General features: G+C 39.4%; 46 protein-coding genes and 1 pseudogene (2 of these 47 running past the window's edge). 34 read left to right on the plus strand and 13 right to left on the minus strand.

The window, feature by feature from the left end:
* A protein-coding gene (locus tag Q1B07_RS06990) for an N-acetyltransferase (protein ID WP_299091305.1) crosses the window boundary here: on the minus strand, positions 1–267 show its 5' portion. It extends 237 nt beyond the left edge of the window; only the first 267 of its 504 coding nucleotides appear in the window; its start codon is at positions 265–267; the stop codon falls past the left edge of the window.
* A 476-nt stretch (positions 268–743) separates the two neighbouring features.
* Here Q1B07_RS06990 and Q1B07_RS06995 point away from each other — a divergent pair, with 476 nt between their 5' ends.
* The 15 genes and pseudogenes from Q1B07_RS06995 to Q1B07_RS07065 form a co-directional block, all read left to right on the plus strand.
* Positions 744–1,037, plus strand: a complete 294-nt coding sequence (locus tag Q1B07_RS06995; RefSeq protein WP_299091303.1) for a WXG100 family type VII secretion target — start codon at positions 744–746, stop codon at positions 1,035–1,037.
* 65 nt (positions 1,038–1,102) lie between these two features.
* Positions 1,103–1,342, plus strand: a complete 240-nt coding sequence (locus Q1B07_RS07000; RefSeq protein ID WP_299091301.1) for an EsaB/YukD family protein — start codon at positions 1,103–1,105, stop codon at positions 1,340–1,342.
* 14 nt (positions 1,343–1,356) lie between these two features.
* On the plus strand, positions 1,357–2,685 hold the full coding sequence (gene essB, locus Q1B07_RS07005) for a type VII secretion protein EssB (protein ID WP_299091299.1): 1,329 nt from the start codon (positions 1,357–1,359) through the stop codon (positions 2,683–2,685).
* Positions 2,686–2,761: 76 nt separating this feature from the next.
* On the plus strand, positions 2,762–7,237 hold the full coding sequence (essC, locus tag Q1B07_RS07010; protein WP_299091297.1) for a type VII secretion protein EssC: 4,476 nt from the start codon (positions 2,762–2,764) through the stop codon (positions 7,235–7,237).
* Positions 7,234–10,290 (plus strand): type VII secretion protein EsaA, encoded by a 3,057-nt coding sequence (esaA, locus tag Q1B07_RS07015; protein ID WP_299091294.1) that lies wholly within the window; start codon positions 7,234–7,236, stop codon positions 10,288–10,290. The genes essC and esaA overlap by 4 nt, the downstream gene beginning before the upstream one ends.
* Positions 10,280–10,798, plus strand: a complete 519-nt coding sequence (essA, locus tag Q1B07_RS07020) for a type VII secretion protein EssA (protein WP_299091292.1) — start codon at positions 10,280–10,282, stop codon at positions 10,796–10,798. Before esaA ends, essA begins: the two co-directional genes overlap by 11 nt.
* Positions 10,799–10,800: 2 nt before the next feature.
* Positions 10,801–11,232 carry a DUF5082 family protein gene (locus Q1B07_RS07025; RefSeq protein ID WP_299832318.1) on the plus strand — a complete coding sequence of 144 codons (432 nt, stop codon included), beginning with the start codon at positions 10,801–10,803 and terminating at the stop codon, positions 11,230–11,232.
* A complete protein-coding gene (locus tag Q1B07_RS07030) occupies positions 11,232–11,498 on the plus strand; it encodes a YwqI/YxiC family protein (protein ID WP_299091288.1) in 267 nt (88 codons plus the stop codon). Before Q1B07_RS07025 ends, Q1B07_RS07030 begins: the two co-directional genes overlap by 1 nt.
* Positions 11,499–11,634: 136 nt before the next feature.
* The gene (locus tag Q1B07_RS07035; RefSeq protein WP_299091286.1) at positions 11,635–13,926 is read left to right on the plus strand and encodes a T7SS effector LXG polymorphic toxin; all 2,292 of its coding nucleotides are present in this window, start codon (positions 11,635–11,637) and stop codon (positions 13,924–13,926) included.
* Between the two features lie 10 nt (positions 13,927–13,936).
* Positions 13,937–14,332, plus strand: coding sequence for a hypothetical protein (locus Q1B07_RS07040; protein ID WP_299832322.1), 396 nt, complete (start codon positions 13,937–13,939; stop codon positions 14,330–14,332).
* A gap of 230 nt (positions 14,333–14,562) precedes the next feature.
* The gene (locus Q1B07_RS07045) at positions 14,563–14,766 is read left to right on the plus strand and encodes a hypothetical protein (protein WP_299091282.1); all 204 of its coding nucleotides are present in this window, start codon (positions 14,563–14,565) and stop codon (positions 14,764–14,766) included.
* A 12-nt stretch (positions 14,767–14,778) separates the two neighbouring features.
* The gene (locus tag Q1B07_RS07050) at positions 14,779–15,249 is read left to right on the plus strand and encodes a hypothetical protein (RefSeq protein ID WP_299091279.1); all 471 of its coding nucleotides are present in this window, start codon (positions 14,779–14,781) and stop codon (positions 15,247–15,249) included.
* A gap of 332 nt (positions 15,250–15,581) precedes the next feature.
* Positions 15,582–15,869 carry a hypothetical protein gene (locus tag Q1B07_RS07055; RefSeq protein WP_299091277.1) on the plus strand — a complete coding sequence of 96 codons (288 nt, stop codon included), beginning with the start codon at positions 15,582–15,584 and terminating at the stop codon, positions 15,867–15,869.
* A 42-nt stretch (positions 15,870–15,911) separates the two neighbouring features.
* Positions 15,912–16,373, plus strand: a complete 462-nt coding sequence (locus Q1B07_RS07060; protein WP_299091275.1) for a hypothetical protein — start codon at positions 15,912–15,914, stop codon at positions 16,371–16,373.
* A 53-nt stretch (positions 16,374–16,426) separates the two neighbouring features.
* Positions 16,427–16,717: pseudogene (locus Q1B07_RS07065) on the plus strand (tRNA-dihydrouridine synthase); the annotation flags it as partial.
* Positions 16,718–16,875: 158 nt separating this feature from the next.
* On the opposite strand, the gene pepT reads toward Q1B07_RS07065, so the two are convergent.
* From pepT to treP, 4 genes are all read right to left on the minus strand, one after another.
* Complete coding sequence (pepT, locus tag Q1B07_RS07070; protein ID WP_299091273.1) at positions 16,876–18,114, minus strand: peptidase T; 1,239 nt, start codon at positions 18,112–18,114, stop codon at positions 16,876–16,878.
* 161 nt (positions 18,115–18,275) lie between these two features.
* Complete coding sequence (gene treR / locus Q1B07_RS07075) at positions 18,276–18,992, minus strand: trehalose operon repressor (protein ID WP_299091270.1); 717 nt, start codon at positions 18,990–18,992, stop codon at positions 18,276–18,278.
* A 59-nt stretch (positions 18,993–19,051) separates the two neighbouring features.
* Positions 19,052–20,740, minus strand: coding sequence for an alpha,alpha-phosphotrehalase (gene treC, locus Q1B07_RS07080; RefSeq protein ID WP_299091267.1), 1,689 nt, complete (start codon positions 20,738–20,740; stop codon positions 19,052–19,054).
* Between the two features lie 147 nt (positions 20,741–20,887).
* Positions 20,888–22,294, minus strand: coding sequence for a PTS system trehalose-specific EIIBC component (gene treP, locus Q1B07_RS07085; protein WP_299091265.1), 1,407 nt, complete (start codon positions 22,292–22,294; stop codon positions 20,888–20,890).
* 326 nt (positions 22,295–22,620) lie between these two features.
* Here treP and Q1B07_RS07090 point away from each other — a divergent pair, with 326 nt between their 5' ends.
* A complete protein-coding gene (locus Q1B07_RS07090; RefSeq protein WP_299091263.1) occupies positions 22,621–23,757 on the plus strand; it encodes an SEC-C metal-binding domain-containing protein in 1,137 nt (378 codons plus the stop codon).
* A gap of 285 nt (positions 23,758–24,042) precedes the next feature.
* On the opposite strand, the gene ade is transcribed toward Q1B07_RS07090, so the two are convergent.
* Together ade and Q1B07_RS07100 are read right to left on the minus strand one after the other, a co-directional pair.
* The gene (gene ade, locus Q1B07_RS07095; RefSeq protein WP_299091260.1) at positions 24,043–25,767 is read right to left on the minus strand and encodes an adenine deaminase; all 1,725 of its coding nucleotides are present in this window, start codon (positions 25,765–25,767) and stop codon (positions 24,043–24,045) included.
* A gap of 151 nt (positions 25,768–25,918) precedes the next feature.
* Positions 25,919–26,854, minus strand: coding sequence for a DMT family transporter (locus tag Q1B07_RS07100; RefSeq protein ID WP_299091258.1), 936 nt, complete (start codon positions 26,852–26,854; stop codon positions 25,919–25,921).
* A gap of 214 nt (positions 26,855–27,068) precedes the next feature.
* Between Q1B07_RS07100 and Q1B07_RS07105 the strand changes: the two genes are divergently transcribed.
* The 4 genes from Q1B07_RS07105 (at position 27,069) to Q1B07_RS07120 (ending at position 30,244) form a co-directional block, all read left to right on the plus strand.
* Positions 27,069–27,824: a threonine/serine exporter family protein gene (locus Q1B07_RS07105; protein WP_299091256.1), complete on the plus strand. Its 756-nt coding sequence runs from the start codon at positions 27,069–27,071 to the stop codon at positions 27,822–27,824.
* Between the two features lie 42 nt (positions 27,825–27,866).
* Complete coding sequence (locus Q1B07_RS07110) at positions 27,867–28,322, plus strand: threonine/serine exporter family protein (protein ID WP_299091254.1); 456 nt, start codon at positions 27,867–27,869, stop codon at positions 28,320–28,322.
* 49 nt (positions 28,323–28,371) lie between these two features.
* A complete protein-coding gene (gene purU / locus Q1B07_RS07115) occupies positions 28,372–29,271 on the plus strand; it encodes a formyltetrahydrofolate deformylase (RefSeq protein ID WP_299091253.1) in 900 nt (299 codons plus the stop codon).
* Between the two features lie 160 nt (positions 29,272–29,431).
* Entirely contained in the window at positions 29,432–30,244 is an 813-nt protein-coding gene (locus tag Q1B07_RS07120) for a uroporphyrinogen-III synthase (RefSeq protein WP_299091251.1), read from the plus strand.
* A gap of 33 nt (positions 30,245–30,277) precedes the next feature.
* On the opposite strand, the gene Q1B07_RS07125 is transcribed toward Q1B07_RS07120, so the two are convergent.
* The 3 genes from Q1B07_RS07125 to Q1B07_RS07135 form a co-directional block, all read right to left on the minus strand.
* The gene (locus Q1B07_RS07125; RefSeq protein WP_299091249.1) at positions 30,278–31,477 is read right to left on the minus strand and encodes an MFS transporter; all 1,200 of its coding nucleotides are present in this window, start codon (positions 31,475–31,477) and stop codon (positions 30,278–30,280) included.
* Positions 31,478–31,483: 6 nt separating this feature from the next.
* Positions 31,484–31,861, minus strand: a complete 378-nt coding sequence (locus tag Q1B07_RS07130; RefSeq protein WP_299091316.1) for a MarR family transcriptional regulator — start codon at positions 31,859–31,861, stop codon at positions 31,484–31,486.
* Between the two features lie 309 nt (positions 31,862–32,170).
* A complete protein-coding gene (locus Q1B07_RS07135; protein ID WP_299091246.1) occupies positions 32,171–33,376 on the minus strand; it encodes a nitrate/nitrite transporter in 1,206 nt (401 codons plus the stop codon).
* 279 nt (positions 33,377–33,655) lie between these two features.
* Here Q1B07_RS07135 and nirB (Q1B07_RS07140) point away from each other — a divergent pair, with 279 nt between their 5' ends.
* The 5 genes from nirB (Q1B07_RS07140) (at position 33,656) to cobA (ending at position 42,953) form a co-directional block, all read left to right on the plus strand.
* Positions 33,656–36,007, plus strand: a complete 2,352-nt coding sequence (gene nirB / locus Q1B07_RS07140) for a nitrite reductase large subunit NirB (RefSeq protein WP_299091244.1) — start codon at positions 33,656–33,658, stop codon at positions 36,005–36,007.
* A 39-nt stretch (positions 36,008–36,046) separates the two neighbouring features.
* Positions 36,047–38,179 carry a molybdopterin oxidoreductase family protein gene (locus Q1B07_RS07145; RefSeq protein WP_299091243.1) on the plus strand — a complete coding sequence of 711 codons (2,133 nt, stop codon included), beginning with the start codon at positions 36,047–36,049 and terminating at the stop codon, positions 38,177–38,179.
* Between the two features lie 184 nt (positions 38,180–38,363).
* Positions 38,364–40,775, plus strand: a complete 2,412-nt coding sequence (nirB, locus tag Q1B07_RS07150) for a nitrite reductase large subunit NirB (protein WP_299091242.1) — start codon at positions 38,364–38,366, stop codon at positions 40,773–40,775.
* A gap of 87 nt (positions 40,776–40,862) precedes the next feature.
* Positions 40,863–41,186 carry a nitrite reductase small subunit NirD gene (gene nirD, locus Q1B07_RS07155; protein ID WP_299091240.1) on the plus strand — a complete coding sequence of 108 codons (324 nt, stop codon included), beginning with the start codon at positions 40,863–40,865 and terminating at the stop codon, positions 41,184–41,186.
* Between the two features lie 288 nt (positions 41,187–41,474).
* A complete protein-coding gene (gene cobA / locus Q1B07_RS07160; protein WP_299091238.1) occupies positions 41,475–42,953 on the plus strand; it encodes a uroporphyrinogen-III C-methyltransferase in 1,479 nt (492 codons plus the stop codon).
* Between the two features lie 453 nt (positions 42,954–43,406).
* Here the strand turns inward: cobA and Q1B07_RS07165 are convergent, their stop codons facing one another.
* Positions 43,407–44,948 (minus strand): FAD-dependent oxidoreductase, encoded by a 1,542-nt coding sequence (locus Q1B07_RS07165; RefSeq protein WP_299091236.1) that lies wholly within the window; start codon positions 44,946–44,948, stop codon positions 43,407–43,409.
* A gap of 231 nt (positions 44,949–45,179) precedes the next feature.
* Between Q1B07_RS07165 and Q1B07_RS07170 the strand changes: the two genes are divergently transcribed.
* The 6 genes from Q1B07_RS07170 (at position 45,180) to Q1B07_RS07195 (ending at position 49,863) form a co-directional block, all read left to right on the plus strand.
* On the plus strand, positions 45,180–45,530 hold the full coding sequence (locus Q1B07_RS07170; RefSeq protein ID WP_299091234.1) for a flagellar basal body rod protein: 351 nt from the start codon (positions 45,180–45,182) through the stop codon (positions 45,528–45,530).
* Positions 45,531–45,612: 82 nt separating this feature from the next.
* Positions 45,613–46,263 carry a PspA/IM30 family protein gene (locus Q1B07_RS07175; protein ID WP_299091231.1) on the plus strand — a complete coding sequence of 217 codons (651 nt, stop codon included), beginning with the start codon at positions 45,613–45,615 and terminating at the stop codon, positions 46,261–46,263.
* Positions 46,264–46,589: 326 nt separating this feature from the next.
* Positions 46,590–47,330, plus strand: a complete 741-nt coding sequence (liaF, locus tag Q1B07_RS07180) for a cell wall-active antibiotics response protein LiaF (RefSeq protein ID WP_299091229.1) — start codon at positions 46,590–46,592, stop codon at positions 47,328–47,330.
* Positions 47,327–48,373 (plus strand): sensor histidine kinase, encoded by a 1,047-nt coding sequence (locus tag Q1B07_RS07185; RefSeq protein ID WP_299091227.1) that lies wholly within the window; start codon positions 47,327–47,329, stop codon positions 48,371–48,373. The genes liaF and Q1B07_RS07185 overlap by 4 nt, the downstream gene beginning before the upstream one ends.
* Positions 48,366–48,998, plus strand: coding sequence for a response regulator transcription factor (locus Q1B07_RS07190; protein ID WP_299091224.1), 633 nt, complete (start codon positions 48,366–48,368; stop codon positions 48,996–48,998). The genes Q1B07_RS07185 and Q1B07_RS07190 overlap by 8 nt, the downstream gene beginning before the upstream one ends.
* Positions 48,999–49,026: 28 nt before the next feature.
* Positions 49,027–49,863, plus strand: coding sequence for an STAS domain-containing protein (locus Q1B07_RS07195; RefSeq protein WP_299091222.1), 837 nt, complete (start codon positions 49,027–49,029; stop codon positions 49,861–49,863).
* 72 nt (positions 49,864–49,935) lie between these two features.
* Here Q1B07_RS07195 and Q1B07_RS07200 read toward each other — a convergent pair whose 3' ends face one another.
* Entirely contained in the window at positions 49,936–51,486 is a 1,551-nt protein-coding gene (locus Q1B07_RS07200) for an ABC-F family ATP-binding cassette domain-containing protein (RefSeq protein WP_299091219.1), read from the minus strand.
* A gap of 481 nt (positions 51,487–51,967) precedes the next feature.
* Here Q1B07_RS07200 and Q1B07_RS07205 point away from each other — a divergent pair, with 481 nt between their 5' ends.
* Positions 51,968–53,146 carry a nucleoside transporter C-terminal domain-containing protein gene (locus tag Q1B07_RS07205; protein ID WP_299091217.1) on the plus strand — a complete coding sequence of 393 codons (1,179 nt, stop codon included), beginning with the start codon at positions 51,968–51,970 and terminating at the stop codon, positions 53,144–53,146.
* A gap of 293 nt (positions 53,147–53,439) precedes the next feature.
* The gene (locus tag Q1B07_RS07210) at positions 53,440–55,617 is read left to right on the plus strand and encodes a DNA topoisomerase III (RefSeq protein ID WP_299091215.1); all 2,178 of its coding nucleotides are present in this window, start codon (positions 53,440–53,442) and stop codon (positions 55,615–55,617) included.
* A gap of 364 nt (positions 55,618–55,981) precedes the next feature.
* Here Q1B07_RS07210 and Q1B07_RS07215 read toward each other — a convergent pair whose 3' ends face one another.
* Positions 55,982–56,254, minus strand: a complete 273-nt coding sequence (locus Q1B07_RS07215) for a spore morphogenesis/germination protein YwcE (RefSeq protein ID WP_299091213.1) — start codon at positions 56,252–56,254, stop codon at positions 55,982–55,984.
* Between the two features lie 274 nt (positions 56,255–56,528).
* Here Q1B07_RS07215 and Q1B07_RS07220 point away from each other — a divergent pair, with 274 nt between their 5' ends.
* Positions 56,529–57,671: the 5' portion of an MFS transporter gene (locus tag Q1B07_RS07220; RefSeq protein ID WP_299091212.1), read on the plus strand. 63 nt of this gene lie beyond the right edge of the window; the window shows 1,143 of its 1,206 coding nt (coding positions 1–1,143); it begins with the start codon at positions 56,529–56,531; its stop codon lies beyond the right edge, outside the window.

Raw genomic sequence — 57,671 nt, forward strand, 5'->3', positions numbered from 1 at the left:
AAAAACATAAAGAGATGCAATTGATCCAGTCTTAACAGTATTTAATGGATTAAAGTCAGGACCTATTAGGATCCAGCCTAAAAGCATTTTATCTTTAAGTGCAACAAGGTAATAAGAGCCGTTATTTAAAAGTGGAATAAAGGCGTGAAAGCCATTTTCGCTGTTTTGCACAAAGCCCATTGAACTTTCATTCATCACATTTACTGTTAATTTTAATAGTTCGTTTGACTCCATCACGGTTGCCTTTCTAATGATCGATCTAGACAATTTCATCACCTTTTCGAAGGATTTTAGCATTATAAACATATTGTATGGAGCAATTAGGTAAAACGTGTAAGGTGCTATTTATCGGCATTAACATGAACGGGTCTGTATAGCAAATGGAGATATTAGGTTTATATACCCACTTTTTTAAAACTCCTTCTGATTTTTAGGGTTCAAACGACTCATGAATATTTCTTGATATTTATGCAATTTTTCCTGTGGACAAATCTATTAGATAGGGAAAAAGTTCCCTTTTTCGTGACAATTTTTGTTTTATTCTATATTTATTTGGGTAAATATGTTATTGGTATAATATAGGAAAAAGTGAATGTTTTGAATTAATTTCCAATTATTATGTAGAGGAGATTTTCATTTGGTCACTCGCTATTAAGATCGTTTAATAGAGAGAAAACATGTAAAGGGTACTCACAATTAATATAGATGAATACCAAATAACAAAATGATAGGGAGAGAATGAAATGTCTGGAATTATTCGCGTTACCCCAGCAGAGCTAGTTAGTATGTCCAACCGCTATTCAAGTGAAAGCAGCCAAGTAGGAGAGCAAATTTCTCGTCTTGATACAATGATTAGAGAACTAGAAGGCATGTGGGAAGGTGAATCAAGCAGAGCATTCAGCGAGCAATATCAATCATTAAGACCTTCTTTTATTCAAATGCAGCAATTGCTTGATGATATTTCTACTCAATTGAACAGCACTGCTAAAGCACTTGAAGATGCTGATCAACAAATCGCAAGCCAAATCAGAGGATAATCAGTTAAGAGATAAGGGAGCGCTCTTTTACATAGATGGCGCTCCTTCCTTATGAGGTGAATGAGGTGTACATAGAAGTTACAGTTGATTTAAAAAACTACCAAAAGGATAGCTTTGATTTGCGATTATCAAACTATCATACTGTCAAAAAAATGGTCGATATCGTATGGCAGGCAAAGAAAGTAAACGAGCAGCCGAAAGAAGGTTCTTGGATACGAATCATTAATAAGCATAAAATCGTTCAAGGAAATGAACGGTTAATAGATGTTGGCATTACAACTGGAGATCGAATTGAAATACTATGAAGGAGTTAGTGGGAATGTCATCACAAAACGATCGCTCATACTTAGAAGAAAAATTAGAAGCTAGTATAAAAATTGATAAGCAAACCATCGCGTTTTCCTTTCAAATTGAAAGAATTAAATTGGATAATCCTGCAGAAATTTCCTTTTTAAAAGAGATCAACCAGAAGATTAAAAAGGAAATTAACATGATGTATGATGAATTATCCATTCTTCATACAATCCCTAACACATTCACCCTTCTTCCTCGTATGGAGCAAGCAGAGGAAAGAGATCGCCTGATGATTTCATATAAAATTGTTCAACAGGTTGAGCTCCATTCCTTAACAAGAATTCATCTTATTGTATGCCCTGAGAATATTGTCCTTGACCAAGGGCTTAATCCATACTTTCTTCATTTTGGGGTAAAAGAAAGTCTTCCACCATATGAAAAAAATTCTGAAAATCTATTTAAAGAGGTAAAAGCAACGGTTGCGGCAATTGCTGATAAACAATATTCCTTTCAACAATACGTAAACCACTATGAAACACTTAAGCTTTCTAATTTTATAAAACGCGTATTTGCAGCACAAAGCTTTGCTGAATTATTGGGAATCATTGAAGAGCGGATTCAGCAGCTAAATGAAGAGAAGTCTCTTTTAATGACAGTGAATAAAAAAACATGGAAACTAAATCGCTATGTTCTTTACGGTGTCACCATATGCTTAATCCCGGCACTGATTTATTCCTTTTATTCATTATTTTTCCTCCAGCCAAAGCAAGAAAGCTTTATTTATGCACAGGAGAAATTCTTAAATAATGAATTTAGTGAAGTTGTAACAGCTCTTCAACCATATGAGATTGATGAAATGCCTAAAGTCACACAATATGAATTATCTTTATCCTATATTATCAACGAATCACTAGCAGAAAATCAAAAAGAGGTTATACGAAATACTGTGTCGTTACAGTCTGATCCGCTCTATTTTGAATATTGGATCCATATCGGACGTGGTAATGCCGAGGAAGCAGTTGATATTGCACGGTTTTTTGAAGACCGGGATTTGATATTGTACGGGCTTGTAAAATATAAAGAACAAGTGAAAGCAGATGATGAGTTAAATACGGATGAAAGACAGCAGCTATTAGCTGAAATTGACGGGGAAATAGAAGAGTATGAAGCAGAAAAAGAAGAGGAAGGACTAACTAGCACAGAGGAAGAGACAACTTCTGAGCAGGTTCAAGAAAAGCCGCAGGAGCAAACGGAGAAAGCAAGTGCGCCAGCTAATACTGATGCTCAAAAGGCTGCGACTCAAGCTAAGCAAACAACGACGACAAATGAACAGGGAGCAAAATCTCCACAATAAAGTGAGCTTTTATGTGCCTTTAATAGAAGCTGACGTAAGGCTAATTTTAATTTGAAAGAGTGCAGGTGGTGATACTATGCCAATTTTATGGGTTTTCCATCGAGATTCTTACCAATACATGACATTGAAAACAAATCCAAAGCAGGAGGTGACCATTGGAGGTGATTGGCAGCATACCATCACTATTCAACAGGCACCTTCCACGCAAAAACCACTAAAAGTGAAATATAGCAATGACTCCTATTGGCTTTACCAAGCGGAGGATCATGCTGAACAGCTTTTATGGAATAAACAATACAAGTGCAGTTGTGGCAAAGAGCCGGTCACGTTGATGGTCACTGAAGCTTTTTTGCCAGCAAAAACGTATTATATTGGAAATAAAAGTGAGGTCGCTTTTTCAATAACAAAGGAAAACGCAGCTTTTCAAAAGGCTTCTGAAGCATCATGGAAGCAAGACTCTTTTATGCTGTACAAGGAAGAGGATCGCTGGGAAATCGCTGCTGATGAATCGGAAACAATTTATCGAAATGGCCGGAGAATGGAGCAAGCAACACAATTAGAAATTGGCGACCAACTGTTTTGGCCAACCATGGTCATTACATTGATAGAAGAGGATCTCATTCAGATTGAAAGCCTGATAGAATACAAGACAGACCTTTTGGAAACGATGAAGCCTCAGTCAGAAATGCAAAAGAAATACCCTGTGTATCGTCGAACGCCAAGAATGGTCTATGACCTGCCTGAAGAGAAGGTGCAATTCTCCTTTCCGTCTCAGGATTCAGAAGGCTCTAACCGCAGCCTATGGCTGATCATTATGCCGCCGCTTATTATGTTGATTGTCATGGGGCTTGTAGCCATTCTTGTGCCAAGAGGGATATTTATTATCGTCTCATTAGTGATGTTTATGACAACATTGGTCACCTCTACGGTCCAATACTTTAAGGATCGCGGGCAGCAAAAGAAATCAAAAGAACGGCGCAAACGTATTTATACGCAATATTTAGATGCGAAAAGACAGGAGCTGCAGACGCTTGCCGATAAACAACGTGAGGTTTTGACCTTCCACTATCCATCCTTTGAGAGAATGAAGTATTTAACAGCTGAGCTATCTGACCGACTTTGGGAAAGAACCCTTGAAAGTCCGGATTTCCTCCAATTTCGGCTTGGACTTGGAACGGTTCGGGCAAGCTATACGATTTCTTCCTCCTCTTCCGATATGTCAAATAGGGAAATGGATGAGCTGCTTGAAGAATCCCAAAAGCTTGAAAGGGCCTATAAGTATTTGAAAAACCTCCCGATAACAGCCAATCTTTCAGAAGGTGCTATTGGGCTTATTGGAAAAGACGCTGTGTTGAAAAATGAATTACACCAACTAATTGGTCAGCTTGCGTTTTTTCATAGCTACCATGATTTGCGGTTTGTGTTTATCTTTGATGAGCATGAGTACAAGGGTTGGGAATGGATGAAGTGGCTTCCGCATTTTCAATTGCCTAATTCCTTTGCAAAAGGGTTCATCTACAATGAAAAAACAAGGGACCAATTGCTTTACTCCCTTTATGAAATGATCAGGGAACGTGATCAGGAGGAAGACAAAGAAAAACTGCGTTTTACACCGCATTATGTTTTTGTCATCACAAACCAACATTTGATCTCAGACCATGTCATTTTGGAATATTTAGAGGGTGACCATAAACATCTTGGCATCTCAGTTATTTTTGCTGCAGAAGCGAAGGAAAGTTTATCAGATAATATTCATACCCTTGTCCGCTATATCAATGACGGTCAAGGTGATATTTTAATACAGCAGAAAAAGGCGGTTCAAATCCCGTTTCAGCTTGATTTACATAGCAGGGACACGAATGAGAATTACGCCCGCATGCTCAGGACCCTTGATCATCAAATTGGGATGACAAATTCGATTCCTGAAGCTGTATCATTTCTTGAAATGATGAATGTAAAGAGTGTAGATGAGCTTTCAATTAAGCAGAACTGGCTGACAAGAGAGTCAGCAAAATCATTGGCAGTGCCAATTGGGTTAAAAGGAAAGGAAGAAACCGTTGAACTGAATTTGCATGAAAAGGCCCATGGTCCACATGGCTTATTGGCAGGAACGACAGGGTCAGGGAAAAGTGAATTTTTACAAACTTATATTCTGTCCCTTGCTGTTCATTTTCACCCTCATGAGGTTGCGTTTTTATTAATTGATTATAAGGGTGGAGGCATGGCACAGCCCTTTAAAAACATGCCCCATTTATTAGGGACGATCACCAATATCGAAGGAAGCAAAAATTTCAGCCTGCGCGCATTAGCTTCGATTAAAAGTGAGTTGAAACGGCGCCAGCGCTTGTTTGACCAATATAGCGTTACACATATTAATGACTATACGAAGCTATTTAAGCAAGGAAAAGCAGAGGACCCTCTGCCGCATTTGTTCCTTATTTCTGACGAGTTTGCGGAGCTTAAGACCGAAGAACCTGATTTTATTCGCGAGTTAGTTAGTGCGGCCCGTATCGGTCGAAGCCTTGGGGTACACCTCATTCTTGCAACGCAAAAGCCTGGAGGCGTCATTGATAACCAAATTTGGAGCAATGCCCGTTTCCGTGTCGCATTGAAGGTGCAAAACACAGAGGACAGCCGGGAAATCTTAAAAAATGGTGATGCTGCCTCGATCACGGTCACTGGGCGAGGGTATTTACAGGTTGGAAACAACGAGGTCTATGAGCTGTTCCAATCCGCATGGAGCGGTGCCCCATATCATGAAGAAGATAACTATGACATGGAGGACGAAGTAGCGATTGTAACAGACTTAGGGTTAATTCCTTTATCAGAAGTGTCTGCATTAGATCAAAAGCAGAAGGATCATGAAAGTGAAATTGACGTGATTGTTGATAAAATTGAACAGCTTCAGCGTGATCTGGAGATTGAGAAGCTTTCAAGCCCATGGCTGCCGCCGCTTCCAGGACGTCTATATCGCGGTGGAATGGATCTTGTTCAAAGAGATCAATCAAGCATTGTCTTTGCAATGATTGATGAACCAGAACAGCAAAGTCAATCACCATATTCATATGAGGTGATCGAGGATGGAAATATTGGAATCTTTGGTTCCTCCGGCTATGGAAAAACACAAACCATCCTTACTCTTTTGTTAGGAATGGCAAAGCAATTTTCTCCAGAGGATGTTCACTATTATTTAATGGACTTTGGAAATGGCGGATTGCTGCCGCTTAAGCAGCTTCCACATACCGCTGATTATTTCTTGCTTGATCAAGAGCGGAAAATTGAAAAATTTATGGGGATTTTACGTGATGAAGTAGCAAGAAGGAAGCAGCTTTTCCAAAAGCAAGAGGTAAGCTCAATTAAGATGTACAATGCATTAAGTGAAGAGCCGCTGCCGTTTTTGTTTGTTGTCATAGATAATTTTGACCTTGTTAAAGAGGAGATGCTTGACCTTGAGCAGCAGTTGAACCAGTTTGCCCGCGATGGTCAGTCTCTAGGAATTTACATGATCTTAACGGCTACGCGAATCAATTCGGTTCGCCAATCGTTAATGAACAATTTAAAAACAAAGATTGTACACTATTTAATGGATTCTTCAGAGGCTTATACGATACTCGGAAGACTGCCGTTTGCACCTGAGGCTATGCCGGGAAGGGCGATTATCAAAAAGGATGCCGCCCACTTTGCCCAAGTTTACCTGCCAACAGAAGGAAAAGATGACTTTGAGCAAATGACTAGCCTGAAAGAAGAAGTACAGAATTTGAAGGAAATATATGCAACGGCGAAAAAGCCGGCTCCGGTTCCAATGCTGCCTACAGAGCTTACGCTTAGCAATTTTGCCGGTTATATTGAGAAGCGGATTGGTATGCTGCCGATTGGGCTTGATGAAGAACATGTCACACCAGTTTATATAAACTTCTTAAAGACAAAGCATTGTATGGTGCTTGGACAAGCTCAAAAAGGTAAAACAAACTCGCTTAAGGTGCTGATTCAAACAGCGCTTGAACAGGATATCGAGCATATCGCGATTTTTGATTCGATTGATCGAGGATTATCATCATTTATCGGAGAAGAGAATTTGGTCTACCTTGAAGGAAAGGATCATGTCATTTCCTGGTTGGATCAATTGGAAACACTCTTTATTCAACGGGAGGAAGCCTATCATCAGCACATCCAGAGAGGCGAACAATTGCCGCAATTTTCTCCGGTTCTGTTCATCGTTGATGGCTATTCCCGCTTCCTGCAAAGCTTAGATAATCTGACCCAAGATCGAATCGTCCGCTACATGAAAAGCTATAGCCATCTTGGATTTAATATGGTCGTATCCGGCAGCAATAATGAATTAACAAAGGGCTATGACCCATTAACAACTGAAATTAAGCAAATCAGACAAGCGGTTATTTTAATGAAAAAATCTGAACAAACCTTATTTACTCTTACCTATGATCGTAAGGAAGCAGAGATCCAGCCGGGCTTTGGTTATTATGTAGAAAATGGAAAAGAGCAAAAAATTCAGATCCCGCTTGCAAATGTTGAAAGGAAGGTACGAATATGACAGAAAAAGCAAGCATATTTAAGCTTATCCTCGTCATTATTATGATTGTCATTACACCCCTTCTTTTCTTCCGATCAATCGGAGACAGCCCGTTGCAAGTCGTGAAACCAGAAAATGCAACAAAATCCATTGCCATTATCAATGAGGATATTGGAACACAGGAAGGCGATGAGGAGATTCAATTTGGCCAGGATGTTGCGGCAATCCTGGCTGAAAACTCTTCCTATGAATGGACGGTTGTCGGCAGAAGTGCAGGGGAAAATGGCCTGAGCAATTTAAAATACGACGCCATTGTTTATTTACCATCAGACTTTTCGCAAAACATCATGACGTATGATGAGGAAAATCCAGTAAAAACGAATCTCCAATATAAAGTGCAGAGCCAATTGAATGCAGTGAATAAAGAAAAAGTATTAGTTGAGCTCGAAAAAGCGACAAAACGAATCAACCGAAAGATTTCATCCCTATATTGGAATTATGTATCAGCCGATATGGAGCATATTCGCCAGGAATTTGATGAAATTCTTGAAAAGGAAGTTGCCTTTCAAGAAACAATGACAGCTTTTTATAAGCCAAGCTCAAAAAATTTAGCGGGACAAATTGATGATCAAAAAGCCATGCTCACAAGCCTGCAAGAGTCGATTGAGCAGATTGGCGAAAGAGCTCCGGATCAAAAGGCAACGATGGAAGCCTATGCGCAAGACTTAACAACCTTTGTTGAGTATGTGAAGCAATATAAGGAATACCAAGAAAAGCAACAAACCCTTTTAGCTGAGATACAGGCACAGTCCATCGAGACGGTGAATCAGGCAACTGAAAATCAAAAGCCAATGTTTGTGAAATCACAAAGCCTTTTTGATGAAGAGGGCGAGAAGTTTTTAGAGAGCATGTCTCAGTTGGACCAGCGAATGGCCAGCAATCAACAGGTATTTAATCAATTAGAGGACCAAAGGTACAGCCAGGTAGCAAGACAAGTAAATGAATTCTACTCCCTGCAAAAAAAGATTCTTGAGTTTTATCAGCAGTTAAAGGATACAAACCTGCTAAATGATGTAGAAGGTCAGCTTGCTGTCTATAGTGACAAGCTTAGTGTAGGCGAGGAACCGGAAGAGCCTGCTGAAGATGGCGAGGAAAAGCCTGGTAAACCAGATGATCAGGTTATTGTTTCAAATACCGAGGAAAAAAAGGAAGAAACCAATAATAATGGTGTGGAAACTTCAAACGAGGGCAACCAAGGAGAAGATAATGGAAACCCCAATAATCCTGAAGATCCGAAAGAACCATTTGTAGACTTAACATCTGAAAGAGAAGAGCTTAAAAAGATCTCAACTGAAATGAATAGAATAAAAGATTCACTAAATGTTGAGGAACTGCCGCCCGAGGCAGTCGTTAAGGCAGTAGAAGATATAACTAGTCTTGATCATCGTGTTCTTGAAGTTGAAAAGGCATTGGGAGAAAAACAACCAGGAAAAAACCCATTAGAAGATGATGTCAAGCAATTACAGAAGGATATTGATAATTTAATTAAAGCAAAATCAGATCTTGAAACAGAGCTAAACAAAAAAATAGACGAAATTACTAAACTAGAAGAAGAGAAAGCACAATTAGAAACGGCTATTAATCAATTAGAAGAAACGAATAAAAAACTTGATACCGAACTAAGCTTATACAAAGACTATGAAGCAAACATCAAAGATGAGATCGAGAAAATGGAACAATCAATCCTTGCTTCTGAAGCACTTTCTGCAACAAGAAAAGACGTTTTAACAGGCATCTTTACCAAGGAAATAAAAAGCAAGGATCTTCTCGATATGATGTATTACTTTTCTTACTTAGGCCGCTATCAGGAAACATTGGACAGCGTGCTGGCTGAAAACACGGCAATGAACGCTGTTCTTGGGAATGAAGAGTTTAAGGAAGAAGCAAATAAAATTGTCGAAATTACAAGTGAAGAGGAATCGGGCTGGAAACAATTGGGTAAAGATATGCCAACGACCCAGGATGCACTAAACACCATGGAAGATAGCTTTACTGTATTTATGGCAAATTACCGAAAAACCGTTGATGAGCAGCAAGCGAAACTGCTTGAAAGCTTGAACGGCATTCTGCAGGAAGCAACAATGGTACTTGATCAAATTCAACAGCCTCAGCAGATGCTTACAGTTGTAGAGCCGACAGCACCTATTGAAGGTCAGGAAATGGTTTCAGGTACAGAAAAAATTAGCGAGCAATTGGCTTCCATTCATACATGGATGGATTCTATTAGTGAAAGTCAAAGCAGTATCATAGAATATACGGGTGAGCTTCAAGTTAGAGTAAATGATGTTCAGGTTGATGCAGATAAACTAAACAACAAATGGGCATCAAATGTTGCTTCAACAGAGCTGATTCGTGATGATGTATTTAGTGTTCTAGGTAATACATTTGTTGATGGTCAACAAAATGGATATGTCTATGATTTCTTAACAAATCCATTAAAGGTGAGCGGCGATATTCTTGAGGAAACCGAAAGTGAGACGGTGAAAAATATACCGCCAGTGGTAGTGTTATTTATCGTGCTTATATCAAGCCTGCTGATCGGTTATACAAGTTATTATTTCCAACAGCCGCCGTTATGGGTTCAAGCCATTCTATTTGTCCTATTAAACCTTATTGTCGGCTTTGTCATTAGTCTGTTTGGACTGGATATTTATCCATTACGAGAAGAAAGTGCGGTTGAATGGACCGTCTATACGATCCTGCTTCTAGCAGCTGGTTCAGCCTTAGTACGAGTTGCATTTTCTGCCCATCATTTAATTGGGCTGTTTGTAACGGTAGGATTGGTGATTTTTTATGTTACACCTTTACTTGCCTTAACAACACCAAACTTTAGTTTTACTGACCCGATGTCAAATGTGTATATGTCGATTCAATATGGTACAGAGTCATTATTCACACAAGCAGTAGTGGTTCTAAGCTTGATTTTAGCAGTGCTCATTGGACTCCAGTACTTCATTGGTAAATCAAGATTAAATATTGATAAGAAGAAGGGATCGGAGACCCATGCAGCATAAGCAAGGTTTGCTCGTTTCATTGCTTTTGCTAATCATAACTGGTTACCACCTTTTAGCTGCAAATCCTGTCCATGCGGATTCGACGAAAATTGATGAGCTTGTTCCAAATGATTATCAAGAAAATCAATTTAAAAAAAATAATGAATTGCTTCATGATGAATCATTAACGAATCAACGCTCAAATATACCTGAAGAGGTAAAGGATCTAACCTTTGAACGGGAAAAACAGTCTCAGGATGACATCATGAAATCAACCTTGTTTTTAAGTGAGACAAGTGACAACAATACGATCAAAGCGAAAGCACTTGAAATGCAGTTGTTTACAAATGTAGAAGATAAAGCTTTGAATCTGGCGGAAGAGGATGAACCATCTTCTTCCTACTTATCCTTAACGATTTTCATTTGGGCATTAGTTGGTGTTTGTAGTTTGTTGTTAATTGTTGTCTTGTTTGTATGGGGGAGCTCCCAGAACAAAACAAAAAAATCCTCAAAATTAATAGAGGGGTGAAGATGATGAGTTTATCAGACATGTTGTATTCGATTCAAAGGAGCATTTCATCACAGTCGAATGATCTTGAAGAAAAAATTCAAAGATTGACCCAAGCCAAAAATGATATTAACCGGGAGCAAGATTTATTGCTCCAAGAAATAAAAAAGATAAAACAGCCTGATTTAGGAAAAGAATGGACAGGAGTAAGAGCTGACAATTTTGACCGTGAGCGTGAGGATGCCTATACGATCATGCAGAGAATTGGACAGATTGATTATTCAAGCTATCAACGATTAATAGAAAGCAAGATCAATAGTTTAGAAATAGAACAAAGTGTTTTAAATGTCACAAAAGCTCTTGCCTATGAGGCAGGCCAGCTCATTGACAAAGGCGAAGACGCTGTTGATGAGCTGGCAAGCAGAATTAGCGATCTGAAAAGGCGGTTATTATAATGGTGACGATTAAACTTAATTACGAAGCAGTTATGAAGGAGTTAGATGAGGTCAAGTCAGCGTTAGCCAATGTAAAGATTGCACCGCCAGAAGCCGGCAGCCTCGGGCAAAACCAGCTGGATTTTACCACCTATTGGCTTGAACGAGAGGCAAGAATTCATCAGCTCATCAATGAGTATGTTGAGGTTGTTGAGAAAAATGTTGAAGATACAAAGGCAAATGTCCGCTCGTTAAAAGAGCAGGATGAAGCGATAACTAGACAGTAGGGCTGTTATTGCCATTTACGCTACTACCAAAACTATACCTAATATGAGGCTGTCTCAAATTAAGGGTCAGACCCTTTGGAGGCAGCCCTTTTTTCAAATAGCGTAAAAGAAGCTAAACTAAAGGAAAGGGCAGACGGTGACCGTGAAAGTATATGAAGCGAAATCATTAGTAGATTCAATGGAAGCAAGGGCCAAAAGCTATACAGACTTACGGGAAAAGCTAGAGGAAGTTAAAAACCAATTCAATGACATCGTCAACCTGAACGATCAACTGCAAGGAAAGGGAGCTGATGCGATTAAAGGCTTCTACCAGGCTCAAATCGATGTAGTCGATGCCTGGCTTCGCCTGATTGATCGGAACATCGCCTTTTTCAACGGCATCGCAGGCACAACAGAGGATGCGGAGCTGTCAGGTGATACGATTGTCCATGTCCCGTTTTTAGAGTATGAACTGACCCATCATGCAAGAACACATAAAGAAATGGTCTCAAGCCAACAGGATGAGCTGAAAAGGATTTTCAACCGAATCGATGACCTCATTTCTCTCGATGTTTTTTCAAAAGAGCGATTTGAAGACCATATGGAGAAAGCGGAAAAAGACCGAAAAGACACCGTTGATGCAGTTGAAAAGCTGGACAGTGACTTGAAATCAGAATACATCCTATCGGAGGGTGATGAACAGTATGTAGTAGCACTCTTCGGACAGCTTATGGAAGCATCCCGCCAAGGCAGCACCATCCAACCGATCCATTTCAACGCAGAAGCCTACAAAGCAAGTGAAGTCTACCAGCTTAAAGAACAAGCTGAAAAACAAACAAGTGAATACCTCTCTTTTAAAGAAGAACAGGAAAAATGGCGAGAAGAGCTTAAACGCCAGGAGGAGCTCGAAAACCGTCCATGGTACGAAAAAACATGGGATGGAATCAAAACCTTCACAGGCGAAATCACAGGCTACTACGATTACATACGAGCTTCAGAAGGGGTTGACCCCGTCACCGGCGAAAAACTAACAGTAGGCCAACGCGTCGCAGCGGGCGCCATGGCAGCCGCCGGCTTCATCCCAATCGTCGGCTGGGCAGGACGCATCGCCAAAGGCGGAACAGCCATCTACCGAACAGCCAAAGGCATGCACGCCGCAGACCAGGCACTTGACATATATAGAACCGCCAACACCTTCTCCACCCTTGAAAAAGCGGAAATGGGCATCTATGGTCTTGTATCTGCCAATGGGTTCAGTGAGTACCTCACAGGTAAAGATATGTTTGGAAATGAGCTAACCGAAGAGCAAAAGCAGAATAGCCTTTACCAGGCGTTGGGAATTCTTGCTATTGGCGGAATGGCTTATGCACCTCAGCTTATCAGAAACGGAAAAGCGATTCGCGAACAGACAGTCAATAAGGCACATGAGCTAGCGCTGAAAACGAAAGCAGGGGCTAGTAGTTTCATAGATGATGTTAAAAATGGGGCAAAAGCTGCTTTTAATCCGAATGTTCATTATCGTTTTGCCAGTGATGTTTCGGATGTGCCGGTGAATGCGATGGATAGTCCCGTGGTTAAGAAGGAAATGGATGGGGGAATGTTGAATTCTACGGTGAGTAGTGTTGGTAAGGGTGCGGATGATGCTAATAAGAGTTCTAGTGAGGTTGGAAAACTAAGTAGTTTTGCGGATTCTATGAGCCCAGAAGATGGCAAACGATATACTCAGTTTTGGGATAAAGTAGAAGTAGGAATGAATAGAGAGGCTCGAGTTGCGGCTAGTCAAATGAACTCTTCTAGTTTTATAAACAGTATCCTTCCTAAGAAGTTAAAAGAGCATAATTTAAGTTACGATGAATTTACAAATTTACGATTAAAACCAGATTACAAGCTAACTGCAAGTGAACGATCAATTATGCAAGATATTCGAGACTCTGTCCCACGCCCGGATAAAAATACATCATTAATAAAGAACTTTCATGAAAAAGATATTCAAAAATACTTAGATGGGGATTATACCTCAGTTAAAGGTTTTGTTGCAAAAGCAGAAGATAGTTCGCATATACATGAATATTCTCATGTTAGAGAGTCTATGAGATTAGATTATTCTTATTACGATGATTATAATGACAGGGTAGTTACCCCTTATCCTGAAGATGGAAATAGTTATGGTTATATTGAATTTAAAGCAAAAGACCCAGAAATGCTGTCTTCAGAACATTTAGAGATCCCCTATGGCCATAATATGGAAAAAGCATACAGTGGATGGGAATATAATGAGTGGCCATGGACTGGAAATGGGTTTACTGCATCCAGAAATGGTGAAGTTATACCTGAATGGACATTAAAGAATTTTATTGATTTAAGAGAAGGTGCAAAATTACACAGAGTAGTTGACGGGAAAGATGAGGTCATAGCTATTTTTAACGGTAAGGTTTTTATTGAAAATTAAAGAGGTGAACATGATGTTAAGATCGGGTATATATGCAACATATAGGGGAACGGAGTATGAATTAACTGTCGACATGGACAATAATGTGAAAATTATGACTGATGACAAAGGAAAAATTGATTCAACATTTGAAGATACTTATAATAGTGGGTTATACACTAAGAAAGTGAAACCAAATGAATTAGAGGATTGTGTACGCATAGTTCCATATGGAATCATACAAGGTGAGAAAGTTCAAATTTTAAAGGAAAAGGAAAATCAGTACCAAGTTGCAACAGGTTCTTTACTTGTCGGAAGTTATCTAAATCTGCCTAGAGTGGATCGTGATACATGGGTTGGATGGGTATCTAAAAATAAAATTAAGCTAATTGAAGAGAAAACACCGGTTAATCCAGAAAACTTATAATGGGAAGGAACAATTTGTTTTTAAGGAAAATGTTTGTTTAGATGATATTGAGGCTTTAGTAGAAATTAAAAAGCCTATTTTAAAATTCCATGATTTAACTTTAGAAAGAAGATTAATTCCAAAGGAAAAACTTCGAGAGTACTTGAATCAAATTGATTAGTCATTTGATTTTTTTGAATTAGTTTTAAGTCTAGTACATTAATAAATATTGCTTATGTGTGGACCTAGCTTTGCTACGGTCTATTTTTTATAAGAAGCTAGATGAAAGGCGAGGATTAACAGGTAGTAAAGAGATCGTTTTACCCGAATATTATCAAGAAGCAAGAAAGTTTGTTGAGGGCGACATGATGTATATTAGAAATAGTAAAACAGGAGAACCTGTATTTAAATTTATTTTCGATGGTGATACAAAATCGGGGGTTCAATTTAATTAAGGTGGTGTTAATGTGGGGAAATATGCCAAATATAATAATAAAAATTATCCAGTTAATTTTCGTAATGGTAAGTATAGATTAAAGAGCAAAGAACATGAAAACGGATTTCAAGAATTAGTGGATCTTGGTGGAAATATTCATCATGATATTTTTATTAAAGAAGTAACCTTAGATGAGCTAGAATTGTTATTTGAGTTGAAACATAAGGTAATTTATAAAGGGAAAGAATATGAACCATTTTCGATAGGAGAATTAGTAATCCATGATGGGAGAATCTCATTGTTTAGTAGTGATTACGAAGATTATGAAAAGAATGGATTTGAAAAACAAGAACAGTTTGTTTTTAAGAAAGAAGTTAGTATAGATGAGATTGAAGCATTAGTAGAAATTATGGAGCCAATATTGGATTTCAACGAATTACCTGTAGAAAGAAAAGTAATACCAAGTAATCAAGTTAAAGAGTATCTAAATAATTTGAATTAATTACTAACCAATATTAGGGAAAAATATATGACCTAGCCACTATGGATAGGTCTTTTTTGGTATTTATTTAGATTGTGAAATAAGAAAACTAACCAAAGGCGGAACAGCCATCTACCGAACAGCCAAAGGCATGCACGCCGCAGACCAGGCACTTGACATATATAGAACCGCCAACACCTTTTCCACCCTTGAAAAAGCGGAAATGGGCATCTATGGCCTTGTATCAGCCAACGGGTTCAGTGAGTACCTCACAGGTAAAGATATGTTTGGAAACGAGCTAACCGAAGAGCAAAAACAGAATAGCCTCTACCAGGCGTTAGGAATTCTGGCTATTGGCGGAATGGCCTTATGCTCCACAGCTTGTCCGGAATGGAAGAGTGATAGGAGAACAGACAGTTAATAGGGCACATGAGCTAGCGTTAAAAACGAAAGCTGAGGCTTATAGTTTCATTGATGATGTTAAAAATGGGGCAAAAGCGCATTTAATTCAACTGTTAGGGACGAGTGATTCTAAGATTGCTAAACAATTAGGTTTTGATAGAACGGACAAATATTTTTATGAAAAATGGGTTAATACAAGTGAATTAGAATTATTTGAAGAAAAAAGTATAACTATGTAATTGGTTAAAAAAAGGTTATATTGAAAAGGAAAGGGGAATAAAATGACTATCCAAATTGAATACGCTGAAACGATCATTGTAGGTGTACTTTATAACAATAATTGGTATTGGTATGTTACAGATAAAGAAATTTGGTTTCTAGACTTAAAAAAGCTTGAAAAGGCATTTATCGATGCTGGATATGAGATAAACATTAAAGGTGATTATTCCGATCGCTTCAATATTCCAATCGTTAATACACAAACAGCAGAAGAGTTTATTAATCACTTAGAGGAATATAAAGTAACAACAAATCAACTGAGAAAAATGATGTTAGAAGAGCTTAGTGTGGATGAATTAGATAAGTATCATCCAGCATTATTTGTTAACTTTGATACAGAAACTCTTATATCTAATTTCCCTGAACCCGCCTCGTTTGAGGCTTATGTTCCTGAAAATTGGACGGGTTTATATAGGGACTTTATAGAGGATGTACCAATGAATGAAAGGTATTGGGTGAAGTAAAAAGATTTCAAGGTAAAAAGAGGGTATTATGGATATTAAACAGGAATTAATAAACAGTAGAGGAAGCCGTACAGGCTGAAAAAATAGGATTTGATTGTATTTCGACAACATTACATGGCTATACAGAAGAAACTTCAGGGCAAAAACTATATGATAACGATTTTGAATTTTTAAAAATGATTCTAAATCATGTACACCTTCCTGTAATCGCAGAAGGGAATGTCATGACTCCTGAAATGTATAAAAGATGCATGGAGCTAGGAGCATATGCAAGTGTGGTTGGGGGAGCAATCACGCGTCCAAAGGAGATTACGCAGCGCTTTGTCAGCGAAATCCAAGCATAACATTCTATGAAAATATGAAAGCCATTCAAATTTAGAGCCGCTGCAATGATAGCGGCTCTTTTGCGCCTTTATTTCTAATTAGACTTATATCGATCTGCTAAAATTTACAATTGCAACGGCGGATGTCTTTATGAAAAAGGGTAAATTTTAAAAGATAGTTACCTTCCTGCTCTTTCCTCAAACAGTTTAATAATTTCGATTATTGTATTGGTTGCCTTGATCATATTTTCAACTGAGATAAATTCAAATTTCCCATGGAAGTTTTCTCCGCCAGTAAAAATATTTGGAGTCGGCAATCCCATATAGGACAGTTGCGATCCGTCTGTTCCGCCGCGTATCGGCTCGACAATCGGCTCAATCCCTAGGTTCTCCATCGCTTGGTGGGCAATGTCGACAATATATTTCACAGGCTCTATCTTATCACGCATGTTGTAGTATTGATCATTTAACTCCAGAATGATGGTATCTGGACCATACACGCTTTTGAATTCATCAACAAGATCAACGACCGTCTTTTTTCTCGCTTCGAATTTCTGTTTATCATGATCGCGGATGATATAGTGAAGCTTTGTTTCCTCTACATCGCCTGTGAACGAAAGTAAATGGTAGAAGCCTTCATAACCCTCCGTAAATTCAGGTGCTTCCATTGCAGGCAGCTTGCTGTTAAATGCCATCGCAATTTTAGCCGAGTTAATCATTTTTCCTTTAGCGGTGCCAGGGTGGACATTGTTTCCTTTAAACGTAATTTTGGCAGCGGCAGCGTTAAAGCTTTCATATTGAAGCTCGCCAAGCGGGCCGCCATCAACTGTATAAGCAAAATCTGCGTTAAATGACGTAACATCAAATTTATGCGGTCCTCTGCCAATTTCCTCATCTGGTGTAAAGGCTACCCTAATTTTTCCGTGTTTGATTTCCGGATGCTTAATTAAATAAGCCATCGCTGTTATGATTTCCGCAATTCCGGCTTTATTATCTGCTCCTAAAAGCGTTGTGCCATCGGTTGTGATCAATGTATGTCCTTTATAATTAGCAAGATTCGGATAATGTGTCGGGGAAAGGACAATATGTAAGGATTGATTTAGGGTGATGTCATTACCATCATAGTTTTCGACAAGCAGTGGCTTCACATTGGCACCTGTAAAATCGGTTGCTGTGTCGACATGAGCTAAAAATCCAATTGTTGGGACTTGTTTTTCTGTGTTGGACGGAAGGGTTGCCATCACGTATCCGTTTTCATCAAGGGTCACATCTTCCATGCCAATTTCCTTTAATTCGTTTACAAGCATATTGGCAAGTGTTAGCTGACCAGGGGTAGATGGACAGGAATCATTGTTTTCATTTGATTGTGTATCTACTTTTACATAGCTTGTAAAGCGTTCAATGATCTCGTTTTTCATAGAAACTCCCTTTCTTATCGTAGGATAGTTTTATCATACCATGATGGATTCAAAAACTCATAAGAAAAGCGCAAGGCATCTGGAGCTAGCCGCTAAAACGAGTGCTTCATAAAACAAAAAACCATTGGGGCAAAAGCCCAATGGCATAGTTTGATCGCAAGCTAAACCCCGCGCCGTGCAAAATCAACAAACCGAAATTTATCAAGGCGGTGGCGGGATTCGGTATATTGGAACAGGCTTGCATTATCTAAATAGACGTAGTTTTTCACGACAACTATGTGGGAAAAACCCTCCAAGTCGAGATACCCTCGATCCTCCTCGGTGCAATCCTCGACAACAATTTCCTTTTTGGCAAAGCTGATGTTAAGCTGTAGTTCTTTTTCCAGGTACTCATAAATGGAGCCCTCACAAATCTGCTTTGATAAGGTTGGAACAAATTTTTTTAAGAAAAAGTCCTTGTCCAAAATAATGTTTTCACCACCGATTGCTCTTGAACGAATGACCTTCCAAATTTCGTCCTTGCTTGACGCATTTAATTGCTGCTTGATAAATGGGTCAGGCTTGATCAGGCCAAAATCATGAACCGTTGTGATCGGCTCAGCTGTGAAGTTTTTTGAAATTTCCTTAAAGCTGACTAATCCTGAAATCGGAAAGCTCATTTTTTGGACATCAATGACGATCGAGCCTTTGCCCTTGATTTTTTGAATAAAGCCATTTTGCGATAAGAGGTTTAACGCTTTACGGATCGTTTCTCTGCTCGTATTATAGGATTCGGCTAACTCATTTTCAGATGGAAGAGCTTCACCGGCTTTGATTTCTCCGGTTTTTATTTTATCAGTCCATTCTTTGTAAATGGCATGATATTTATTTTTTCTCATGTCATATCACCATTCTTATCTTACCATGAACAAGCGTGACCATGCATACAGACTAAAGTTTAGCCTTTTCTTAAATAATAAACAACCGATTCATATGGACGAAGCTCCATGTTCTCAAAGGAATCAACTGAATCCGGGTAGTTTGAAATAAGCTGTTTTCTTGAATAGCCGTCTACCTGTACATGTTCAGGTAATTCAAAGGTTGTCTTAGCTTCATAAAAATTATTGACTACTAATAGCTTTTCGTTTTCAGTTTTACGAACATAGGCAAATAGCTGCGGATCATCCTGTAAAAGCAGCTCGTAATCACCGTCTGTAATAATGTCATATTCTTTTCGCAAAGATATAAGCTTTTTGTAATGATAAAAGATCGAATTTGGATCATTTAAAGCATTTTCTGCATTTATGTCTTTATAATTTTCGGCTACATCAATCCATGGAGTGCCAGTTGTAAATCCGGCTTGCTCGGTATTGTCCCATTGAACAGGGGTACGTGAATTGTCACGTGATTTCCTTTGTAATATTTCGAGGATTTCCTTTTCAGGCATTCCTTTTTCTTTTAAAATCGAATACATATTTAAAGACTCAACATCACGATATTGGTCGATGGAAGTGAATTTTGGGTCTGTCATGCCAAATTCTTCGCCCTGATATATATATGGTGTTCCTTGCATCATATGAATCGTTGTCGCAAGCATTTTTGCTGATTCACGGTGGTACTCGCTATCATTTCCATAACGGGAAACAATCCTTGGCTGATCATGGTTGCACCAAAACAGGGCATTCCAGCCGCCGCCTTCATTCATCCCTGTTTGCCAAGTGGATAAAATTCTTTTCAGTGCTTGGAAATCCATTTCTCCAATTGCCCATTTTTCGCCATTTGGATAGTCAACCTTTAAATGATGAAAGTTAAACGTCATGCTTAATTCTTTACGCTCAGGATTCGAATACTTAATGCAATGATCAATGGTTGTTGACGACATTTCACCAACGGTCATGCTATCATGCTTTGAAAACACTTCTTTGTTCATTTCGTGAATAAATTCATGAACACGCGGACCATCTGTATAGAACTTTCGGCCGTCACCCGGTGGGGTAGAACCGTCATCATCAGGGAAGTCCTGGTCTTTGGAAATTAAGTTGATCACATCAAGGCGGAAACCATCTACCCCTTTTTTGAACCAAAAATCCATCATCTTGTAGACCTCGTCTCGAAGGGATTCATTTTCCCAGTTTAGATCAGCTTGTGTGACATCAAAGAGATGAAGATAGTATTGGCCGGTTTTTTCGTCAAATTCCCATGCAGGACCTCCGAACTTAGAAGCCCAGTTTGTCGGCTCAGAGCCATCTTCTTTTGGATCCTTCCAAATGTAAAAATCCCTGTATGGATTATCCTTTGAGGAAGCGGCCTGCTTAAACCACTCATGCTCTGTTGAAGTATGATTGACAACTATATCCATAATGATTTTAATCCCGCGTTGATGGGCTTCCTCTACTAAACGATCGAAATCCTCCATCGTTCCGTACTCTTCATGAATATTGTAATAATCACTAATATCATACCCATTGTCACGCTGCGGCGATTTGTAAATGGGGGTAAGCCAAACAACGTCGACACCCAAATTTTTTAAATAATCCAGCTTTTCTATAATGCCAGGCAAGTCCCCAACACCATTGCCCTGTGTATCGTTAAAGCTTTTCGGATAAATTTGATATACAACTGCCTTTTTCCACCAAGGTTGTTCCATGTTTTTCCACCACCAAATGTAATTTAAGATCTTAAAGTTTTGATATTCATTCGTAAAAAGCAAGATACGATACCATGATGAACAAGCTTTTGGCTTTTATGTTCCATGGTATCGTTCAAAATGTTTTTAAGGTTTCAAGTATAACTTTCAGCTTGTTTTTTCTTTACGCATTTTTCCAAACACAAGTGTTAAGACAAATGGTACAACTAATACGATCGCCATTCCAATAAAGAATGAACCCCAGTTTTCAGGGAAGATGGATAAAAATCCAGGCAGACCGCCAACGCCAATTGATGGGGCTTTAACACTTTGCAAGGAAATGAATGCACCTGCAATTGCAGATCCGATAATTGCTGAGATAAAGGCAAAACGGAATCGTAAGTTTACCCCGAACATAGCAGGTTCTGTAATACCAAGGTAAGCAGAAACCGCAGATGTTAAAGAGAGACTCTTAAGCTTTTCATCTTTTAGAACAAGCATCATCGCTAATGCAGCAGTACCTTGCGCAATATTAGATAATGCAACCATCGGCCATAAGAAGGTGCCGCCAGTGCTGCCGATTAATTGGAAGTCTACGGCTAAGAATGTATGGTGCATTCCCGTAATAACAAGTGGCGCATAAAGACCGCCGTAAATTAATCCTCCAAGAATTGGAGCTACCTCAAAAATTCCGACAACGATATCTGTGATGACATTACCGATAGCAAATGTAATAGGGCCAATCGCGATAAAAGAAATGAGTCCTGTTAACAATAAAGCAATTGGTGCCACAAGCAGAAGCTGGAATGCATCGGGAATACGTTTTCTTAAGAAAATTTCAAGCTTTGCTAACACATAGGAAGCAAGTAAAACAGGTAATACCTGACCTTGGTAGCCAACCTTCTGTACTTCCAAGCCAAATAGGTTCCATACTGGAATTTCTTCAGCAGAACCATAACCCCAAGCATTTAAAAGATCAGGGTGAACAAGCATTAAACCAAGAACAATCCCTAATAATGGACTGCCGCCGAATCGATTGACAGCTGACCAGCCGATTAAGCCTGGCAGAAATACAAATGCAGTATTTGCAATTAAGTTAATGATGCTGGCCACATCAGCCCACTGGGGATATACCTCGATAAGTGCCTTTTCAAAGAAAATTCCCGGTCCAGTTAAGATGTTGTTAATCCCCATTAATAAACCGGCCGTTACGATGGCTGGCAGGATTGGAATGAAGATGTCAGCCAATGTTTTAATAGCACGTTGCAAAGGATTTAAATGTTGTTCAGAAGCTTTTTTTACATCGTCTTTTGATGCTTCCCCAACTCCTGTTTGCTGGACGAGCTCTTTGTACACTTTATCAACTGTCCCTTGGCCAATGACAACCTGGAATTGGCCGTTTGTCGAAAATGATCCTTTTACAAGATCAATAGATTCAAGTGCATCTTTATCGACCTTTCCTTCATCTACTAAGGCAAAACGTAAGCGTGTAACACAATGTGTTGCAGCTGATATATTCTCTTTACCACCTATTGCGTCAACAATTTGACTAACTTGTTTTTGATCGACACTCATGGTTTTCCCTCCCGGTTTATCATTTTCGTAATCTATAACGTTACATATTTGAACAAGCTCTAGAAGCGTTTTCATAAACTAGTCAGCTTGTCGAAATATGTATATACAAGTCATACCACTATCTTAAACATGTATATACATGTTGTCAATAAAAATAAATGCGTTTTCAGAAAAAGATGTTAGTAAATGATTTCCACCTTTTTTAAAAGATCAAACTAGTTCAAAAAATTCTTTTTAAATAGTAGTGCATCATTGTGCCAAAAAGATACACATGGTAAAACATAAGTAGAACTTTATGACAGAATCTTTAGAAAGAGATGATCAAAATGAATTTTAAAGAAAGAATTGAGCCCTTTTTGAGAACGGAAGATGTTCTGCTTCAAGATTTTGTTGGATATGCTTTGCATGATTACCCGAATGTGGATAGAAGCTGGACTGAGGAGCTTATAAACAAGGCTGTGAAAAACAGAGGGGCAGCAGCTTTATTGTCGATCGACCCAGAGCATGAAGAAATCGTTGGCTCCTTAGTTGAGGGTGTCAAAAATATCCCCTATGACAAAGTAGGCGGGTATTATACTATGATTAGTGATTTATCCCCTGAGATTGCTTTGAAATATCGTCAGGACCTCGCACCATATCTCTCGAAGGATATGTGGGTTCTATATGAATTACTAGTTCATGGCACGAAGGAAGAGGTTTTTGAAGAATACGAAATCATTTTAGACAAGCTCGAAGCTGAAAAATATATCCACTCGGGTTTTTATAAAATGGCTAAGAAAATCGCTTATACTCTTGTGAAAAAGCAATGGGTTACAGATGCCCTGCTAGAAAAAGATTTGCAGGATAATTTAAAAGAAGAATGGTTTAATTATCGTGGGATCCTCACCGTTTATATGATTGGTCTTTTAAAGAAGGATAAGTATATTCAGGATTTAGCTCCATTGCTTGTCCGAGATGAAGATATTCTCTTGGAGGAGGTGTCTGCAGCGTTAATCGCCTTTCAAACGGATGAGGTTGTAGAAGCAGTGGCTCCTTATCTTTTAAAACCAGAATCGTCGATTTTTGCAGCGTCGATAGTTGAGAATATTAAGTCTGATTATGCAGTTGAGGTGCTGAAAGATGCTTATCATCAGGTCGAGGATGAGGATAGTCAAGTCATGATCGTTGAGGCGCTTGCCCACCAATTAAGTCCAGCTGCTGAACCGGAAATCAATGAGTTTGTAAGCAAAAGACCCTTCTCCTATTTAATTGATGTCGATCTAATGGCATATGGCTATTATAAAATAAGGGGGATCGATCATCCGCTTCTAGGTGAGTGGGAAATGAAAGTGAAAAATAGCGAAAATGAAAGATTATTAAGACAAAAAGAACTAGAAAGCATGTCAAAAAACGTGAAAAAGGTTGGAAGAAACGACCCTTGTCCATGTGGAAGTGGGAAAAAATATAAAAAATGCTGCTTGTAGAGAGTAAGGCTGCTTCAGGAGAGAAAAACCGGGTAAGAGTGGGGAAAATCCTATAGAAAGCTTCACTAAAGGACAAAATTGAAAAAGAGAAACAGGCTAAAGCCCCATAGAAAGCTTCAAAAGGACAAAAATGGAAAGAGAAACAGGAAAAAGTCCACATACAGCATAGGAAGAACAAATCTTAATAAGCAATTTTGGAATTTAAAAAACTTGCAAATGAGCAGATCACCTTTTATTTTTATCAAGAGAACCCCTTACCATTATAGGCAGGGGGCTTATTCTTATTTAATCGATAATATTGATATGCTTAAATTCCTTCACCTGAAATAGTCCGAGATCAGTAAGCTTTAGCTCTGGAATAACAGGTAAAGCTAAGAAGGATAAAGTTAAAAACGGATTGAAATCCCCAGTAAAGCCAATTTCTGTTAAAGCATGATCTATCTGCTTTAATCCTTCATTCACATGGTCAAACTGATTGGCTGTCATTAATCCGGCAATTTCTAATGGTAAAGAAGCTAACACTTCTCCATCTTTGATAACAACCATTCCTCCACCCATCGTAGTCATCATGTTCACAGCTTTGATTAAGTCTTGGTCATTTGTCCCAACCGCAACGACATTGTGTGAATCATGGGCAATCGTTGTGGCAACCGCTCCTGAAGAAAGTCCGAAGCCTTTTACAATTCCAAGCCCGATATTTCCGGTGTTACGATGCCTTTCAAAAACAGCTAGTTTTAGCTGATCCTTTTCAATTGAGGGCTGAAAGACTCCAGTCCTTTCTTCGATTTTCTCAACAATATGCCGCGTGACAATTTTGTTTGGAATTATCTCGATGATGTTTGCTACAGCATGGTTTGGGCATTTTATTTGAATGTCTTCAAGGGTAAACTCTTTTAAATGGACCGTGTTTGTTAATGGATCAGGAACAAGCAGACTTGTGGATGTATTCAGGCAATTACCTTTTTCGGCAATGAGTTCCCCCTTGATGAATACCTGATCGATGTCAACTGTTTCTAACTCATTTAATAGGACAAAATCCGCATCATATCCTGGTGCGATCGCTCCTTTAGTCAACAGGCCAAAGCATTCAGCAGCATTGATTGTTGCCATTTGATAAGCTAGCATCGGATCAAGTCCATTAGCAATGGAGAGTGCCACACTGTAATCAATGCTTCCTTCAGCGATTAGATCGTCCAAATGCTTATCATCTGTGACAAATAGACAGCGGCGGGCATTTCTTTCGGTCACGACAGGAAGCAGGGATACTAAATCCTTGGCAGCAGATCCTTCTCTTAGCATGACATACATTCCCCGTTTTAAGCGATCATATGCCTCTTCAGGGGTTATGCACTCATGATCGGTTTTAATTCCCGCTGCTAAATAGACATTCAGAGGGTCACCTGAAATACCCGCTGCATGGCCATCCATTTTTTTCTTTAATTGATTGGCATTTGTGAGCTTCTCCATCATGGCTGGGTCCTGATGAAAGACTGACGGGAAGTCCATCACTTCGCCTAACCCAATCACGTTTTCATTCTCATAAAAAGGCCGTAAATCTTCTGCAGACAATCTTGCCCCTGCGTTTTCAAAAGGTGTCGCTGGAACACATGATGGCAGCATGAAATAGATGTTTAATGGTACATTCTTAGCCGTGTCAATCATAAACTGGATCCCTTTAGAGCCGCTAACATTTGCAATTTCATGAGGGTCAGCAATAACAGTAGTGACACCATGCGGCACAACAAGCTGTGAAAATTGCGCTGGTGTCACCATGGCTGATTCGATATGAACATGCCCGTCAATGAAGCCTGGAGAGATAAACTTTCCTTTAGCATCAATTGTTTTTACTCCTTCATAGTCGCCAATTCCAACAATGACTCCGTCGGTAATGGCAATCGTTTCTTCTATTATGTCTCCGTTAAATACGTCAATGATTCGCCCGTTTTTTATCACGAGATCGGCCTTCATTTTTTTGGCGGCAGCTACTAGTCTTCTGCTATATGAATCCATAAAGGGAAACTCCTTTCGATTGAAAAAACCGCATGAAAAAAGTGTTTACATCCTTCTTTCTGCGGCTTCTTTGTCTATGCTTTAATGAATCTTACAACAATAACGGACTAATAATCAAATTTGTTGGTATAAAAAGTAACATGGCTTTCGATTATTTTGAAATAACCATTCCCCTTTTGGTTTTCTGATGCCGCAGGAGCTCGTCGAATCCCCCGGCACCAAGGACAACGCCAAAGATAATAAAAATAAACCCGATTACCTGAGTGAACGTGATCACTTCATTTAAAAACAGGGCAGCCCCAACCAATGCGAAGAATGGATTTAAATTAATAAAAATCGCCGACTCGGCCGCACCAACTTTCCCAATTGCATAATTATAGGTCATATGTCCAACAGACGTAGCTAAAATGGCTGAAGCAAAAAAGATGACCCAGATTGAAAGCGAACCTCCAGCCATGCTTTTCAATCCATTCGGTTCAACAACTAAACTAATCATGAATAAGAAAACAGAGCCAATGACAAGCATATATCCTGTCATCAGGCGCGGGTCTAGAGTCGAGGAAACCTTTTTAATGATGATAAAGCTGATACATTGCAAAAAGATCGATAAAAATACTTGAACATCTCCTAGAGTAATAGCTTGGAAGCCATCCCCGCCTTTAAAAACTATAAAGGAAATCCCGATAAAGCCAAACATAATGCCAATGAAGCGAAGTAATGTCACTTTATTATTAAGAAAAAAGATTGCTAGAATTGTAGTTAAAATCGGCCCCATCCCTAAAATAAGCCCGCCATTAGAGGCTGAGGTTCCTTTAAGCCCAACCGATAAGAAATAATGGTGGCCAACAACATTAAATAATGAACAAATCAGGATCCAAAGGAATTCTTTTTTAGAGGGTTTTCTAAGCAGTCTCAAGCCGAATAAAATAATGAATACGCCAATACCTGCAGTGAAGATTCGCAGAGCCGTCATTGTGACAGGCATGAAGTTTGCCACAAGCAGTTTGGTTGCAATGACATTAAATCCCCAAGTAATCATGACGAAAAATAACGAAATGTATATTTGATATTTGCTTTTGTTGCTCAAGGTTTTTTCCTTCTTCCTTTTTTACCATTTTCGTAATTGTAATATGCTTCATCCATGATATAGCAAAACAACTTCATCTGTCTAATAATGAAATTTAAATTTTTTGTTGGGCGTTTTCATAATTTAATAGTACATTCCTATATAAAGTATTATTTGCTTTCATGTTGCTTCTTCATTAAACTCTAGATAGAATCTGATATGGAGTGATGGCAAGTTGGATCACAAACAAACGCAAAGCTATGAGGTTATTGAGGTATGTTTACTCGCAGGGAAGATTATGCTTCGCAGCGGTGCTGAGACGTACCGCGTAGAGGATACAATGATGCGAATCGCTGCAGCATATGGAATCATGCACTCCCATAGCTATGTAACTCCTACGGGAATTATTTTTTCGATTGATAGTCACCATCCTACACAGTTAGTGAGAATTGTTGATCGTTCAACAGATCTTCAAAAGGTTGCAAAGGTAAACAGCGTGTCAAGGATGATCAGCAGCGGAGACCTTACGATAAAAGAGGCATATGAGCATCTAAAGATCATTGAACAGGATGCCCATGCCTATCCGATATGGGTGCAAATCGCTGCAGCTTCAATTGCTAGCGGGTGTTTTTTGATCATGTTTCAAGGCGGTTGGACAGATTTTCTCCCTGCTTTATTTACAGGAGGTATTGGCTATTCCTGCCTGATCTATATTCATCGGTTAATTGAAATTAAGTTTTTTGCAGAATTTTTAGCTGCTTTTATTATTGGATTGTTATCAGTTATATTTGTTACGCTAAATCTTGGAACCGAGCTTGATAAAATCATTATTGCTTCTGTTATGCCGCTGGTACCTGGCTTATTAATTACAAACGCTGTAAGGGATTTAATGGCAGGTCATTTAGTTTCCGGCATTTCAAAGGGAGCAGAGGCGTTTCTGACGGCATTTGCGATTGGAGCAGGTGTTGCTGTTGTTTTTTCCTTTTATTAACCAAGTCAATCGGACAAGCTAGGATGGATAGGCTTTTTTTAAATGGGGGGATATAGATTGATCGAACAATTCATTACGAGTTTTATTGCTTCCTCTGCATTTGGGATTATTTTTAATGCGCCTGCGAAATCATTATTTAAATGCGGCTTCATTGGCATGGTTGGATGGATGATTTATTTTGGTCTTTATGAATCCACAAATGATAGTGTATTTTCATCGATTATTGCATCCTTTTTTATCGCAATCATTAGTCAATTTTTTGCTAAAGCTTATAAAACACCAGTCATTATTTATAATGTATCAGGTATTATTCCGTTAGTACCTGGAGGGCTGGCCTATGATGCGATGAGACAGGTCGTGGAAAATAATTATAATGAGGCGATTCCTCTTGCTGCCAAGGCCTTTATGATTTCCGGTGCAATTGCTATTGGATTGGTTCTATCAGAAGTGATTAACCAAATTATTCGAAAGGTGAATCTTCGAAAGACTACATTTTAAACATATGCTATTGTATAATGTTTTCATTACTTATAGAGAGGTTTTAACAATGAATGCAACTATTAAACATCAACTTGAACTTTTTCAAGAACGAAATAAAAATCGCGGCCGTCTTTTAGTGAGCTGTCCGGATCAACCTGGTATTGTCTCTGCGATTTCAAAATTTTTGTTTTCACATAATGCAAATATTATCGAGTCTAGCCAGTATTCGACAAACCCTGAGGGTGGGACATTTTTCATTCGCATCGAATTTGAATGCCCTGGTTTAAAAGACAAAGCAAAAGAAATGGAGCGGCAATTCACTCAAATCGCTGATGAATTTTCGATGGATTGGAACTTCACACATGTGTACAATGTGAAAAAAACAGCGATCTTTGTTTCTAAAGAACTGCACTGCTTACTTGAGCTTTTATGGGAATGGCAAAGCGGTGATTTAATGACAGATATCGCTCTCGTCATCAGCAACCATGAAGAAGCGAGAGATGTAGTTGAAGGTCTCAATATTCCCTTCTATTATATTCCGGCAAATAAGGAGATTCGAAAACAGGTTGAAGAAAAACAGCTGCAGCTGCTTAAAGAGTATGATATTGATTTAATTATCCTAGCACGCTACATGCAAATCTTAACACCAACATTTGTTGCGGCAAATCCAAATAAAATTATCAATATCCATCATTCCTTTTTACCTGCATTTATCGGAGCAAGACCATATGAACGAGCATATGGCCGCGGTGTTAAACTAATTGGTGCAACCTCACACTATGTTACAAACGATCTTGACGAAGGCCCGATTATTGAACAGGATATTAGCCGTGTTGATCACCGCGATGATGTCGATAACCTGAAAAAAATTGGCCGTTCAATTGAACGAAGCGTCTTGGCCAGAGCTGTAAAATGGCATTTGGAAGATCGAATTATTGTTCATCAAAATAAAACAATTGTCTTTTAAGGTGAATCCCTTTCCTGAGGGTTTCTAAAACTGTTATACATGTTAAACGAACCGTTTGGTGCTGATAACATTAAGTGGTACATGTTATAGAAAGCACCTTCAGGGGATTAGTCTATATGGGGAACAATGGCAGATTTATCACATATTGGGAGGGATTGTCGTGAAGAGATTACAGGGAAAAACGATTGCACTTGCTGGACAAAGAAAGTCAGAGGAATTAAGTAAGCTTGTTGAGAATTTAGGCGGAGTTGCTTTAGTGCGTCCGGCACAGGGGACCGTTTTTTTGGATGATTCAAATGTAGAAAAAGAGATTCAAGCATTAGTAGATGGCAATTTTGATTGGCTTATTTTCACGACAGGCATAGGAACAGACAAGCTTTACCAGACCGCGATTAACATGGGCTTAGAAGATGCATTTATTGCAGCCTTAAAGAGTGCAAAGGTGGCGGCAAGAGGCTATAAAACAGTCAATGTGTTAAAAAAGCTTGGGATACAGCCTGTTGTAAGGGATGATGATGGCAGTACAGCCGGGTTAGTGAGAGAGCTAAATGCCCATCGTTTAACTGGCTGCCGCGTTGCCCTTCAGCTTCATGGCGATCCTGCTCCTGTTCTAATTGACTGGCTAGAGAAACAAGGTGCTGATTATCGCGAAATTTTGCCTTATAAGCATATTCCGCCGAAACAAGAGGTAATGGAGCAGCTTGTCGGGGAAATTTTAAATGGTGAGGTCGATGCCGTCAATTTTACAAGTACGCCGCAAGCCCGCTTTTTAATGGCTTACGCGAAAGAAAAAGGGTTAGAAGAAAAACTGCTAACGGCTTTTTCAACAAATGTTGTCGCTGTAGCAGTTGGCAAAGTAACGGCCCAAGCATTACGCGAAGTTGGGATTACAAGAATTGTTGTCCCAGAAGAAGAACGGATGGGCAGTGCAATAATTGCGCTTGTTCACTACTATCAAAAGCAAGAGGACTGACTCAAAAAGATGAGGCAGTCCTCTTTTTACAGTTTATCCATTTGATTGCTTCAGTTGTAAAGCAGGCGCTTCTTTTTTTCGATGTAACACCAATTTATAAACGGCTATAACGACAAGCATAAAGATCGCGGTATAAAAGTATAAATGACCGTATCCAAGCTGTGTAGCAATCATGCCTAAAATATAAGAGCCGGCGGCAATTCCTGAATCAAAGAGAGTGAAAAATGTTGCTGTTGCATGACCGCTTCTGTTGCGGTCAGCAGCTTGAACAGCAAGTGTTTGCAGAGAAGGGACTACTGTTCCATAGCCCAGTCCGATAAAGGCTCCTGATAAAAGAAGCATGAAGGATGTCTCAGTAATACTTAATAAAATTAATCCTATCATAAATAAAACCAATGCTGGATAGATGATAATATGCGGTCCTTTTAAATCAAATAAACGGCCGCTAAATGGACGAGCCACTAGCATAACAACAGCAAAGACTACGAAGAAAAAGCTTGCCGCATCTAATAAATCAAGCTGCTGTGCATAAATAGATAAAAACGAAAGGACACTTGAATATGCGATCGCGACTAAGCTTCCAACAAAAGCAATGGGAAGTGCTTTTTGATCGATTAAATCTGAAGCCTGCAGTCGTTTCCTAGCTGTCTTAACATGCTTTTCATCAATTTTGCTTGTCGCTGTAAAGATAACACCTACTGTAATTAGTAAGGCAAATACAAGAAAGAGTATGGTAAAGGAAGCGGTTTGTATTAACGTAAGGGCAATCATTGGACCAAAAACAACCGCAAGATTCGTTGACATGACAAAATAGCCAAGTCCTTCACCGCGTCTTTTGATTGGTACTAGATCTGCGGCAATCGACCCTGTTGCTGTTGTGGCAATACTAAACCAAATTCCTTGGAAGAAACGCAATACCAGTAATAAAAAGTATTGATCAATCCATAAGTATAAAAACGAGCATAGTGTAAAGAAAATAAGGCTGATCATTAACATTTTCTTTTTGCCAAAGTCATCGAGAAGCTTCCCTGAAAATGGGCGAACAATAATGGCAGATAAAAGGAAAATGGTGACAATCAGTCCTGCGTCTACCTCAGAACGATGAAGTTCGTCGACGACATAGATAGGCAGAGATGTTAGTAAGCCATAAAAGGCAATAAAGATAAAAAAGTTGCTTAAAGATGTACTAATAAAGTTCCTTGTCCAAATCGGTTCTTTTTTTCCTTCAGTCATTTGGACTCATTCCCCCTTTTCGATTGTTAACGTTCCTAATTTGTTTAATATGTTGAAAAAATAATCTTGCTCTTCATCTGTTAAATGCTTTATCATCTTTTGCTCAAAAGTTTTGACTTCTTGCTCAATAATCGGCAGCATGTTTTTCGCCTTTTCTGTCAATGATACAAGCCGTTCCCGTTTATCATTTCCTTGTGTCCGCATTACCCAGCCGCTTTCCTCTAGCTTCACAAGCGTTCTTGTGATCGTTGGTGCTTCAACAAGCAAGTAACGCCAAATATCACTTTGGGTCATCGGCCCATTATTTTTTAAACAATAGAGGATCGTCCACTGCGAACTATATAAGTCATGTTTTTGTAAATGCTCATTCAGCTCTTTCGTCATTAAACGAGTCTTTTGATAAAGAAGATGAAATAACTTGTTTGTGTTTTCCAATTTGTTCACCTCAATTTATTTACCTAGGTAAATATATCAGACTTATTTATGATAACAGAATATAGAAATTTGTAAAGTAAATGGATAAGTAAAACCGCTCTTTCAATAAATTTTGATAAAACTACATCAGAAAAGCTCCAGCGCTTAGTCCCTCAAGGTCATGAGGGGCTAGGCGCTGGAGTTAGACATAAAAACTAAGTATAAAAATAAAAAACCCTTGGCCTATTCGACCAAGGGATGGAAGCGTCTCATACACGTTTAAATTTTTACAGCATCGCTTTTTAAATTCCATGATTTTTTCCAAGAATAACTTGCTAATAACAAGATTCCAAAGGCTATTAATGCAATTGCAGCAAAGGTAATAAATCCTGAAGCGTAAGAACCAGTCACCTCCTTTAAAGTCCCTAAAATATTTGGTAAAAAGAAACCGCCAATACCGCCGGCAGCACCTACGATTCCAGTGACCATTCCAATTTCCTTTTGGAAACGTTGAGGAACTAATTGGAAAACAGCGCCATTTCCCATGCCAAGGCACATCATACCAACAAATAAAAGGGCGGTTATCGCGAATAATGGCGGCAGCTGACTAACACCAATCATACATAGCGCTGCACCGATAAATAAGAAGGATAAAACTTTTACACCGCCAATTCGGTCAGAAATAAATCCGCCTACCGGTCTGAAAAAGCTCCCAGCGGCCACACAAAGTGTCACAAAATCTCCTGCTTGGACATTGGTTAAATTGTATTCATCAACAAAAAACATGCTCAAAAAGCTCGATAATCCAACAAATCCCCCAAATGTAACGCTATAAAGCAAACAGAAAAACCATGTATCGCGATAAGCGAAAACTTTAAAATAATTGGCCAGCGGCTGTGGTGCCGGCTGTGTTGGCGCATCCTTTGCAAGTAGGATGAAAACGACAAATGTGATAAGCAAAGGAATCAGAGCCATTCCCATTGTGACATGCCAGCCAAAATTTTCAGCTAATCGGGGACCGAATAAAGTAGCGAGTAAGGTACCGCTGTTTCCTGCCCCGGCAATCCCCATGGCTAAACCTTGAAGATGAGGTGGATACCATCTGCTTGCCATTGGTAAAGCGACAGCAAAGCTTGCTCCGGCAACCCCTAATAGAATACCGATCATAAAGAGCTCAGACATTGTATTACCTGCCAAAAATCCCCATAGAAGCGGAATCGTTGTAATGATCATGCCTAGAATGGCTGTTTTCTTTGGTCCCATTCGGTCCGTTAAGATTCCCATTACAATTCGAAAGAAAGACCCTGCAAGGATTGGAACAGCCACAACCAATCCTTTTTGTGATGGCGATAAACCAAAATCCTGGGTGATAAAAGCACCAAGGGCGCCAAGAATAACCCAAATCATAAAGCTCACATCAAAATACAAAAAGGAAGAAAAAAGTGTCTTCGGGTGTCCGCTAGTTTTTAAATCGGATAGTTTCATACCATTACTCCTTTCGATACGACAAAATTTGTTATAATTTTCAGTTTTTTGAACATAGCCACATTATAAGTGGTGGATTTTTAATCGAAAAGTTACCTGTCAGGAAATATGACGCGGAAAATTAGTTAATATGACACTAAGGGAAGGAAGTTCTTTAAGTGGATTCATTCCAGAATATTCTGTGTAAGGAAATATGACAACAATAAGTTAATAGTAGAAAGAATATGAAATAATGAAATCATTCGATAAGGTCAGACCATTGATGCTGGAGGGTTTTAAATGAAGCGAAAACTGGTTGTAATCGGGAATGGTATGGCGGGTGTCCGCTGTGTCGAAGAAATCATAAAGCATAATTCAGAAGCATTTGACATTTCAATCATAGGGAGTGAGCCGCACCTGAACTATAACCGAATCTTGCTATCATCGGTTTTGCAGGGTGAGGCATCAATTGAGGATATTACGATTAATGGGCAGGATTGGTATGAGCAAAACAACATCACGCTCTATTCCGGTGAGACGGCGATCAAAATTGATCCTGATAACAATGTGATCTTAACAGATCAAGACCGGATTGTACCATTTGACCTGCTGATCATAGCAACAGGGTCATTGCCTTTTATGCTGCCAATCCCTGGCGTTGAAAAGGAAGGGGTCATCAACTTTCGGACGATAGAGGATTGCAAAACCATTATAAACACCTCAAAGCAACATAAAAAAGCTGTTGTGATTGGCGGCGGTGTGCTGGGGCTTGAGGCAGCGAGGGGTTTGTTGAATTTAGGAGTCGATGTAACGGTCATTCACAATATGGATTATTTGATGCAGCGCCAGCTTGATGAAACATCATCGAGAATGCTGCAAAGGAAATTGGAACAGCAAGGAATTGAGTTCCTTCTAGGGAAGGTCACGAAAGAAATTGCTGGTGATAATAAAGTCGAAAGACTCTATTTTACAGATAGGACTGATATAGAGGCAGATTTTGTTGTCATGGCAGTTGGTGTCATTCCGAATATCTCGCTTGCAAAAAGCAGCGGAATACAGACAAATCGGGGAATTATCGTCAATGATTTCATGCAGACAGATTATCCAAATATATATGCTGTCGGTGAATGTGTAGAGCATAAAGGTGTGATCTATGGCTTGGTCAAACCGTTGTATGAGCAAGGGCAGGTGCTTGCTAAGCATATATGTGATCTGGAAGTAGAAGGATATAAGGGTTCTGTTTTATCAACAAGCTTAAAGGTACCGGGAATCGATCTGTTTTCTGTTGGGGAATTTGGTGAAGATACAGCAACGAAATCGTTAACGATGCTCAATGAAATGGAAGAGGTTTATAAAAAAATGGTTTTTCGCGGAGATATCATTGTCGGTGCAGTGTTATTTGGGGAGACGGCAGATCAATCCAAACTACTAGACATGATCGTGAAAAGAAAGCATGTAAACGACGATGAGAAACGCAATCTTCTCCATTCAGCTGGTAATAACACCTCACATGTAAAGGCGATGAAGGTAAGCGAAATTGTTTGTAATTGCAACGGAGTTTCAAAAGGAGCGATTATCGAGGCTGTTCAGCAGAAGGGTTTAACAACGGTTGAACAAGTGAAGCAATGTACAAAAGCTTCAGGGTCCTGCGGCGGATGTAAGCCGCTGGTAACGAATCTGCTTGCCTATATTCACAGCGATGAATGTGATGAGGTAATTGAGAAAAAGTCCTTATGCGGTTGTACTGCATTAACGGAGGACGAGGTTGTCGTACAGATACAGCAACGAAACCTTAAGTCACTCCGGGAGGTATTTTTAGAGCTTAACTGGAAAGAAAGGGACGGCTGTTCAAGCTGTGTTCCTGCCATCAATTATTATTTAGCGATGATTTATCCAGATAATGAAGGTTTGAATGAACCATTCTATATGAATGGAAGTGCAGGGGCTCAGCTGCAAAAGGATGGTACTTATTCGATCATTCCACAAATGTATGGAGCGTTATTAAATGCTGCGGAGCTTAACCAGATTTCTAGTATTATGAAAAAATACCAAATAACAGATGTGGGGATTACCCCTGAACAAAAGATCCAATTAAAGGGAATCAAAAAAGAATATGTTCAAGCTGTGTGTTCAGAATTGAATGTACGAATGAGTCCTACACATGGCAATACGATCCAGCATGTAAACACGTTTTTTGGTGACCCTGTTTGCCATTGTCATAAGGAGCAAGCCTTGCAACTCGCGATTGAACTGGAAAAGGACATGGAATTTTTGCTGACACCTCATCGCGTTGTATTAGGTGTATCAGCTTGTAAGCATAGAGAGACAGAAATGATCACAAAGGATATCAGCATCATCGGTGATAAGCGGGGCTGGGAGATTTACGTAGGCGGAAGCCAAAGTCCTGCCTTGAAAAAAGGAGAATTATTTACGGTGGCGGGTGACTCGGAAGAAGCAAAAACATTGATTTGCGGTTTTGTTCAATATTACCGGGAAACGGCCAATTATCTTGAACAAATTAGTGATTGGATCGAGAGAGTCGGTCTAATTCATATAAGAGAAGTTTTATTTGAAGTACACTTGCGGGATCAGCTCATAAGCAGAATGGAAGCGGAATTGCTTCCATATGCACAGAAGACCATTTTGAAATGATGAATTAATATAGATTTCGAGAGTAAGGGGGGAATTGTCTTGACCGAATTATTATTGAAATACTTCCGGACAAAGCAGCAAGAGGTTCAATCAGAAAAGGTGTATGATACGCAATGTCCGTTTTGTAGTATGCAATGCAAAATGCAATTAATTGAGCAGTCGGTTGTGACAAGGAAAAAGTACACGACAGTGGGCAAAGACAATCCTACATCAGAAGGAAGGCTATGTATAAAAGGTCTGAATGCCCATCAGCATCCCTTCCATCAGGATCGGATTTTGCACCCATTATTAAAGGTGAATGGCGAGTTTGTGAGGATTTCGTGGGAACAAGCCATTGCACATATAAAAGAACAGTTTACGAGGATTCAAGCTGAGGATGGCTTAAATGCTTTATCGGTATACGGCAGTGCTTCTATTACAAATGAAGAAGCGTATTTACTAGGCAAGTTTGCCAGGGTAGCACTAAAAACACGTTATATCGATTATAATGGCCGCCTATGCATGTCCGCTGCAGCAACTGCAGCAAACCAAACCTTTGGCTTAGACCGCGGCTTAACCAATGCGCTATCAGAGGTGCCGCATACAAGAGTGATTATTTTAGCTGGCACAAATATCGCAGAATGTCAGCCGACGATTATGCCATATTTTGAGAAAGCGAAGGAAAACGGAGCCTATATTATTGCGATTGACCCTCGTGAAACAGGCACAACTGAGATTGCTGATTTGCATTTAAAGGTCAAGCCAGGAATGGATGCAGCCTTGGCAAATGGAATGCTAAAGGTGATTATTGAGGAAAATCTCCATGATGTAGCGTTCATTAATGAAAGAGCAACAGGATTTGAAGATGTTAAAGAGTATGTCACATCTTTATCACTAGAGGAAATTTCTGAGATGACTGGTGTCTCTGTGGAGCATATTCGGCTTGCAGCCACTAAATTTGCCAGTGAAGAATCTGGGATGATTTTTACAGCAAGGGGAGTAGAACAGCAAATAGACGGAACCACTGCTGTGAGGAATTTACTGAATATTCTTATCTCTACAGGCAAAATTGGTAAGCCGTACTCTGGTTATGGTGCCATTACTGGGCAAGGAAATGGGCAAGGTGCCCGTGAGCACGGGCAAAAAGCTGATCAGCTGCCGGGCTACAGATTAATCGAGAATGAAGAGCATCGCGCCTATATTGCCAAAGTATGGGGTGTGGATAAGGATGAGCTGCCTGGAAAAGGTGTTTCCGCATTTGAGATGTTCAAAAAAATTGAAGAAGGCGAAATTACGGGAATGTTTCTCATGTGTTCAAATCCAGTTGTATCCAATCCAAATGCAAACTTTGTAAAAGCGGCGTTAAAAAAGCTCAAGTTCTTAGTCGCTGTCGATTTGTTTGTATCAGAAACGGCCAAATTAGCAGATCTCATTTTGCCGGCATCTTCTTATCTTGAGGATGAAGGAACCATGACCAATCTTGAAGGCAGAGTTACCCTTAGGGAAGCTAGTCGTCCTTGTCCAGGAGAAGTAAAACATGATTGGCAAATCCTTTGTGAAATTGCAAAAGCACTTGGGAAAGAGAAGTATTTTTCCTATACAAAGGCTGAGGACATCTTTAATGAATTAAGAATCGCAAGCCGGGGCGGAATCGCTGATTATTATGGCATTACCTATGAGCGAATTAGAAAAGAACAAGGAATTCTTTGGCCGTGTCCAGATCTGGAGCATAAAGGAACAGAACGATTATTTGAACAATCATTTGCCCACCCGGATGGGAAAGCGAAAATGATTGCTGTCCCAAATACTCCAGAAGTGCCAAAGGAAAAACCAAATGAAGAGTATCCGCTCTATTTAACAACGGGCAGAGTGATGTCACATTATTTAACAGGAGTGCAAACGAGAAAGAGTGCGGCTTTGGCAGCAAGGAATTTTGAGTCCTATCTTGAGATCCATCCAGAGACTGCTAGGAAATATAACATTGAGAATCATCGTTTAGTAATGGTTTCTTCAAAGAGAGGCAGCATTGTTGTTAGAAGCAGATGGTCGGAAAAAATCAGACAAGATACCGTTTTTGTACCATTCCACTGGGCGGATAGCCAAAATGTTAACTTACTAGTCGGCGAGGAACTTGACCCTTATTGCCGCATGCCTGGATTTAAAGTAAGTGCTGTTAAAATAAAACCTGTTTAATAGGCTGAATACAAATAGATTGCTAGTTTTCGAGGTGCGAATCGTGCCTCTTTTTTACACTAGGTAAGTTTAGGGAGCCTATAAGTTAGAAAATAAAACCATGTTAGAAAACCTAACATGTATGTAAAATAATTAATTTTACCGTGCTATAGTAGAAGAAACTTTCCAAGGGGAGGAAAATCAGGTGGAAAAAAAGAAGCTTGTTTTAATAGGAAACGGAATGGCCGGCGTAAGAGCAATCGAAGAAATCCTAAAGATTTCAAACGACTTATTTGAAATAACAATCTTTGGGAGTGAGCCGCATCCAAACTATAATCGAATCCTATTATCGAAGGTGCTGCAGGGTGACACCGAGGTAAAGGATATCACGTTAAATGACTGGGATTGGTATGAAGAAAATAATATAACGCTTTATACGGGAGAAACCGTCACAAAAATCAATCCGGATAAGATGGTGGTTGAGTCCGATAAAGGCCGAATTTTACCATATGATGAACTAATTATCGCAACGGGATCTGTACCCTTTATCCTTCCGATTCCAGGTGCTGATAAAGAAGGTGTTACAGCTTTCCGTGATATTAAGGACACTGACATTATGCTTGAAGCATCTAAAAAATATAAAAAGGCTGCCGTTATTGGTGGAGGCTTGCTTGGATTAGAAGCAGCCCGCGGCCTATTAAATTTAGGAATGGATGTTAATGTTGTTCATTTAGCACCAACATTAATGGAACGCCAGCTTGATGAAACAGCAGGAAGACTTTTGCAAAAAGAGCTTGAAAATCAAGGGATGAAATTTTTATTAGAAAAAGCAACAGTAGAGATTTATGGAGAAGATCGTGTTGAGGGATTAAAGTTTAAGGATGGCACCCATCTTGAAGCAGACTTAGTGGTAATGGCTGTAGGTATTAAGCCGAATATCGAGCTAGCTAAGAATAGCGGTATCGCAGTAAATAGAGGGATTGTCGTTAATGATTATCTGCAAACAGATCTGCCGCATGTTTATTCTGTTGGTGAATGTGCTGAACATAATGGCATTCCATATGGCCTTGTCGCTCCATTATATGAGCAAGCAAAGGTACTGGCATCCCACATCTGCGGAAAAGAAACAGAGGGGTATAAAGGATCTGTATTATCTACGCAATTAAAGGTTTCAGGTGTGGAAGTATTCTCAGCTGGTGATTTTATGGAAGGCGATGACAAAAAATCGCTGAAAATCTTTGATGAGCAGGATGGTATCTATAAAAAGATTGTCTTAAGAGGAAACAAAATCGTTGGGGCTGTTTTATTCGGAGACAGTAAAGAAGGAAATCGCCTTTTCTCTATGATTAAAAAGGAAGCGGATATTTCAGATACAGAAAAGGTCAGCATTCTCCAGCCAATCGGCGGCGAAACAGGGGAGAGCCTTGTTGCTTCAATGAGTGCGGATGAAATTATCTGCGGTTGTAATGGGGTCTCAAAAGGTGCCATTGTTCAAGCGATTCAAGAGAAGGGCTGTACATCAGTTGATGCCATTAAGGCTTGCACAAGTGCTTCCCGTTCATGTGGTGGCTGTAAACCTTTAGTGGCAGATGTTCTTCAGCTGACACTTGGATCTGAATTCGATGCTTCCTCGCAGAAAGAAGCGATTTGCGGTTGTACAACACTTTCTAGAGATGAAGTAGTCGAAGAAATTAAAGCGAAAGGCTTAACACATGTTAGAGAAGTAATGAATGTCCTAGATTGGGGAACAGCAGAAGGCTGCTCAAAATGTCGACCAGCTTTAAACTATTATTTAGGCATGGTGAATCCGACGAAATATCAGGATGAAAGAGAATCACGTTTTGTCAATGAGCGTATGCACGCAAATATTCAGAAGGATGGAACATACTCAGTTGTACCAAGAATGTACGGCGGTGTGACAAATGCAGAAGAATTGCGCAAAATTGCAGATGTTGTGGACAAATATGAAATTCCTTTAGTAAAAGTAACGGGCGGACAGCGTATTGACCTATTTGGCGTGAAAAAGGATGATCTTCCAAAGGTATGGGAGGATCTAGATATGAATTCTGGTTATGCGTATGGAAAATCGCTGCGGACAGTCAAAACATGTGTTGGTGAAACATTCTGCCGCTTCGGTACACAAGATTCTATGGGCTTAGGGATCAGACTAGAGAAGAAATTTGAAGGCTTGCAAACTCCTCATAAAGTAAAAATGGCTGTATCGGCATGTCCGAGAAGCTGTGCTGAGTCAGGCTTTAAAGATATTGGGTTTATCGGAATCGATGGCGGATGGGAAATCTACATTGGCGGAAATGGCGGTACCCATGTTCGCGGAGGCGACTTGTTATACAAAGTAAAAACAGATGATGAAGCAATGGAGATTACAGGTGCTTACCTCCAATATTACCGTGAAACGGCAAATTATTTAGAGCGTACATCGGCATGGGTCGAACGTGTTGGCTTAGACCATGTAAGATCAGTGCTTGATGACAAAAACAAGCGTCAGGAGTTAAATGCACGGATGGATGAAACATTATCTGTATACAGAGATCCATGGAAAGAAATTATTGAAGATAAGAAGACCACAAAAGAACTATTTGAAACGGTTGGCATTTAATTGTTTGAACGAAAACAATAAGCAGTTCTTTTAACAACGTATAGCAACAAATAACAGAATATTTTGTAAAGAGGGAGGAAGTTGGACATGAAGGAAATGACAAAAACGAAGGTGTATGTTGGTCCCTTTTTGGAACTGCCAGAGCGTGTCGGGAAAACCGTTCAACTGGAAAAGGACAAAGAAGTGGCTGTCTTTAAGCTTTCAAATGGTACGATTAAAGCCATTGAAAATAAATGCCCTCATAAAGGCGGAGTATTAAGTGAAGGAATCGTTAGCGGTGAGCATGTATTCTGTCCGATGCATGACTGGAAAATTTGCCTTGAGGATGGAAAGGTCCAAGAGCCGGATTTTGGCTGTGTCAAAACCTATGAAACGATTATTGAAGAGGGAGAAGTTTTTCTCTTAATTTGATCAGCATAATATAAGTGGCTTTTTTCTAAAATATTGTTGCATTTTAAATAGATTAGAATGTTGAAATGAGGCAATCGGTGATTATCCGATTGCTTCAAATTTCATCTCTAACCTCTCTCTTCAAGAGGCACAATTATTTTGAAATGATAACTTTATCCTAAAAGCAACAAAGTTTATGAATACAGCCTAAAACAAAAAGTAAGGTTAGCATAGAATCGCTATGCATATAGAGAGAGCGCACTTCCCTTACTTTAAAAAGGAAAAAGAAGCTAAGGGAGGAAGAAGAAAATGGGAAAAGGAAAGGTATATTTAGTTGGTGCTGGTCCAGGGGATCGTGAGCTAATTACCCTAAAGGGAATCAAGGCCATTAAACAAGCGGATGTAATCCTGTACGATCGTTTAGTGAACCCAAATCTCCTTGAATATGCACCAACAAATTGTGAACTTATTTATTGCGGCAAGCTTCCTAATCGCCACTTTATGAGGCAGGATGAAATCAATAATACACTAATTGAAAAAGCGTTGGCCGGCTATACAGTTGTCAGACTGAAGGGCGGAGATCCTAGTGTTTTTGGCAGAGTTGGTGAAGAAGCTGAGGCTCTTGCGGATAAACAAATACCCTATGAAATTGTACCTGGGATCACCTCAGGTATTGCTGCTCCTCTTTATGCAGGTATTCCTGTTACACATCGAGATTTCGCAGGATCATTTGCGATGGTCACGGCACACGATAAGTCAAAGAACGGTAAGCCTGATATCGATTGGGAAGGACTTGCAAGAGGTGTCAAAACGATTGCCTTTTATATGGGAGTATCCAACTTAGAGCATATTTGTGACAACCTAATTCGTCACGGAAAAGCGGCGGATACACCGGTCATCGTGATTCGCTGGGGGACATGGAGCAGGCAGAAAAGTGTCGTAGGTACGCTTTCTACCATTGTGGAAAAGGTCAGGGAGGAAAACATTGAAAACCCGGCGATTACCTTAGTCGGTGATATTGTAGCAACAAGAGAAAAAGGCAAATGGTTTGAGAAAAAACCGTTATTTGGACAGCAAATCCTTTATGTTAGTGGAAGTGCTGAAGAGGAAAGCATGGCAAATGGGTTTGCTGATCAAGGTGCTGATGTCATTGAATTTCCTAAGTGGAAAATCGATGAAGGAACCTTGGAGATCACGATTAGAAAAAAGCTGGTAACCTATAAACGAATGCTGTTCACTACTACAGAGGCAGTGACCCATTTTTTCAGCCTTTTAAGGAAGTACAGAATCGACATTCGTCAACTACACGCAAAACTGTTTGTTAAACAGCCATCATCCATTGCTCTGCTGGAAAACTTCGGACTATTCGCAAGCTTTGTAGAAGAGATGGATCATGACGGAAGCTTATTGATCATTGGTGCAAACGAAAATAGTGAACAAAGGTGGAAGCTTGAGAAATATGGTGAACATGATTATGCAGGTGTGTATCAAACGTCAATTGATGAGAAGTATGAAGCCATCATTCGAAGGTCAATTGAGGATGCGTCGATTACATCGATTGTTTTTCCAACAAGCGATGCAGTTCATACATTTATGAAGCAAGCGGCACTATATGGTATTTCGAATCAGTCAATTGATCCAACAATCAATATCACTTGTTTAAGTAAACCGGCATGGCTGGCGGCTGCAAATAATGGGCTTAATCCTGGAATCTATAGTAGCCATAACGATCGACCTTTTGAGGAAGCGTTAGAAAAAAAGACTGATTTAGTCGTAACAAATGGATAAAGAATAAGGCTGTAATCAATAGATGCTCGTCAATGAAAAGGGTAAATCTTATTGATTCAGCCTTTTTGCTGGTAGAATTTCCTAACTGTTACCAGACAAATTAAAAGAATCACTTTTAATAATGGCCATAATGAATGTCATCATCCATTGTACATATTGTTAATATTCGATATCCTCATAATCCTTTGGCTGGGGTACTGGTTGCTCGGGCAAGTTAATGTTGTACTCAGAGAGTGCTTCGGATTTTCTTTGGTAAATCTTCCCTTTGTGGGAATTCACAGATTGTTTAGTTTGATTTGGCTTGTTCATGTTGAATCAACTCCTTATTAACAATGTTGGTTTTAGTTTATCCAGATTAGGGATTAACATGATAAGTGAGGAGTCTATTTTCATTGTTAAAAATAAACAACAAGAGAGACAGTTCCAGATGTCCCTCTTTTATTTGTAACGTATTTAATTCAAATCAACTTTTTTCAATGGTTTCTTAGCAGGTCCTTCAATGACATCACCTTGTAAAGAAAATCTTGAGCCGTGGCATGGGCAGTCCCAAGTACGGTCACCGCTGTTCCATTCAACCTCACAGCCCATATGGGTACAGGTTGTGTCAACTAAGTTGATATTTCCATCTGCGTCTTTATAACAGCCGGCACGTTTGCCGTTTACGACCACGACAGATCCTTCATCATTTCCTATATCTTCAATCCGTTTGTCTGCTATATCAATTTTCCCTTCGATTAAATGACCGGCTACATCTAAATTCTGCATAAGGAATTTTTTGATGCTCGGATCGGCATAAAAACGGGAAGGATCATATAAATCTTTGTACGGATTTTCCCTTTCTAATACAAGATCGGTAAGTAATTTGGCAGCAGCCGTTGAATTTGACATTCCCCATTTTCGGTAGCCTGTTGCAACGAGGATATTTGGCTTATTGGAGGTAATGGCTCCAACATACGGCACTTTATCAAGGGTATAAAGATCTTGTGCAGACCAGCGATATTTGATTTCCTCAATACCTAATACAGACTCCCCGAATTCTTCAAGGGCTTTATAGTGCTTATGTGTTGATGTCCCTTGGCCTGTTTTATGACCATCACCACTAATTAATACAAGCTTTTTCCCGTCCATTGGCGTATATCGTAAGGAACGGGCAGGTGAATCCGCGCTATAGTATATGCCTCCGGGGAAATCGTGCTTCGTTAATACACCTAATACATAGGAGCGTTCAGCATGTAGTTTCGTAAAATAAAATCCTTTCCCATCAAAAAATGGGAAATGTGAGCAGGAGATCGCATACTTGCAAGTAATACGGCGGCCTTCACGGGTAATAATCATTGGCTTTGGCGTATTTTCATCAATATTAATCGCTGTTGTTTGCTCATAGATTTCCCCGCCAGCGTTTGTGATTTCATTTACAAGGCCTGTTAAATATTTTAACGGGTGGAATTGCCCTTGGTTTTTCATGACCAGAACACCCTTACTATCAATTGGTAATGGAATGTCCTTTTTAAATTCACTTGGGATGCCGAGCCTTTGATATGCATTGTATTCCTTCGTAATTTTACGCTCATACTCATCACTTACCGCATACATATAGGCGTCCTCTTCTGTTAAATCACAGTCAATTTTCAACTCTTGAATCGTTTGACGAACAAATTGCAGCGCATCTTCATTCGCGTCATAATATTGCTTTGCTCTTTCTTCACCCATATGCTGAATAAGTTCATCATAGATCAGTCCATGCTGGGCAGTGACCTTTGCCGTTGTATGCCCCGTTGTACCGTTAAGCACCTGGCTGGCTTCGATAACAGCAACCTTAAATCCTTGCTTCGTTAATAAATAGGCGGTAGTAATACCTGTTATTCCGCCCCCTACAATAGCAACATCTACCTCAGTATCAATTTTTAGAGGGGGAAAGCTAGGAAGCGTTGCTGACTTTCTCCAAAATGGTTCTACGTCATATGGCATTTTTCCCTGAGGAAATTCATTGGTCATATCAAGACCCTCCTTTAAAGCAATCACTTTATACATCTAATTTTCACCAAATTCACCTAAAAAAAACCTAAATGCTAAAAAGGTCTGGTTGAAAAAGGAAATTCCACATATATGAAGCACTACGTCTCAAGGCTTAGATGAAAATAAAGCCTGCGCTCGTTATAGGGATAATGAAAAGTAGATAAGATAGAGACATAGAAACGAACACATTGTTGAAAGGAGGAAAAAGACATGAAGAAATTTGGTTACTTACTTTTAGGCGGGGTGGCAGTGATTGTGTTGCTGTCAAATCTTGCCCCAATGATTGCTTTAGCGATTAGCCTTATAATTATGTACTTTGCATACAAAGGCTTTATTAAAACAAACTCAACCTTCAATAAAGTTGTATTAGCGATCATTGGCGTTATTGCATTGTTCGCATCTGCTTCAAATCTGCCAGCTATTTTAGGATTTGTTGCCGTGTATGTTTTATATGTGGTCTATAAAAACTGGAAAAAACCAGCGAAAGCAAAACTTGTCGAAGATGATGATCCATTCACGAATTTTGAAAAAGAGTGGAATGAATTAAAAGGGAATTACTAATTCACTTAGTAACCAATTGGCGGGTTTGCCAATTTGGCAAGGAAATAAAGAGTTCAATATCAACATTAAAGGAGAGAATATAATGGCTAATCTATTTACAAGAATAAAAGATACGATTGCAGCTGATTTACATGAAGCTTTGGACCAAAAGGAACAAAAAAATCCAATTTCAGTACTTAATCATTATTTAAGACAATGTGAGAATGAAACGGAAAAGGTTCGTCAACTGGTAGAGCGTCAATATTTATTAAAAGAAGAGTTTCGCCGTGAGTATAAGGAGGCTGTGAATTTAGCTGAAAAGCGTAAATATCAAGCTGAAATTGCTTCGAAAGCAGGGGAAACAGAGCTTTATGAATTTGCTGTTAAAGAGCAAACATATTATGAGGAGCGAATCGCACGCTTAAAAGAGTCAGGCGAGCAAACAAATCGCCAGCTTGAAGAGTTAGAACAAAAGTATGCTGAAATGAAGCATAAGCTAAAGGATATGCATCTTAAGAGAATGGAGCTAATGGGCAGAGAAAATATCGCCCGCGCGCACCATCGCATGAATAAAGTGGTTGAGAACAATAGCTATTCGACAAAGGCATTCTCCAGATTTGAAGAAATGGAAAGCTATCTTGATCGCTTAGAGCATCAAGTGAATTCTGCCTATCACCGCAATACGATTGATGCCCGCATTGCCCAGCTTGAAAAGCAGCTAGAAAATGAGCAAACCGCTTCTATTTCATCATAAAAAATATGGTATCCTAATAAGGCGTAGGTTTCTGCGCCTTATTTAAAGTTTAAAGTATAACTTTTTGTACTTAGTTTTAGTGTCTAGCTCCAGGCGCCATCGGCTCTTGGGTCTAGTCAAATAGGAATTGAAGGTAAAGAACACCTTCTATTCCAATTCGCCTTATGCTTGTCGCCGAATGCTAAGCGCCTTGCGCATTTCTTAACCATTATAGGAGGTTTCATAATTGAAGAGAAATTTCTTTCTTTCTATTATGAAGCGTCTTATTTGCATATGGCTTACCAAGCTGCTAACGCTTTAGTTTTAATGGAAGGAGGAGACATCTTATGTTGAAAAATATGAAATCAGATTATGTAAACTGGATTCTTTTAATTGGAATTCTCCTTCTTCTGTTAGAGGTTTCGTTTTTTAATGGCGGTCTAATTATTACATTTGTTTTATCGATTGGCTGTATTTATTTAGGGAAGAAGTGGAAGCCGCGAATGATGGGCAAGATCTTCTTTTGGATCGGTTGGATCTGGCTCATTGTAACGGTGTTAAATATGATCACCTTTCGTTACTTTCTCTGTGTTGTTCTTCTGTATCTTATCGTTCAATTTTTCCAATCGCAGAAGCAGCCTAAGCAAATTAAGCCGATCATTGTAGATGATGGGTCTGAATCTGAAACAAGGTCTGACCGTTTTATAAAGCGACAAAAGATATTTGATAATAAATTCTTTGGCAGTCAAAAATCACCGGAACATGTATATGAATGGGATGATGTCAATATTCAGGTTGGAGTAGGGAATACAGTTATCGATTTAAGTGATACCGTATTACCGAATAGCGAGGCGATTATTTCCATTAGAAGCTTGATTGGAAATGTGCAAATTCTCGTTCCTTATGAGGTTGGCGTTCATGTTAACCATTCTATTTTGGCTGGAACTGTAACGATATTACAAGATCAAGAGGAAAGAGTCATTAATGAGCTAATGGTTTATGAAACAGCTGAATATGAACAAGCCGAACAGAAAGTAAAGCTTATCACCTCGATGATTACAGGGAAGCTTGAGGTGAAGCGGGTATGACCATCATGCAGCGGCAAATTCTTATTGGTGCGATTTTTTCGCTTGTCCTATTCCTTCTCCTTTCGGTGTTGTTCTTTATTGCTTATCCTTTGGAAAGCTGGAGTTCACTTTGGGTGAGGACGGTCATGGATTTACCCTTTATTTACATTGTTCCTAGTTTAAGCATTTTACTAGGCGTTTGTTACGGAGGATTTTCGGGATACCTTTGGAAAAAGCAGTTTCATATGGTTGAAACCGCTGTAAGAGAAGTGGAAAAGGGCCGTCCGGTTCCAGATGAACCGCAGGCGGCCATTCCTGAGATCCACGAAATTTGGGTTAAAATTGACAGCATTCAAAAGCATATGCTAGAGCAAACAAAGCTATCGCAAAAGCTGGCAAATGAGAAAGCGGAGGATCAAGAAAAAAGAATCCAGGAGATGATTTCACAGGAAAGAAATCGCTTAGCGCGCGAGCTTCATGACTCAGTCAGTCAGCAGCTTTTTGCAGCCTCGATGATGATGTCGGCGATTACGGAGTCAAGACCATTATCAGACGACAGGGAGACAAAGCAGCTGAAATTAATTGAAGAAACCATTCACCAATCACAGCTTGAAATGAGGGCATTGCTTTTGCATTTGCGACCAGCTGCATTAAACGGGAAATCTCTTCAAGAAGGAGTTCAAGAGCTTTTGGTAGAATTAATGCAAAAGGTTTCAATGAATATTAAATGGAAGGTGGAGCCGATTCCTCTTGATAAAGGGGTTGAGGATCATTTATTTCGGATTCTTCAGGAATCTGTATCAAACACCCTGCGCCATGCAAAAGCAACAAGTCTTGATGTCCTATTAATCAAGCGCGATGATTTTGTGATTATGCGTGTTTCTGACAATGGTGTGGGCTTTGAAGTGGAGGAAGAAAAAACTGGTTCCTACGGATTGCAAAATATGCATGAAAGGGCGGTTGAAATTGGCGGCACGTTGAAGATTGTGAGCTTAAAGAATAAGGGAACCCGTCTTGAGGTAAAGGTTCCTGTACTTTTAAGTAAGGATGATGAACATGATTAAAGTCGTTTTTGTAGATGACCATGAAATGGTGCGTATTGGGGTTTCTGCCTATTTATCTGCTCAGCCGGACATCGAGGTCATTGGAGAAGCGGATAATGGCAAAAAGGGTGTGGAGCTTTGCCTGGATCTTCGCCCAGACGTTATATTAATGGATTTAGTGATGAAGGAAATGGACGGAATTGAAGCAACAAGGCAAATCATTGAAGCATGGCCTGATGCGAAAATCATTATTGTCACAAGCTTTTTAGATGATGAGAAAGTATATCCGGCACTAGAGGCAGGTGCAACGAGTTACTTATTAAAAACATCAAAGGCAAGCGAAATAGCAGGGGCAATTCGTGCTACCTATCATGGACAATCGATTCTAGAGCCGGAGGTAACCGGTAAAATGATGATGAAAATGCGGCAAAAGGATGTAACCCACCCTCATGAACAATTAACAGCAAGGGAAATGGAAATTTTAATGTTGATGGCAGAGGGCAAAACAAATCAAGAAATAGCTGATGAATTGTTTATTGCTTTAAAAACAGCAAAAACACATGTTAGTAACATCTTGAGCAAGCTTGAGGTTCAGGACCGAACTCAAGCAGTTATTTACGCATTCAAACATTCACTTGTAAAATAAACAATACGTTTTGGGAGAGAGACAATACATGCATCGAAACCGTGATTTATATCAATTTTTAGTAGAGAATTCTTGGCAAATGTCAGAAGACTGGTATCAAAAGGTTGATGATCAAGACCCTGAATCCATTTATTCCAGTCATGATCCTAAAATTATTCAAACCTTAAAGGAACAAAATCAGGATTACTTTCTTCACCTGCATACGCTTTTTATTGAAGAAGAATCCCATTTTTTCAGTGAATTTAAAAAATGGTCCGAAGAGCTTGCCAGAGACCAAAAGCATTTAACGACACCTGTCCATTATGTTGTCAGAGAATTTAATAATACGAAGGATGTTTATCTATCCTATATTAAAAAATTCTATCAAGAAAATACGGATAAAATTAGCGTGGATCAATTGCTTCATTGGATTGAAATTGTCGGAAGAGTCGTGAATTTATCGATATACATATACATTGATGAAGCGCATAAAAACACAATAAAACAGCTGGAAGCACAAAAACAAATGATCAATGAATTAAGCTCGCCGATTATTTCCCTCGAAAATAACACGGCCTTATTACCTTTAATAGGCGATATTGATACAGCGAGGGCGAAATTAATTTTAGAGAATACGTTAACCCAATGTGCTGAGAGAAGAATCGAGCAGCTTTGTATCGATTTATCAGGTGTTGCCATTATTGATACGATGGTAGCCCATGAAATTTTCCATTTAATTAGTGCATTAAAGCTTCTTGGTGTAAAATCTATTTTATCTGGCATAAGACCGGAGATTGCGCAAACAGCGATCCAGCTTGGATTGGATTTTGAAGATATAACAACAACATCATCCCTTGCCCGTGCTTTGGAAAGGATAAATGCGTAGGGGTTTATAATACAGAAAAGCAAAACGCTTGGAGATTATTAGTATCCAAGCGTTTCTTGTGTTTAGAAAAACCTATTGCTTCTCCGCCCATTCCTCAATATCCCAAACCTTTGTTACCCAATCCTCATAAAAATCAGGTTCATGGCAGACAAGGACAACTGTTCCTTTATAGGCTTTGATTGCGCGTTTTAGCTCTTCTTTTGCAACAACATCAAGGTGGTTTGTCGGCTCGTCAAATAACAGCCAGTTGCTTTCATTCATTAGCAATTTGCATAGGCGAACCTTTGCTTGCTCGCCGCCGCTTAATTGTGTGAGCGGACGGGAAATATGTTCATTTTTTAAGCCGCAGCGTGCTAGAAGTGCTCTAACCTGGTGCTGATCAAGATGTGGAAAGGCATTCCATACATCATCGATCGGGGTAATCGCTTCGGCTTTCACCTCTTGTTCAAAATATGCTGGATACAGGAAATCACCGCGATTGGTTGTTCCGCCTATTGGCTCAATTTTACCAAGAATCGTCTTTAGCAGTGTTGATTTTCCTATTCCGTTGCAGCCGACAATGGCAATCTTATCACCGCGCTCAATTGTCATCGTAAGCTTAGGCAACAGTGGTCGGTCATAGCCAATTTCCAGATCCTTTGCTTCAAACACATAACGGCTGCTGCCTCTTGATTCCTTAAATTCAAATGTTGGTTTAATCGCTGTTTCCGGACGGTCAATTCGCTCAAGTCGATCTAATTGTTTTTGTCGGCTCTTCGCACGTCCAGTAGTAGAGTAGCGCGCTTTGTTTTTAGCAATAAAATCCTCTTGCTTTTTAATAAATTCCTTCTGTTTTTCATAGGCTTGCAGATGCTGGTTTTTATTAATCTCTGCAAGCTCAAGGAATTTTTCATAGGTTGCCGTATAGCGCGTCAGCTTAGAAAATTCTAAATGAAAGATGACATTGGAGACACTATTCATAAATTCAGTATCATGAGAGATTAATAGAAAGGCATAAGGATATTCCTTCAAATAGTTGCTCAACCAACGAATATGCTCAACATCTAAATAGTTTGTCGGCTCATCCAGCAAGAGTACATCAGGCTGTTCAAGCAATAGCTTTGCAAGTAGAACCTTTGTGCGCTGGCCGCCGCTGAGTGCGGAAACATCACGATCAAGGCCGATCGCATCAAGTCCTAAACCCCTGGCCGTTTCCTCCACCTTCATATCCAATAAATAAAAGCCGCCTGCATCTAAACGGTCCTGAATTTTTGCCATTTCCTCAAGCAGGTCCTCAAGCTCTTCAGGTGTTGCTGAAGCCATTTTTTCTGTTACCATATTTAATTCCTTCTCCTGCTCAAAAAGCGGTAAAAAGGCATCGTTTAAAATATCGCGAATTGTTTTTCCCTTTGTTAAAACCGTATGTTGATCAAGGTAGCCATAACGAACTCCTGGAGTCCATTCGACACGGCCTGTGTCGTAAATAAGCTGCCCTGTAATAATGTTCATTAAAGTAGATTTCCCAACACCATTCGCACCAACAAGACCGACGCGTTCACCTGCTAATAGGCGAAGCGAAACATCTTTAAATAAAGTGCGATCACCAAAGCTATGGCTGAGATTATCGATTGAAAGTAGACTCATTTTTTCTAAACCCTCCAAGAGTAAAAACAGTATCTTGCCTCATTCTACTATTGTTTTAGGCAAAGTGCTACTGGAAATAGATGAAGGTTATGTTTGTTAACTTTACCCCAAATTTTCCATTTAAACAAAAAGGGAGAAAGGGTTTACATATTCAATGAAGTATAATTACAATTGTTGTTAGACATCTTACATCTGAAATATATATATCAATAGAATGACCAATTATTTCGTGAGGTGTTGAGAATAGAAGTCAGACGTCCGATTACAAAAGAAATTAGTGTAGGTTTGCTTAATGGAAGCTAGTCTGCTCGATAAATCATTTTCGCTAACTGAAACGGCGATTTTTTGTACTTAGTTTTTATGTCTAGCTCCGAAGCACAGGCCATGCACTTTTCTTATCAAAGTGATCAATGAGCTGCTGCTAGGGTATTATTTTTGAAAGTTTTACAAAAATAATAATATTAACTATTTGGAGGAGATTATGAAATATTTATTGGGAATCTTAGGTTTAATCATCGTTTTTGGGTTAGCCTTTATAGCAAGTAATAATCGCAAGCAAATTAAATATAAACCATTGATTTTTATGGTTGTCATTCAGCTGCTTCTAGCAGCCCTCCTGTTAAATACAAAGTTTGGATTTATTATTATTAATACAATTGCGAATGTATTTAACAAACTTCTTCAATACGCAAATTCAGGGGTAGAGTTTGTTTTCGGCGGGATCGCAAATGAAGGATCTCAGCCATTTTTTCTTACGGTTTTACTTCCAATTGTGTTTATTTCAGTATTAATTGGAATACTTCAGTATGTTAAAATCCTGCCTTTCGTGATGAGATGGATTGGGTTTGTACTCAGTAAAATTAACGGGATGGGAAAACTAGAATCTTATAATGCAGTTGCTTCAGCAATTGTTGGACAATCTGAGGTATTTATTACGGTTAAAAAACAATTGGATCACCTTCCGGCAAACCGCCTTTACACACTGTGTGCTTCAGCAATGTCAACAGTGTCAATGTCCATAGTTGGTGCTTATATGACTATGATTGAGCCGAGATACGTGGTCACCGCCATTGTCATTAATTTATTTGGAGGATTTATCATTGCGTCCATTATTAATCCGTATACGGTAAATCCAAAAGAAGATTTTTTAGAAGTGGAAGAAGAAAAACAATCTTTCTTTGAAATGTTGGGAGAATATATTTTAGACGGATTTAAAGTGGCAATAATCGTAGGAGCTATGCTGCTTGGTTTCGTTGCATTAATGGCTGCAATTGATAATGTATTTGACATGATGTTCGGCCTTACATTTCAGCAATTACTTGGCTATGTGTTTGCCCCGCTGGCATTTATTATGGGCATACCAGCGTCGGAGGTCGTGTCAGCAGGAGGCATTATGGCAACAAAACTAGTGACAAACGAATTTGTTGCGATGATGAGTTTAGCGGATATGGCCTCGCAATTTAGTGAAAGAACGTTGGGAATTGTATCCGTATTCTTAGTATCATTTGCTAACTTCTCGTCTATCGGTATTATATCAGGTGCAGTAAAGGGGTTAAGCGAAAAACAAGGAAATGTTGTTGCTCGATTTGGCCTTCGTTTATTGTATGGCGCAACGCTTGTAAGTGTCTTATCAGCAATTATTGTAAGTATTATTCTATAAAATGAAGTAGTGCATGATTGGGAAACCTTCTTTTTGACAGGTAGATGTACTACTTCGAATGGATCGATAGAAGTCCCCTTCAAAAGGTCAATAGAAGCTTCTATTTCAATTAAAGTTGGATAAGGAGATTTTCAGCTTTTGAAGGGACTTATCGATACATTTTGGCCCTCAACATGGAAATTGTTAGTTCCCCCCAATAGAAAAGCCTCCCTTTTTAATGAATCGGATTAGATTTCAAGTACAATAACCCCTATAATAGAACAAGGAAACCGGATTTTCGAAAGGATGTTATTATGAGTAAAATAGTCGTTCTAGCTGAAAAGCCTTCTGTAGGCAGAGATTTGGCTAGAGTGTTGAAATGTCATAAAAAAGGAAATGGCTTTTTAGAAGGAGATCAGTATATTGTGACATGGGCGCTTGGGCATCTTGTCACACTTGCTGATCCAGAAAGCTATGGGGATAACTATAAAACATGGCGCTTAGAGGATTTACCAATGCTGCCTTCCCCACTTAAGCTAGTGATCATTAAAAAGACGGGTAAGCAATTTCAAGCCGTTAAATCTCAGCTGGTGCGCAAAGATGTACGTGAGATTGTCATTGCAACAGATGCTGGGCGTGAGGGCGAGCTTGTTGCCCGCTGGATTATTGAAAAGGCGAGAGTGAACAAACCGATTAAACGGTTATGGATTTCATCTGTCACAGATAAAGCGATTAAAGAAGGCTTTCGCAAGCTTAGAAATGGCAAAGAATATGAAAACCTATATGCTTCAGCGGTTGCAAGAGCAGAGGCGGATTGGATTGTTGGATTAAATGCTACCCGTGCGTTAACAACAAAATACAATGCCCAGCTTTCATCAGGACGTGTGCAAACGCCGACCCTTGCGATGATTGCCCAGCGTGAAGAGGAAATTAAGAGCTTTAAGCCAAAAAAATACTATGGGATGAAGGCAATCTCAACAAATGGATTGGCGCTGACATGGCATGATGCGAAAACAAATGATTCGAGAACCTTTACTGAGCAGATCATTGATGAGAAGCTAAAAAACCTGAAAGGAAAATCGGCAACGGTTGTTGACATCAAAATATCTCCTAAAAAAGCGTACGCGCCAGCGCTTTATGATTTAACAGAGCTTCAGCGTGATGCCAATAAACGCTTCGGCTTCTCTGCAAAAGAGACGCTGTCGATCATGCAAAAGCTGTATGAGCAGCATAAGGTGTTAACCTATCCACGAACAGATTCACGCTATTTATCAAACGATATTGTGGATACATTAAAGGATAGGCTTGAAGCTTGCAGAATAAAGCCGTATGCACAGGCAGTTGCCAGAATTTTAAACCAGCCGATTAAAGCAAATAAATCCTTTGTTGATGATGCGAAGGTATCTGATCATCATGCGATCATCCCGACAGAGGAATCAGTGCCATTAAGTGCATTAACTGACAAGGAACGCAAAATTTATGACTTAGTTGTCAAACGTTTCTTAGCTGTGTTGCTCCCTGCTTATCAATATGAGCAAACCGTTGTAACAGCCAAAATTGATGAGGAGCGTTTTACAGCAAAAGGAAAGCGGGTCATAGCCCAAGGGTGGAAGGAAGTTTACAGCGATTATGTAGATGAAGATCTAGAGGATGAGCAAAGCCTCCCTGTTTTGGCAAAAGGTGAGGAGCTGTCGATTACGTCTATAACCAAAACGACGGGTGAAACAAAACCGCCGGCACGGTTTAATGAGGCAACACTGCTTTCAGCTATGGAAAACCCAAAAAGCTTTATGGCTGGTGAGAGCAAAGAGTTAATTAAAACCATTGGGGAAACAGGCGGACTAGGAACAGTAGCGACACGGGCGGATATTATTGAAAAGCTGTATAGCAGTTTCTTAATTGAAAAGAAAGGCAAGGAGATCTTCATCACTTCGAAAGGAAAGCAGCTTCTGCAGCTAGTGCCTGAGGAGCTGAAATCACCTGTTTTAACAGCAGAATGGGAGCAAAAGCTGACAAGGATTTCTAAAGGCTCTTTATCAAAGCAAGCCTTTTTAAATGAAATGAAGCAATACGCTAAAGAAGTAGTGAACGAAATCAAAAACAGCAATCAACGTTTTAAACATGACAATATCACGGGGAGCAAATGTCCTGAATGCAGTAAGCTTCTTCTTGAGGTAAATGGTAAAAAGGGAAAAATGCTTGTATGCCAGGACCGTGAATGCGGCTATCGAAAAGGGGTCTCTAAAGTAACAAACGCCCGCTGCCCGAACTGTCACAAAAAGCTTGAGCTTAGGGGTGAAGGTGAAGGGCAAATTTTTGTATGCCGCTGCGGCCATCGCGAAAAAATGTCCACCTTCCAGGAGCGACGAAAGAAAAATCAAAACAGTAAGGTATCGAAGCGTGATGTTGCGAAGTATATGAAAAAACAGGACAATGACTTTACCAATTCTGCATTAGCCGATGCCTTGTCAAAGCTAAATTTGAAAGAATAGCAAGAAAGCAAAAAGGAAGATATGAAGTGCCAATCATAAAGCGAGACTTATCACGATTAAACCACCACGTTCTGTGGTTCTCGTCTGACTTGGACATTCTGTCCTTTTTCGGATCTTTACGGGCAGTTATCCCTCGCTTATTTTCTTAAAGTAAAGACTTATTTGCTCGCGAGATATATTGATATTCATACTCAACCGGCAGGACAAACGAATGAGCGGGCAATCGCAGGTGCTTGAATTTTGTCGAATGCTTGAATAAATAGAAAAGTTTGCAAGATTGTCTTTAAAAGTTGCAAAATTCTGCTTCAAAATTGCAAAAAAAGTGTCTAGGCCCCCCTTTACCTTGGGCCAGACACTTTTTTTATTAAATCACACTTTTCGGTTTTTTAATCATATTAAAGAACGGAACAATGAATAGGTGGAAGATTGTCATATGGGCAATCACCACATTGGTAAAAAACGATAGACCGAACAAAATATGTCCTGTCATTCCTAAATCGAATGACAAATATGAAATAAACACGATCCACATGCCGATGACGACCGGGATATGGCAAATGGCTAACTTTCTATTTTCTTTCCATAAAAACAACGGAGTTGAACTTGAAATTAAGAGATAGGCGAAAAATACATCCATATTAATCGGCTCCTTTTATATTTAGAATACGCTTTCATATTTGTGTCAAAAAAAAGTACGTTTTGTGAACGTTTTGTTACACTTACTATATCACATGTTGACAAGATAAAAAAGTATAAATTACCCAATTAATAAAAAACGTATGAAGAAGGAAAGAATTTGGTATGTTAAGCAATAAATATTGATGTTTAAAAGGGTTTGCAGTATAAGTAATATGGAGAGCTTTTTCTGTCAAGACACCATTAAAGACAGGGGAAAGAGAAAGGTGGTTTAAATGAAAACCAAAGAGATATCCAAAAAAAAATTACTTAGTATTGCAGGCTTAGCATGGATGTTTGATGCCATGGATGTGGGAATTCTTTCGTTTATTATTGCTGCATTACAAATTGAATGGGATTTAACAGCATCTCAAATGGGATGGATTGGCAGTGTCAATTCAATTGGGATGGCAGTGGGTGCCTTGGTATTTGGAATCATGGCAGACCGGATCGGAAGAAAGAATGTATTTATTATTACTCTGCTCCTGTTTTCAGTCGGAAGCGGTTTATCAGCTTTTGTGACCTCATTAGCATTATTTCTTATTTTACGATTTTTTATTGGAATGGGATTAGGAGGAGAACTCCCGGTTGCCTCAACACTCGTTTCTGAAAGTGTGCCAGCTCATGAACGTGGAAAGGTCGTTGTGTTATTAGAGAGCTTTTGGGCAGGAGGCTGGTTAATTGCTGCACTTATTTCCTATTTTGTAATACCAAGCTACGGTTGGCAGATCGCATTATTGTTAAGTGCATTACCAGCTTTTTATGCGATTTATTTACGTTTAAAGCTTCCAGATTCACCGCGATTTCAAGCAATTAATGTATCAAAGCAAAAGGAATCTCCATTCCGAAAAATCGCAATGGTTTGGACAAAGCCTTATGTGAAGCAAACGACGATGCTTTGGATTTTATGGTTTGCAGTCGTTTTCTCCTATTATGGAATGTTCCTTTGGCTGCCAAGTGTGATGGTGCTAAAGGGATTTAGTTTAATCAAAAGCTTCCAATATGTTTTGATTATGACACTTGCCCAATTGCCGGGCTATTTTGCTGCTGCCTATTTAATTGAACGGACAGGACGAAAATTTGTATTAATCACCTTTTTAATTGGAACAGCTGCTAGTGCATATTTCTTTGGAAATGCAGAAACCCTTCCTTTATTGCTTACTTCTGGAATCTTTTTGTCCTTTTTTAACCTTGGGGCATGGGGTGCGCTTTATGCATATACACCTGAGCACTATCCAACAGAGGTTCGCGGTACAGGAACTGGCCTAGCAGCTTCCTTCGGGAGGGTCGGAGGTATATTAGGGCCTTTGCTGGTAGGTTATCTAGTTGCGGCAGACGTACAAATTCAGACCATATTCTTTATATTCGGGATTTCGATT

The sequence above is a fragment of the uncultured Metabacillus sp. genome (assembly GCF_947503125.1).
Taxonomy (GTDB): Bacteria; Bacillota; Bacilli; order Bacillales; family Bacillaceae; genus Metabacillus.

Bases quoted from the DNA above. Each gene is read 5' to 3' on its own strand.
- Q1B07_RS06995 (WP_299091303.1), top strand. From the start codon at position 744: ATGTCTGGAATTATTCGCGTTACCCCAGCAGAGCTAGTTAGTATGTCC.
- essB (WP_299091299.1), top strand. From the start codon at position 1,357: ATGTCATCACAAAACGATCGCTCATACTTAGAAGAAAAATTAGAAGCT.
- essC (WP_299091297.1), top strand. From the start codon at position 2,762: ATGCCAATTTTATGGGTTTTCCATCGAGATTCTTACCAATACATGACA.
- esaA (WP_299091294.1), top strand. From the start codon at position 7,234: ATGACAGAAAAAGCAAGCATATTTAAGCTTATCCTCGTCATTATTATG.
- essA (WP_299091292.1), top strand. From the start codon at position 10,280: ATGCAGCATAAGCAAGGTTTGCTCGTTTCATTGCTTTTGCTAATCATA.
- Q1B07_RS07025 (WP_299832318.1), top strand. From the start codon at position 10,801: ATGATGAGTTTATCAGACATGTTGTATTCGATTCAAAGGAGCATTTCA.
- Q1B07_RS07030 (WP_299091288.1), top strand. From the start codon at position 11,232: ATGGTGACGATTAAACTTAATTACGAAGCAGTTATGAAGGAGTTAGAT.
- Q1B07_RS07040 (WP_299832322.1), top strand. From the start codon at position 13,937: ATGATGTTAAGATCGGGTATATATGCAACATATAGGGGAACGGAGTAT.
- Q1B07_RS07060 (WP_299091275.1), top strand. From the start codon at position 15,912: ATGACTATCCAAATTGAATACGCTGAAACGATCATTGTAGGTGTACTT.
- pepT (WP_299091273.1), bottom strand. From the start codon at position 18,114: ATGAAAAACGAGATCATTGAACGCTTTACAAGCTATGTAAAAGTAGAT.
- treR (WP_299091270.1), bottom strand. From the start codon at position 18,992: ATGAGAAAAAATAAATATCATGCCATTTACAAAGAATGGACTGATAAA.
- treC (WP_299091267.1), bottom strand. From the start codon at position 20,740: ATGGAACAACCTTGGTGGAAAAAGGCAGTTGTATATCAAATTTATCCG.
- treP (WP_299091265.1), bottom strand. From the start codon at position 22,294: ATGAGTGTCGATCAAAAACAAGTTAGTCAAATTGTTGACGCAATAGGT.
- Q1B07_RS07090 (WP_299091263.1), top strand. From the start codon at position 22,621: ATGAATTTTAAAGAAAGAATTGAGCCCTTTTTGAGAACGGAAGATGTT.
- ade (WP_299091260.1), bottom strand. From the start codon at position 25,767: ATGGATTCATATAGCAGAAGACTAGTAGCTGCCGCCAAAAAAATGAAG.
- Q1B07_RS07110 (WP_299091254.1), top strand. From the start codon at position 27,867: ATGGGGGGATATAGATTGATCGAACAATTCATTACGAGTTTTATTGCT.
- purU (WP_299091253.1), top strand. From the start codon at position 28,372: ATGAATGCAACTATTAAACATCAACTTGAACTTTTTCAAGAACGAAAT.
- Q1B07_RS07125 (WP_299091249.1), bottom strand. From the start codon at position 31,477: ATGACTGAAGGAAAAAAAGAACCGATTTGGACAAGGAACTTTATTAGT.
- Q1B07_RS07130 (WP_299091316.1), bottom strand. From the start codon at position 31,861: ATGACGAAAGAGCTGAATGAGCATTTACAAAAACATGACTTATATAGT.
- Q1B07_RS07135 (WP_299091246.1), bottom strand. From the start codon at position 33,376: ATGAAACTATCCGATTTAAAAACTAGCGGACACCCGAAGACACTTTTT.
- nirB (WP_299091244.1), top strand. From the start codon at position 33,656: ATGAAGCGAAAACTGGTTGTAATCGGGAATGGTATGGCGGGTGTCCGC.
- nirD (WP_299091240.1), top strand. From the start codon at position 40,863: ATGAAGGAAATGACAAAAACGAAGGTGTATGTTGGTCCCTTTTTGGAA.
- cobA (WP_299091238.1), top strand. From the start codon at position 41,475: ATGGGAAAAGGAAAGGTATATTTAGTTGGTGCTGGTCCAGGGGATCGT.
- Q1B07_RS07165 (WP_299091236.1), bottom strand. From the start codon at position 44,948: ATGACCAATGAATTTCCTCAGGGAAAAATGCCATATGACGTAGAACCA.
- Q1B07_RS07170 (WP_299091234.1), top strand. From the start codon at position 45,180: ATGAAGAAATTTGGTTACTTACTTTTAGGCGGGGTGGCAGTGATTGTG.
- Q1B07_RS07175 (WP_299091231.1), top strand. From the start codon at position 45,613: ATGGCTAATCTATTTACAAGAATAAAAGATACGATTGCAGCTGATTTA.
- liaF (WP_299091229.1), top strand. From the start codon at position 46,590: ATGTTGAAAAATATGAAATCAGATTATGTAAACTGGATTCTTTTAATT.
- Q1B07_RS07185 (WP_299091227.1), top strand. From the start codon at position 47,327: ATGACCATCATGCAGCGGCAAATTCTTATTGGTGCGATTTTTTCGCTT.
- Q1B07_RS07190 (WP_299091224.1), top strand. From the start codon at position 48,366: ATGATTAAAGTCGTTTTTGTAGATGACCATGAAATGGTGCGTATTGGG.
- Q1B07_RS07195 (WP_299091222.1), top strand. From the start codon at position 49,027: ATGCATCGAAACCGTGATTTATATCAATTTTTAGTAGAGAATTCTTGG.
- Q1B07_RS07200 (WP_299091219.1), bottom strand. From the start codon at position 51,486: ATGAGTCTACTTTCAATCGATAATCTCAGCCATAGCTTTGGTGATCGC.
- Q1B07_RS07205 (WP_299091217.1), top strand. From the start codon at position 51,968: ATGAAATATTTATTGGGAATCTTAGGTTTAATCATCGTTTTTGGGTTA.
- Q1B07_RS07210 (WP_299091215.1), top strand. From the start codon at position 53,440: ATGAGTAAAATAGTCGTTCTAGCTGAAAAGCCTTCTGTAGGCAGAGAT.
- Q1B07_RS07215 (WP_299091213.1), bottom strand. From the start codon at position 56,254: ATGGATGTATTTTTCGCCTATCTCTTAATTTCAAGTTCAACTCCGTTG.